The 55,415-nt window shown below is 71.8% G+C and carries 56 protein-coding genes and 1 tRNA gene (2 of these 57 cut by a window edge); 21 read left to right on the top strand and 36 right to left on the bottom strand.

Translation table 11 applies throughout. From position 1 onward, the window contains the following. Nucleotides 1-678, bottom strand: partial view of a 4-hydroxy-3-methylbut-2-enyl diphosphate reductase gene (locus tag ACFC1I_RS16895; protein WP_376012115.1) — the 5' portion only. It extends 363 nt beyond the left edge of the window; 678 of the gene's 1,041 nt are visible here — the first part of the coding sequence; its start codon is at nt 676-678; its stop codon lies beyond the left edge, outside the window. Between the two features lie 124 nt (nt 679-802). On the opposite strand from ACFC1I_RS16895, the gene xseA reads away from it, so the two are divergent. From xseA to ACFC1I_RS16860, 7 genes are read left to right on the top strand one after another with little or no spacing between them, the layout of a single operon-like run. Then, entirely contained in the window at nt 803-2,122 is a 1,320-nt protein-coding gene (gene xseA / locus ACFC1I_RS16890) for an exodeoxyribonuclease VII large subunit (protein ID WP_376011900.1), read from the top strand. Nucleotides 2,123-2,132: 10 nt separating this feature from the next. After that, nucleotides 2,133-2,375 carry an exodeoxyribonuclease VII small subunit gene (locus ACFC1I_RS16885; RefSeq protein WP_374974810.1) on the top strand — a complete coding sequence of 81 codons (243 nt, stop codon included), beginning with the start codon at nt 2,133-2,135 and terminating at the stop codon, nt 2,373-2,375. Continuing rightward, complete coding sequence (locus ACFC1I_RS16880; protein WP_376011896.1) at nt 2,375-3,037, top strand: DUF4245 family protein; 663 nt, start codon at nt 2,375-2,377, stop codon at nt 3,035-3,037. The genes ACFC1I_RS16885 and ACFC1I_RS16880 overlap by 1 nt, the downstream gene beginning before the upstream one ends. A 32-nt stretch (nt 3,038-3,069) precedes the next feature. Next, nucleotides 3,070-3,672: a carbonic anhydrase gene (locus ACFC1I_RS16875; RefSeq protein ID WP_376012112.1), complete on the top strand. Its 603-nt coding sequence runs from the start codon at nt 3,070-3,072 to the stop codon at nt 3,670-3,672. 54 nt (nt 3,673-3,726) lie between these two features. Further along, nucleotides 3,727-5,121, top strand: coding sequence for a class II fumarate hydratase (locus ACFC1I_RS16870; protein WP_376011893.1), 1,395 nt, complete (start codon nt 3,727-3,729; stop codon nt 5,119-5,121). 48 nt (nt 5,122-5,169) lie between these two features. Beyond that, nucleotides 5,170-6,672 carry an ATP-binding protein gene (locus ACFC1I_RS16865; RefSeq protein ID WP_376011891.1) on the top strand — a complete coding sequence of 501 codons (1,503 nt, stop codon included), beginning with the start codon at nt 5,170-5,172 and terminating at the stop codon, nt 6,670-6,672. Next, entirely contained in the window at nt 6,669-7,325 is a 657-nt protein-coding gene (locus ACFC1I_RS16860) for a response regulator transcription factor (protein WP_376011889.1), read from the top strand. The genes ACFC1I_RS16865 and ACFC1I_RS16860 overlap by 4 nt, the downstream gene beginning before the upstream one ends. Nucleotides 7,326-7,473: 148 nt before the next feature. Here ACFC1I_RS16860 and ACFC1I_RS16855 read toward each other — a convergent pair whose 3' ends face one another. The 4 genes from ACFC1I_RS16855 to ACFC1I_RS16840 all read right to left on the bottom strand — a co-directional run bounded on the left by ACFC1I_RS16855 (nt 7,474) and on the right by ACFC1I_RS16840 (nt 11,908). Then, nucleotides 7,474-8,235: a hypothetical protein gene (locus ACFC1I_RS16855; RefSeq protein ID WP_376011888.1), complete on the bottom strand. Its 762-nt coding sequence runs from the start codon at nt 8,233-8,235 to the stop codon at nt 7,474-7,476. A gap of 168 nt (nt 8,236-8,403) precedes the next feature. Then, nucleotides 8,404-9,759: a PhoH family protein gene (locus ACFC1I_RS16850; RefSeq protein ID WP_376011886.1), complete on the bottom strand. Its 1,356-nt coding sequence runs from the start codon at nt 9,757-9,759 to the stop codon at nt 8,404-8,406. Nucleotides 9,760-9,956: 197 nt separating this feature from the next. Next, nucleotides 9,957-11,087: an aminotransferase class V-fold PLP-dependent enzyme gene (locus ACFC1I_RS16845; protein WP_376011883.1), complete on the bottom strand. Its 1,131-nt coding sequence runs from the start codon at nt 11,085-11,087 to the stop codon at nt 9,957-9,959. Nucleotides 11,088-11,122: 35 nt separating this feature from the next. Next, nucleotides 11,123-11,908: an isoprenyl transferase gene (locus ACFC1I_RS16840; RefSeq protein ID WP_376011880.1), complete on the bottom strand. Its 786-nt coding sequence runs from the start codon at nt 11,906-11,908 to the stop codon at nt 11,123-11,125. Nucleotides 11,909-12,020: 112 nt separating this feature from the next. Between ACFC1I_RS16840 and ACFC1I_RS16835 the strand changes: the two genes are divergently transcribed. Further along, the gene (locus ACFC1I_RS16835; protein WP_376011878.1) at nt 12,021-12,764 is read left to right on the top strand and encodes a hemolysin III family protein; all 744 of its coding nucleotides are present in this window, start codon (nt 12,021-12,023) and stop codon (nt 12,762-12,764) included. Between the two features lie 53 nt (nt 12,765-12,817). Here ACFC1I_RS16835 and ACFC1I_RS16830 read toward each other — a convergent pair whose 3' ends face one another. Then, nucleotides 12,818-13,138: a hypothetical protein gene (locus tag ACFC1I_RS16830; protein WP_376011875.1), complete on the bottom strand. Its 321-nt coding sequence runs from the start codon at nt 13,136-13,138 to the stop codon at nt 12,818-12,820. Between the two features lie 114 nt (nt 13,139-13,252). Here ACFC1I_RS16830 and ACFC1I_RS16825 point away from each other — a divergent pair, with 114 nt between their 5' ends. Both ACFC1I_RS16825 and greA read left to right on the top strand, forming a co-directional pair. Next, nucleotides 13,253-13,651 (top strand): DUF4307 domain-containing protein, encoded by a 399-nt coding sequence (locus ACFC1I_RS16825; RefSeq protein ID WP_376011873.1) that lies wholly within the window; start codon nt 13,253-13,255, stop codon nt 13,649-13,651. A 132-nt stretch (nt 13,652-13,783) separates the two neighbouring features. Next, nucleotides 13,784-14,275 carry a transcription elongation factor GreA gene (gene greA, locus ACFC1I_RS16820; RefSeq protein ID WP_045296735.1) on the top strand — a complete coding sequence of 164 codons (492 nt, stop codon included), beginning with the start codon at nt 13,784-13,786 and terminating at the stop codon, nt 14,273-14,275. A gap of 47 nt (nt 14,276-14,322) precedes the next feature. Here the strand turns inward: greA and ilvA are convergent, their stop codons facing one another. Continuing rightward, nucleotides 14,323-15,618, bottom strand: coding sequence for a threonine ammonia-lyase (ilvA, locus tag ACFC1I_RS16815; protein ID WP_376012110.1), 1,296 nt, complete (start codon nt 15,616-15,618; stop codon nt 14,323-14,325). Between the two features lie 8 nt (nt 15,619-15,626). Next, entirely contained in the window at nt 15,627-16,817 is a 1,191-nt protein-coding gene (locus tag ACFC1I_RS16810) for an AI-2E family transporter (RefSeq protein ID WP_376011870.1), read from the bottom strand. 84 nt (nt 16,818-16,901) lie between these two features. Here ACFC1I_RS16810 and ACFC1I_RS16805 point away from each other — a divergent pair, with 84 nt between their 5' ends. Beyond that, the gene (locus ACFC1I_RS16805; protein ID WP_376011867.1) at nt 16,902-18,215 is read left to right on the top strand and encodes a winged helix-turn-helix domain-containing protein; all 1,314 of its coding nucleotides are present in this window, start codon (nt 16,902-16,904) and stop codon (nt 18,213-18,215) included. A 17-nt stretch (nt 18,216-18,232) separates the two neighbouring features. Here the strand turns inward: ACFC1I_RS16805 and ACFC1I_RS16800 are convergent, their stop codons facing one another. The 14 genes from ACFC1I_RS16800 to ACFC1I_RS16735 form a co-directional block, all read right to left on the bottom strand. After that, complete coding sequence (locus ACFC1I_RS16800) at nt 18,233-19,327, bottom strand: DNA glycosylase AlkZ-like family protein (protein ID WP_376011864.1); 1,095 nt, start codon at nt 19,325-19,327, stop codon at nt 18,233-18,235. A 46-nt stretch (nt 19,328-19,373) separates the two neighbouring features. After that, entirely contained in the window at nt 19,374-19,940 is a 567-nt protein-coding gene (locus ACFC1I_RS16795; protein WP_376011861.1) for a LemA family protein, read from the bottom strand. Between the two features lie 82 nt (nt 19,941-20,022). Then, a complete protein-coding gene (locus ACFC1I_RS16790; RefSeq protein ID WP_376011859.1) occupies nt 20,023-21,336 on the bottom strand; it encodes a D-arabinono-1,4-lactone oxidase in 1,314 nt (437 codons plus the stop codon). Continuing rightward, nucleotides 21,333-22,562 (bottom strand): alanine racemase, encoded by a 1,230-nt coding sequence (locus tag ACFC1I_RS16785; protein WP_376011857.1) that lies wholly within the window; start codon nt 22,560-22,562, stop codon nt 21,333-21,335. The genes ACFC1I_RS16790 and ACFC1I_RS16785 overlap by 4 nt, the downstream gene beginning before the upstream one ends. An 81-nt stretch (nt 22,563-22,643) precedes the next feature. Continuing rightward, nucleotides 22,644-22,716, bottom strand: a tRNA-Leu gene (locus tag ACFC1I_RS16780). A gap of 72 nt (nt 22,717-22,788) precedes the next feature. Then, nucleotides 22,789-24,231: an NAD(P)/FAD-dependent oxidoreductase gene (locus ACFC1I_RS16775; RefSeq protein ID WP_376012108.1), complete on the bottom strand. Its 1,443-nt coding sequence runs from the start codon at nt 24,229-24,231 to the stop codon at nt 22,789-22,791. Between the two features lie 34 nt (nt 24,232-24,265). Continuing rightward, entirely contained in the window at nt 24,266-25,561 is a 1,296-nt protein-coding gene (locus ACFC1I_RS16770) for a S8 family serine peptidase (RefSeq protein WP_376011854.1), read from the bottom strand. Then, the gene (locus ACFC1I_RS16765) at nt 25,558-26,076 is read right to left on the bottom strand and encodes a DUF501 domain-containing protein (RefSeq protein WP_376011852.1); all 519 of its coding nucleotides are present in this window, start codon (nt 26,074-26,076) and stop codon (nt 25,558-25,560) included. The genes ACFC1I_RS16770 and ACFC1I_RS16765 overlap by 4 nt, the downstream gene beginning before the upstream one ends. A 118-nt stretch (nt 26,077-26,194) precedes the next feature. Further along, nucleotides 26,195-26,752, bottom strand: a complete 558-nt coding sequence (locus ACFC1I_RS16760; protein ID WP_376011850.1) for a septum formation initiator family protein — start codon at nt 26,750-26,752, stop codon at nt 26,195-26,197. A gap of 36 nt (nt 26,753-26,788) precedes the next feature. After that, a complete protein-coding gene (eno, locus tag ACFC1I_RS16755; protein ID WP_376011848.1) occupies nt 26,789-28,069 on the bottom strand; it encodes a phosphopyruvate hydratase in 1,281 nt (426 codons plus the stop codon). 96 nt (nt 28,070-28,165) lie between these two features. Next, nucleotides 28,166-28,852 carry an O-methyltransferase gene (locus ACFC1I_RS16750; protein ID WP_376011845.1) on the bottom strand — a complete coding sequence of 229 codons (687 nt, stop codon included), beginning with the start codon at nt 28,850-28,852 and terminating at the stop codon, nt 28,166-28,168. A 32-nt stretch (nt 28,853-28,884) separates the two neighbouring features. Then, the gene (locus ACFC1I_RS16745) at nt 28,885-29,892 is read right to left on the bottom strand and encodes a DUF1648 domain-containing protein (RefSeq protein ID WP_376011842.1); all 1,008 of its coding nucleotides are present in this window, start codon (nt 29,890-29,892) and stop codon (nt 28,885-28,887) included. Beyond that, on the bottom strand, nt 29,889-30,890 hold the full coding sequence (locus tag ACFC1I_RS16740; RefSeq protein ID WP_376011840.1) for a lysostaphin resistance A-like protein: 1,002 nt from the start codon (nt 30,888-30,890) through the stop codon (nt 29,889-29,891). The genes ACFC1I_RS16745 and ACFC1I_RS16740 overlap by 4 nt, the downstream gene beginning before the upstream one ends. Beyond that, nucleotides 30,868-31,239: a GntR family transcriptional regulator gene (locus ACFC1I_RS16735; RefSeq protein ID WP_376011837.1), complete on the bottom strand. Its 372-nt coding sequence runs from the start codon at nt 31,237-31,239 to the stop codon at nt 30,868-30,870. Before ACFC1I_RS16735 ends, ACFC1I_RS16740 begins: the two co-directional genes overlap by 23 nt. A 98-nt stretch (nt 31,240-31,337) precedes the next feature. Between ACFC1I_RS16735 and ACFC1I_RS16730 the strand changes: the two genes are divergently transcribed. Beyond that, nucleotides 31,338-31,817: a DUF4442 domain-containing protein gene (locus tag ACFC1I_RS16730; RefSeq protein WP_376011834.1), complete on the top strand. Its 480-nt coding sequence runs from the start codon at nt 31,338-31,340 to the stop codon at nt 31,815-31,817. A 22-nt stretch (nt 31,818-31,839) separates the two neighbouring features. Here ACFC1I_RS16730 and ACFC1I_RS16725 read toward each other — a convergent pair whose 3' ends face one another. Then, entirely contained in the window at nt 31,840-32,601 is a 762-nt protein-coding gene (locus tag ACFC1I_RS16725; protein WP_376011831.1) for a helix-turn-helix domain-containing protein, read from the bottom strand. Between the two features lie 93 nt (nt 32,602-32,694). Here ACFC1I_RS16725 and ACFC1I_RS16720 point away from each other — a divergent pair, with 93 nt between their 5' ends. Further along, entirely contained in the window at nt 32,695-33,201 is a 507-nt protein-coding gene (locus ACFC1I_RS16720) for a VOC family protein (protein ID WP_376011828.1), read from the top strand. On the opposite strand, the gene ACFC1I_RS16715 is transcribed toward ACFC1I_RS16720, so the two are convergent. Further along, nucleotides 33,188-34,015, bottom strand: coding sequence for an SGNH/GDSL hydrolase family protein (locus ACFC1I_RS16715; RefSeq protein WP_376011825.1), 828 nt, complete (start codon nt 34,013-34,015; stop codon nt 33,188-33,190). The two genes, ACFC1I_RS16720 and ACFC1I_RS16715, sit on opposite strands and share 14 nt — an antisense overlap. A gap of 264 nt (nt 34,016-34,279) precedes the next feature. Next, on the bottom strand, nt 34,280-34,720 hold the full coding sequence (locus tag ACFC1I_RS16710) for a YdeI/OmpD-associated family protein (RefSeq protein ID WP_376011822.1): 441 nt from the start codon (nt 34,718-34,720) through the stop codon (nt 34,280-34,282). Nucleotides 34,721-34,799: 79 nt separating this feature from the next. On the opposite strand from ACFC1I_RS16710, the gene ACFC1I_RS16705 reads away from it, so the two are divergent. Beyond that, nucleotides 34,800-36,059, top strand: coding sequence for an APC family permease (locus ACFC1I_RS16705; RefSeq protein WP_376011819.1), 1,260 nt, complete (start codon nt 34,800-34,802; stop codon nt 36,057-36,059). On the opposite strand, the gene ACFC1I_RS16700 is transcribed toward ACFC1I_RS16705, so the two are convergent. From ACFC1I_RS16700 to nhaA, 5 genes are all read right to left on the bottom strand, one after another. Next, complete coding sequence (locus ACFC1I_RS16700; RefSeq protein WP_376011817.1) at nt 36,043-36,591, bottom strand: hypothetical protein; 549 nt, start codon at nt 36,589-36,591, stop codon at nt 36,043-36,045. The two genes, ACFC1I_RS16705 and ACFC1I_RS16700, sit on opposite strands and share 17 nt — an antisense overlap. Beyond that, complete coding sequence (locus tag ACFC1I_RS16695; protein WP_376011814.1) at nt 36,588-36,842, bottom strand: hypothetical protein; 255 nt, start codon at nt 36,840-36,842, stop codon at nt 36,588-36,590. The genes ACFC1I_RS16700 and ACFC1I_RS16695 overlap by 4 nt, the downstream gene beginning before the upstream one ends. A 48-nt stretch (nt 36,843-36,890) precedes the next feature. After that, nucleotides 36,891-38,162, bottom strand: coding sequence for a histidine--tRNA ligase (hisS, locus tag ACFC1I_RS16690; RefSeq protein ID WP_376012105.1), 1,272 nt, complete (start codon nt 38,160-38,162; stop codon nt 36,891-36,893). Nucleotides 38,163-38,293: 131 nt separating this feature from the next. After that, entirely contained in the window at nt 38,294-39,151 is an 858-nt protein-coding gene (locus tag ACFC1I_RS16685) for a MazG family protein (protein ID WP_376011811.1), read from the bottom strand. Further along, nucleotides 39,106-40,266: a Na+/H+ antiporter NhaA gene (gene nhaA / locus ACFC1I_RS16680; protein WP_376011809.1), complete on the bottom strand. Its 1,161-nt coding sequence runs from the start codon at nt 40,264-40,266 to the stop codon at nt 39,106-39,108. The genes ACFC1I_RS16685 and nhaA overlap by 46 nt, the downstream gene beginning before the upstream one ends. 174 nt (nt 40,267-40,440) lie before the next feature. Between nhaA and ACFC1I_RS16675 the strand changes: the two genes are divergently transcribed. Further along, nucleotides 40,441-43,113, top strand: a complete 2,673-nt coding sequence (locus ACFC1I_RS16675) for a phosphoenolpyruvate carboxylase (protein ID WP_376011806.1) — start codon at nt 40,441-40,443, stop codon at nt 43,111-43,113. Between the two features lie 59 nt (nt 43,114-43,172). After that, nucleotides 43,173-43,343, top strand: coding sequence for a hypothetical protein (locus tag ACFC1I_RS16670; RefSeq protein WP_376011803.1), 171 nt, complete (start codon nt 43,173-43,175; stop codon nt 43,341-43,343). A gap of 69 nt (nt 43,344-43,412) precedes the next feature. Here ACFC1I_RS16670 and ACFC1I_RS16665 read toward each other — a convergent pair whose 3' ends face one another. After that, nucleotides 43,413-44,012, bottom strand: a complete 600-nt coding sequence (locus tag ACFC1I_RS16665; RefSeq protein ID WP_376011800.1) for a gamma carbonic anhydrase family protein — start codon at nt 44,010-44,012, stop codon at nt 43,413-43,415. Between the two features lie 131 nt (nt 44,013-44,143). On the opposite strand from ACFC1I_RS16665, the gene gdhA reads away from it, so the two are divergent. Then, complete coding sequence (gene gdhA, locus ACFC1I_RS16660) at nt 44,144-45,526, top strand: NADP-specific glutamate dehydrogenase (protein ID WP_376011796.1); 1,383 nt, start codon at nt 44,144-44,146, stop codon at nt 45,524-45,526. A 61-nt stretch (nt 45,527-45,587) separates the two neighbouring features. Here the strand turns inward: gdhA and mfd are convergent, their stop codons facing one another. Continuing rightward, nucleotides 45,588-49,220 carry a transcription-repair coupling factor gene (mfd, locus tag ACFC1I_RS16655; RefSeq protein ID WP_376011793.1) on the bottom strand — a complete coding sequence of 1,211 codons (3,633 nt, stop codon included), beginning with the start codon at nt 49,218-49,220 and terminating at the stop codon, nt 45,588-45,590. Between the two features lie 92 nt (nt 49,221-49,312). On the opposite strand from mfd, the gene ACFC1I_RS16650 reads away from it, so the two are divergent. Next, nucleotides 49,313-49,957, top strand: a complete 645-nt coding sequence (locus ACFC1I_RS16650) for a hypothetical protein (protein ID WP_376011790.1) — start codon at nt 49,313-49,315, stop codon at nt 49,955-49,957. 22 nt (nt 49,958-49,979) lie between these two features. On the opposite strand, the gene pth is transcribed toward ACFC1I_RS16650, so the two are convergent. After that, nucleotides 49,980-50,564, bottom strand: coding sequence for an aminoacyl-tRNA hydrolase (pth, locus tag ACFC1I_RS16645; protein ID WP_376011787.1), 585 nt, complete (start codon nt 50,562-50,564; stop codon nt 49,980-49,982). A gap of 121 nt (nt 50,565-50,685) precedes the next feature. Continuing rightward, nucleotides 50,686-51,321, bottom strand: coding sequence for a 50S ribosomal protein L25/general stress protein Ctc (locus ACFC1I_RS16640; protein ID WP_376011784.1), 636 nt, complete (start codon nt 51,319-51,321; stop codon nt 50,686-50,688). A gap of 280 nt (nt 51,322-51,601) precedes the next feature. Here ACFC1I_RS16640 and ACFC1I_RS16635 point away from each other — a divergent pair, with 280 nt between their 5' ends. After that, nucleotides 51,602-51,724 carry a hypothetical protein gene (locus ACFC1I_RS16635; protein ID WP_275403153.1) on the top strand — a complete coding sequence of 41 codons (123 nt, stop codon included), beginning with the start codon at nt 51,602-51,604 and terminating at the stop codon, nt 51,722-51,724. A 22-nt stretch (nt 51,725-51,746) separates the two neighbouring features. Here ACFC1I_RS16635 and ACFC1I_RS16630 read toward each other — a convergent pair whose 3' ends face one another. Beyond that, nucleotides 51,747-52,484 (bottom strand): FadR/GntR family transcriptional regulator, encoded by a 738-nt coding sequence (locus tag ACFC1I_RS16630; protein WP_376011781.1) that lies wholly within the window; start codon nt 52,482-52,484, stop codon nt 51,747-51,749. Nucleotides 52,485-52,625: 141 nt separating this feature from the next. Here ACFC1I_RS16630 and ACFC1I_RS16625 point away from each other — a divergent pair, with 141 nt between their 5' ends. Together ACFC1I_RS16625 and gndA are read left to right on the top strand one after the other, a co-directional pair. Beyond that, nucleotides 52,626-53,138, top strand: coding sequence for a gluconokinase (locus ACFC1I_RS16625; RefSeq protein WP_376011778.1), 513 nt, complete (start codon nt 52,626-52,628; stop codon nt 53,136-53,138). Nucleotides 53,139-53,493: 355 nt separating this feature from the next. Then, on the top strand, nt 53,494-54,921 hold the full coding sequence (gene gndA / locus ACFC1I_RS16620) for an NADP-dependent phosphogluconate dehydrogenase (RefSeq protein ID WP_376012103.1): 1,428 nt from the start codon (nt 53,494-53,496) through the stop codon (nt 54,919-54,921). A gap of 60 nt (nt 54,922-54,981) precedes the next feature. Here the strand turns inward: gndA and ACFC1I_RS16615 are convergent, their stop codons facing one another. Continuing rightward, nucleotides 54,982-55,415 carry the final stretch of an FAD-binding oxidoreductase gene (locus tag ACFC1I_RS16615; RefSeq protein ID WP_376011775.1) on the bottom strand. It continues 910 nt past the right edge of the window, so only the last 434 of its 1,344 coding nucleotides appear in the window; its start codon lies beyond the right edge, outside the window — the gene reads right to left on this strand; its stop codon occupies nt 54,982-54,984.

Here is a 55,415-nt window from a genome sequence, read left to right as displayed (position 1 = left end):
CTTGATCGCCACCTGACGGTTCTGGGTGGCGTAGCAGATGTCGTCCGACGGCGGGTCCTGGAGCTCAGGGAACCGGGCCCGCAGGCGCCGCACCGTCTCCATGGTCTCGTCGACCGACAGGGTGGTCTGCGACAGCCACACGACCTTCGACGGGTCCCGCACCTCGATGGTGTCGGCCTCGTCGGGCGAGTTCACGATGGTGACGTGGTCGGGCGCCTCACCGGCGGTGCCCTCGACCTCCTCGTGGCCGACGTGGCCGATGAGGAGGATCTCGAAGTCGTCGCGGGCGAAGCGCACGGCCTCGCGGTGCACCTTCGTCACGAGCGGGCACGTCGCGTCGATGGCACGCAGGCCTCGATCGGATGCCGCGTTCACGACCGCGGGCGACACCCCGTGGGCGCTGAACACGACGTGGGCGCCGGCGGGGACCTCGTCGACCTCTTCGACGAAGATCGCCCCCTGCTTCTCGAGCTCGGTCACGACGTGGATGTTGTGCACGATCTGCTTACGCACGTACACGGGCGCGCCGAAGCGCTCGAGCGCCTTCTCGACGGCGATGACGGCGCGGTCCACGCCGGCGCAGTAACCACGCGGAGATGCCAGGAGCACCCGCTTCTGTCCGGCCCCGGCGATATCCTTGAGCGGTTCGCGCCGCCGCGGGATCCGCGGGACGGGCATGCTCACAGGGGCCTGACTCGGTCGGGTCTGTCCCGGGGTGCTGATGCTCACCCCATGATTCTACGGGCGGGCTCCTGAGCGGGGCCTCCGGCGGGAACCCCGCGCCCGGGCACGAAAGGACCGCATGACGAGTTTCCAGCCCGCCGCCGTCCCCGGCGAGCCGCCGCCGCCCGACTCGGTGCCGCCGCGCGACTCGACGGCGCAGGCCCCGACGTCCGTGGCCCGCCTGAACGACACGATCCGCGGATTCGTGCAGACGTGGGGCTCGGTGTGGGTCGAGGGCGAGATCACGGGGTGGAACCAGCGCGGCGGCAACGTCTTCGGCCGCATGAAGGACCTGGTGACCGACGCCACCATCTCCTTCCGCATCTGGTCGTCGACCCGCGAGCGGCTGCCCGGCGACCTCAAGGTGGGCGACCACGTCATCGCCTGCGTCAAGGCCGACTACTTCGTCAAGAACGGCGACTTCAGCTTCGGCGTCTCCGCGATGCGCCACGTCGGACTCGGCGACCAGCTCGAGAAGCTCGAGCGCCTGCGCGTGCAGCTGCGGTCCGAGGGGCTCTTCGATCCAGCGCGCAAGAAGCCCCTCCCCTTCCTGCCCCACCTCATCGGCCTCATCACGGGCGAGAACTCCGACGCCGAGAAGGACGTCCACCGCAACGCCGAGCTGCGCTGGCCGCAGGTGCGATTCCAGACGAAGTACGCCGCGGTGCAGGGCGACCGATGCGTCCCCGAGACGATCGCGGCTTTGAAAGCACTGGATGCTGCGCCCGACGTCGACGTGATCATCATCGCGCGCGGGGGCGGCGACCCGCAGACCCTGCTCGGCTTCAGCGACGAGCGGCTGATCCGCGCGGTGGCCGCAGCATCCACTCCCGTCGTCAGCGCGATCGGCCACGAGAACGACCATCCGCTCCTCGACGACGTCGCCGACCTGCGCGCATCGACGCCGACCGACGCGGCGAAGCGCGTCGTGCCCGACGTCGCCGAGCAGCGCGCGCTCGTCGGCCAGCTGCGCGCCCGCATGAACACCCGACTGACGCAGCGCATCTCGCACGACATCGCCCAGCTCGAGCAGCTGCGCTCGCGCCCGGTGCTGCGCGCACCGGAGTCGCTGCTCACCACGCGCTCGCACGAGGTGGAGCTGCTCGCCGCGCGCGGCCGCGACCGGATCGACCGGTCGCTGCGCGTCCAGGAGCAGCGCACGGGCGAGCTCCGGGCGACGCTGCGCGCCCTGTCGCCGGCGTCGACCCTCGCGCGCGGCTACGCCATCGCCCACCTCGCGGACGGCGTCATCGTCCGCGACGCCGCCCAGGCGCCGGCATCCACCCCCGTCGTCGTCACCGTGGGGCGCGGATCGTTCGCGGCCCGCTCCGACGGCGAGATCACGGAGGGCGACGGCCGGGGCGTCACGGGGGCGGGCGACGTCGCCGACCCCAACTAGACTGGGCTGCATGACTGAGACGAGCGGCGCCCTCGCGGACGTCGCGACCCTCTCGTTCGAGCAGGCACGCGACGAGCTCGTGCGCGTCGTCGCCGAACTCGAGCAGGGCGCCCCGACCCTCGAGCACTCCCTCGCCCTGTGGGAGCGCGGCGAAGCCCTTGCGGCCCGCTGCGAGGAGTGGCTGCTGGGCGCCAAGCGCCGGCTCGAAGCCGCTCGGGCCTCTGCGGACCGCGCGCAGGGCGAGGCGCTCTGATGGCACGCGAACCCCGCATCGTCGCCGAGCTCGGGCGTCCTGAGACCCCCGACGAGACCGCCGACCGCAAGGCCGAGTCGTCGCGCATCTACCGCTCGAGCCAGAATGTCCGCAATCTCATCGCGGCGCTGCTCGCGACGCTCGCCGTCGTCATCGTCATCATCGCCGCCGTGCCGCGCGGCACACCGCCGCCGCGCGAAGCGATCGACGTCGCCGCCGTCGCCCAGGGCGTGGCGGCGTCCGAAGGCCGCACCGTGATCGCCCCGAAGATGTCCGACGCGTGGATCGTCAACCGCGCCGGCATCGAGGGCAACGGCGGAGTGCGGGCGTTCACGGTCGTCTACGCCCCCGCCGACGAGAACGCCCGCGGGTTCCTGCGCGTCGCGCAGGGGTTCGACGCCGACGCGGCGTGGGCGGCCCGTGTGCTGTCAGGCTCCGCCCCGCAGGACACCGTGACGATCGACGGCATCACCTGGGACCGCTACGAACTCGACCCCGGTCGCACCGGGAACATCTCGGTCGCGCTCGCGACCGACGCCGGCACCGACACGGTGCTCATCTACGGCGCCGCGGGCGAGGACGCCCTCGAAGAGACCGCCCGTTCCGTCACGGAACAGATCACCGCATTGCGCGACGCCGACAGCACCGAGGAGAACCCGTGACCCAGCCGCTGCCCGACAAGGTGTGGAACGAGATGGTGCGCGGCAACGCCCGCTTCGTCGCGGGCGAGCCGCATCACCCGCGCCAGGATGTCGACCGCAGGGCCGAGACGGCCGCCGGGCAGCGGCCGCGCGCCGTCCTCTTCGGCTGCTCCGACTCGCGGCTCGCGGCCGAGATCATCTTCGACAAGGGTCTCGGCGACCTGTTCGTCGTGCGAAACGCCGGCCAGGTGGTGGGCGAGTCGATCGTCGCGAGCCTCGAGTACGCGGTGGCGATGCTGGACGTCCCGCTGATCGTGGTGCTCGCGCACGACAGCTGCGGCGCCGTCCGCGCCGCGATCGACAGCACCGCGATCGACGCCGCACCCCTCCCTCCGCACATCTGGCGACTCATCGCGCCGATCGTTCCCGCAGCCCGCCACGTCGCGGCCGAGACCGGAGTCTCGCAGGCGGACGAGATCGACGCCGAACTCGTCGGACGCGAGCACCTGCGCAACACGGTCGCCGACATCCTCCGCTCGTCCGAGCTCATCAGCACCGCCGTCGCCGAAGGACGCGTCGGCATCGTCGGCGCCAACTACCGACTCGCCGAGGGCGTCGCCGTGCCCCTCGTCGCCGTCGGGCTCGACGCCGCCTGACCCCCTGATCTCTGCCAAGACACCCCCCTGTACCGACACGTGAGGAACAACGACGTGACCGACATCGAGTACCGCATCGAGCACGACACCATGGGCGAGGTGCGCGTGCCCAAGAACGCGCTCTACGCCGCGCAGACGCAGCGCGCGGTGGAGAACTTCCCGATCTCGGGCGACCGCCTCGAGCCCGCCCAGATCGTGGCGCTCGCGCGCATCAAGAAGGCCGCCGCCCTTGCGAACAAGGAGCTCGGCACGCTGGACGGCACCATCGCCGATGCCATCGCCGGCGCGGCCGACCGCATCATATCCGGCGAGTTCGCCGACCAGTTCCCGATCGACGTCTACCAGACCGGCAGCGGCACGTCGTCGAACATGAATATGAACGAGGTGCTCGCGACCCTCGCCACGCAGGCGCTCGGCGCGACCGTGCACCCGAACGACCACGTCAACGCGTCGCAGTCGTCGAACGACGTGTTCCCGACGTCGGTGCACATCGCCGTGACGCAGGAGCTCATCGACGACCTGATCCCCGCGCTCGACCACTTGGCGGTCGCCCTCGAGGCCAAGGCCGACCTCTGGAAGAGCGTCGTGAAGTCCGGTCGCACCCACCTCATGGACGCGACGCCCGTGACCCTCGGCCAGGAGTTCGGCGGCTACGCCCGCCAGATCCGCCTCGGCATCGAGCGCGTGCAGGCAGTCCTCCCCCGCGTCGCGGAGGTCCCGCTCGGCGGCACCGCGGTCGGCACCGGCATCAACACCCCGCTCGGCTTCCCGCAGCGCGTGATCGAGCTCATCGTCGCCGACACCGAGCTGCCGATCACCGAGGCAAAGGACCACTTCGAGGCCCAGGCCAACCGCGACGGCCTGGTCGAGGCATCGGGCGCCCTCCGCACCATCGCGGTCTCGCTCACCAAGATCAACAACGACCTGCGCTGGATGGGCTCCGGCCCGAACACGGGTCTCGGCGAGCTGCACATCCCCGACCTGCAGCCCGGGTCGTCGATCATGCCCGGCAAGGTCAACCCCGTGATCCCCGAGGCGACGCTCATGGTGTGCGCCCGCGTGATCGGCAACGACGCGACCGTCGCGTGGGCCGGCGCCTCCGGCGCCTTCGAGCTCAACGTCGCCATCCCGATCATGGGCAGCGCCGTGCTCGAGTCGATCGAGCTTCTCGCGAACACCTCGCGCGTCCTCGCCGACAAGACGATCGACGGTCTCGAGGCGAACGTCGAGCGCGCCGCCGCGTACGCCGGCATGTCGCCGTCGATCGTCACGCCGCTCAACAAGCTCATCGGCTACGAGGCCGCCGCCAAGATCGCCAAGCACTCCGTCGCGAAGGGCATCACGGTGCGCGAGGCCGTGATCGACCTCGGCTACGTGGAGCGCGGCGAGCTCACGCTCGAGCAGCTCGACGAGAAGCTCGACCTGCTCTCGATGACGCACCCGGGCTGATCCGCCCGCCCCATGCCGCCAGCCGTGCGTCGGCGGGATAATCGGGTCATGGCCCGAACTCCCCGCCCGGTACCCGCGCGCGTCAGGATCCTCGCCGCGATCCTGGCTGTCGCGTGCGTAGGACTCGCCGTCGTGGGCAGCGTCACGTTCCTGGTGCAGCGCGAGCAGGCCCTGGCAGGCGTCGACGAACGTCTCGAGGCGCAGGTGAAATCGCTCCAGGCGGTCGCCGATGACAGTGTCGCCGACTCGCCCGGCGGCGCCCCCGCCGCGACAGACGAACTCGACCGAAGCGAGTTCGACTCCGTCGACCAGTACCTCAACGCCGTCGTCGCCCGGTTGGTCCCCGCACGCAACGAGGCCTCGCTCGCGCTGATCGACGGCACGCCGCGCTGGGTGCCCGCCACGCTGTCGGGCTTCGACATCTCCGAGAACCAGCAGCTGATCGACCGAGCCGTCACCGAGACCGCGAACGGCTCCCAGAAGCTGGGTACCGCGGTCACCGATCAGGGATCGCTGCGATACATCGCGATCCCGGTGCGAATGGCCGGCGACCCCCAGCAGGGGCTCTACATCCGCGCCGTCAACCTCGGCGACGAGCTGCAGCCGGTCACCTTCGCCATGACCACCTACGTCATCGCTGCCGTCGCGGTGCTGTTCGCGATCGGCATCGTCGGCTGGTTCGTCACCGGCCGACTGCTGTCGCCGATCCGCCGCCTCCGCGAGACGGCGGACGCGATCTCGATCACGGATCTCTCCCACCGGCTCGAGCCCCAGGGAAACGACGACATCGCCGATCTGTCGCGCACGGTCAACTCGATGCTGGACCGCCTGGAGGACTCCGTCGACGGGCAGCGGCAACTCCTCGACGACGTGCGTCACGAGCTGAAGACCCCCATCACGATCGTGCGGGGGCACCTCGAGCTGATGAACCCGCAGGATGCCTCGGACGTGGCGTCCGCACGCGAGATCGGCATCGCGGAACTCGACCGGCTCACGCGGCTCGTCGAGGACATCGACCTGCTCGCGACAGCCGAGGCGGAGTCGTACAGCCTCGAGACGGTCGACCTGGCAGCGCTCACCGAGCGCGTGGCCGAACTCGTCGCCGTGATCCCCGGCCACACCTGGACGATCGAGGCCACCGCCGAGGGCGACACCGTCGGCGACCAGGATCGCCTGCTGCAGGCGTGGCTGCAGCTCGCCGACAACGCCGCCAAGTACACGCCGGAGGGCAGCCCCATCGAGGTCGGCAGTGCCCACTCCGGCGACGGTGCGCGGCTCTGGGTTCGCGACCACGGTCCCGGCATCCCGCCCGGTGCGCGTGCCCGGATCTTCCGCCGCTTCGACCGCGCGCACGTGAAGCGCTCCGTCGGCGGGTCGGGCCTCGGCCTGGCCATCGTCGACGCGATCGCGAAGGGCCACGGCGGCCACTGCGTCGTCTCCGACACGCCGGGCGGCGGGGCCACATTCACGATCCACCTGCCTCCGACGGAGGCCGAACTGCCGGCACCGGTGCGTGCCGGAGACGTGCTGCAACGGGAGGTCGCGGGATGACCAGGATCCTCATCGTCGAGGACGAGCCGCGGATCGCCGCATTCGTGAGTCGCGGCCTCGAGGCGGCCGGCTACGAGACGCTCGTCTTCGAGGACGGCCCCGAGGGCCTCGAAGCCGCGCTGCGCGGCGACGCCGACCTCGTGCTGCTCGACGTCGGCCTTCCCACGATGGACGGCTTCGAGGTGCTCCGCGAGCTCAGGGCGCGTGGTTCCGCGGTGCCCGTGATCATGCTCACGGCGCGATCCAGCACGCGCGACACGGTCACCGGTTTGGATGCCGGAGCCAACGACTACGTGCCCAAGCCGTTCACCTTCGAGGAGCTCCTCGCCCGCGTGCGCTCGCGCCTGCGCGAGAGCGTGCCGCAGGCGGGCGTCGCGATCTCGCACGGGGACGTGGTGCTCGACATCCTCGCGCGGCGCGCGACTGTCGGCGGGCGTGAGATCGACCTGTCGGCGCGCGAGTTCTCGCTCGCCGAGCAGTTCCTGCGCAACCCCGGGCGTGTGCTCAGCCGCGAGCAGCTGTTGAGCCGCGTGTGGGGGCTCGACTTCGATCCGGGTTCGAACGTGGTGGACGTGTACGTGCGGTACCTTCGCGGGAAGCTCGGCGCCGATCACATCGTCACCGTCCGCGGCGCCGGCTACCGCTGGGAGTAGCCCTGGGCCGACCGGCCGGGCCGCCGGGCCATGGGCCGGCGAGCCCACCCGTTGCGCAGCGCCGCGGACCGCGCACGGCAGGAAGAAGCCCCCGGTGCTGGGGGACACCGGGGGCTGTGAAAGGCCGGACTGGGGGATCCGACCGTTGTCAGTCGCGCTTTTCTGGGGAGTAGCGCGACCGGTCTTTCTTCTCGTCGCTGGCGGCGCCGTTGCCGTTACCGACGTTCGTTCCCGCGTGAGCGGGTGGTCTTGAACCGGTCGAGTCCTGACCGGACTGCTTCTGCTCCGGGGCGGGAGCGGAGGGAGGTGCCTGGACGATGCTCTGTCGCCGGGTGGTGGAATCGCTCCAGTCCCCCGACTTGTTCCACTTGCCCCAGTCGTCCTGCTCGTCCTGATCGCGGGTCTCGCGCTCGAGACGGGCGATCAGCGCGTCGAGCCGGCCGCTCGACCAGCCGTGAGCTTCCGCCCAGCTGCGCAGCGCCTCCCAGGTTCCCGCCGCCTTCGCGGCAGCGATCGCCGCGTCGATGTCGTCGGGCGCGGCGGGGGCCGGGGCCGGCGCCGCGGCTGCGGGCGGCGCTGCCACCTCGGGGGCGGGCGCGGGCGGCGGTGCCGGTGCGGCGGGCACGGTAGTGCCGGTCGACTCGGACGGCGCGACGTCGACGGGGGCGGGGGCGGGCACCACCTCCGGCTCCGTCGCGGGGACGAGGGCGTCGGCGGTCGCCGCCGGCGTGGGCCGGGCGGTGGGCGTCGGGTACGCCGCAGCGGGGACGATGACGTGCTCGGCGCCCACGGTCGTGCCCTCGGAGTCCACCAGGGCCGCGGTGTTCGCGAGGGCGACGGCGGTCACGACGGCGACGCTCGCCGCGACAGCGGCCATGCCGCCGATCACGAGCCCCGTGCGTGTCTCCACGTCTCGCCTGCCCTCCGTGTGCGCGGAATCGTTTCCCCTCATCCATGGTGACAGACCGATCGCCCGGTGAGCGCCGTCGGCGATGAGACTTTCCTCATGCTCAGACCGTGCAGCGGACCAGGATCCGAGATCCCGGCCCGCTGCACCGTCGGGTGGACGCGGCGCGTCTCAGGCCAGTTCGCCGGCCTCGAGGAGGTCGGTGACGAGCGCCGCGATGGCCGAGCGTTCGGACCTCACCAGCGTCACGTGCCCGAAGAGCGAGTGTCCCTTGAGCGTCTCGATGACCGACGCGACGCCGTCGTGACGGCCGACCCGCAGGTTGTCGCGCTGACCGACGTCGTGGGTCAGCACGACCCTCGAGTTCTGCCCGATGCGGCTGAGCACCGTCAGCAGCACGTTGCGTTCGAGCGACTGCGCCTCGTCGACGATCACGAACGCGTCGTGCAGCGACCGGCCGCGGATATGCGTCAGCGGCAGCACCTCGAGCAGTCCGCGTTCGACCACCTCGTCGAGCACATTGGTCGAGACGACCGAGCCGAGGGTGTCGAACACCGCCTGGCCCCACGGGTTCATCTTCTCCTGGGCGTCACCCGGGAGGTACCCGAGCTCCTGCCCGCCGACGGCGAACAGCGGCCGGAACACGATGATCTTCCGCTGCTGCTGCCGTTCCAGCACCGCTTCGAGAGCCGCGCACAGCGCCAGCGCCGACTTGCCCGTGCCGGCCCGGCCGCCGAGCGACACGATCCCGACCTCGGGGTCGAGCAGCAGGTCGATCGCGATGCGCTGCTCGGCGGAGCGCCCGTGGAGGCCGAAGACCTCGCGGTCGCCGCGGACCAGACGGTACTCGCCGTCGCCGACGACGCGACCCAGCGCCGAACCCCGCTCGGAGTGGATGATGAGGCCGGTGTTCACCGGGAGCCCCTGCACGTCCTCGCTCGACGCCACTTCGCTCTCGTACAGGTCGCTGATGTCGTCGCCCGAGACATCGAGGTCGGCGATGCCGGTCCAACCGGAGTCGACAGCCTGCTCGGCGAGGTACTCCTCGGCGGTGATGCCGAGCGAGGCCGCCTTGACCCGCATCGGCAGATCCTTCGAGACGACGGTCACCTCCTGCCCGTGCTGGGCGAGGTTCATCGCGATGGCGAGGATGCGGCTGTCGTTGTCGCCGAGGCGCATGCCCGAGGGCAGCACCGTCGCGTCGGTGTTGTTGAGCTCGACCCGGAGCGTACCCCCCTCTCCGACCGGGACGGGGAAGTCGAGGCGTCCGTGCTCGACGCGCAGTTCGTCGAGGTGGCGCAGCGCCTGCCGGGCGAAGTAGCCGATCTCGGGATCGTGCCGCTTGCCTTCCAGCTCCGTGATCACCACGACGGGGATCACGACGCTGTGTTCGGCGAAGCGGAAGAACGCCCGCGGATCGCTGAGCAGCACCGAAGTGTCGAGCACGTAGGTCCGCAGATCCTGATCGGATGCTGCGACCTGCTCGAGGTCCTGACTGCGCTGCTCGTGTGGTGCTCGTGTGGTCACAACCCACTCCCGCCCCGGGTGGTTCACCCGGCAGTCACGAGTCGACCGGAGTCACGAGTCGCGATCCTGAGGCCGACTCGACCGGGCTCCTTGCCCGATGCGCTCACGCTACGACCGCGCGCCGACATCGGACGCGCCCGACACGCAAGAACTTCGTTACGTGTTGGTGAACGGATGCCGCGGGCCGCAGCATCCGTTCACCAGACGCGTGCTGACGAGAAGGCGGCGAGCGCGTCGCCGAACAGGCGCAGCGTGTCGGCTCCGGTGCCGACGTGCGGTGAGACCCGGATGCGGCCGGCGCGCGTCGTGACGGTGAGGCCGTGGTTCGCCAGCGATGCGGCGAGCGGAGCGGCGTCCTGCGGGGCGGGCTCGAGCGTCACGATGCCGGCGTGCCGCCCGGGCTCGCGGGGCGTGACGACCGGAACCTCATAGCGGTCCGCGAAGAACATGACGTCGGCCGCCCGGGCGGCGAGCACGGACTCGATGGCGGCGACCCCGACGTCCGCCACCTCGCGCAGCGCCGTCGCGAGACGCGCGGCCGCGAGCGTGTCGGGGCTCGACACCGAGAAGGCCTGCGCGGACGCGGCCGGCGCGGGCACCGCATCGACCGGCAGGTCGCCGTCCACGCCGCGGAAGCCCGACAGCACCGGCGCGATGCGCTCGAGGGCGCGTTCGCCGAACCAGGCGAACCCGGTCCCCCGGCCGGCACGCAGCCACTTGTAGCCGTGCGCGCACACGACGTCGGCGGCGAGGTAGTCGGCCTCGACCATGCCGAAGCCCTGGATGGCGTCGACGATGAGCAGGCGGTCCCCGATCACCTCGCGGATCGCCGACAGGTCTGTGCGGTAGCCGGTGCGGAAGTCGACCAGGCTGACGGCGACCGCCCGGGTGTCGTCCGAGAGCGCCGAGCGGATCGCGTCCGGCGTCATGAAGCCGTCCGCCGGCTCGACCCACTGCAGCTGGACGGACCCGAACGCCTCCGAGGCGCGCGTGGCCGCCACGGTGAGGCTCGGGAACTCACCGCGACCCAGCATGAGCCCCCCGGCGAGCCCGTAGATCGCGTGCATCAGCCCGTACGTCGTGGACGGCTGCAGCACCACCTGCGCGGCATCCGTGCCGATCAGCTCCGCAACCAGTTCGCGGGCCTCGCGCACGTGGTCGGCGACGAGCTCGATGCTCGTGCGCCGGCCCGAGCCGAGCAGCTCGGTGTCCCCCTGCGCCTCGCTGCGGACCGCAGGCGAGAGCGGACCGAATGCCGCCCAGTCCAGATACCCCGGTTCCCCATCGAACGACGCCAGATATGAATCCAGATCCGTCACGCGGATCATTCTGACAGAGGTGCGAACGCCGGTGCGAGCGGCGTTCACCCGCCGTAGCGGCGGTCCCGCGAGGCGAAGTCGCGGATCGCGCGGAGGAAGTCGACCTCGCGCAGATCCGGGCCGAGCGCCTCGACGAAGTAGAACTCCGAGTGGGCCGACTGCCACAGCAGGAAGTCGCTCAGCCGCTGCTCCCCCGACGTGCGGATGACGAGGTCCGGGTCGGGCTGCCCGCCGGTGTACAGGTGCTCGCCGATCTGCTCGGGCGTGAGGCTCGCCGCGAGCTCTTCGAGCGAGCCGCCGTGCTCGTCGTGCTGGGCGATGATGCTGCGCACGGCGTCGACGATCTCGCCGCGCCCGCCGTACCCGACGGCGAGGTTGACGTGCATCCCCGCGTTGCCCTTCGTGCGCGTCTCGACGTCGGCGAGGACCCGTCGCAGGTCCTCCGGCAGCCCGTCGGCGCGGCCCACGTGCTTCACGCGCCAGTCCCGCTCGTGCGAGAGCTCGTCGGCGAGCTGGGCGATGATCTCGATGAGATCCGACAGCTCGCGCGAGTCGCGCTTTCGCAGGTTGTCGTTCGACAGCAGGTAGAGCGACACGACGCGGATCCCCACGTCGTCGCACCAGCGCAGGAACTCCTTCATCTTCGCCGCGCCGGCGCGGTGGCCGTGCGCGGCGGAGTCGTACCCGAGCTGCTTGGCCCAGCGACGGTTGCCGTCGATCATCATCGCGAGGTGGCGCGGGACCGACGCCGGATCCAGGCGCCGCCGGAGTCGGTTGATGTAGAGCCGGTAGAGAGGGCCTCTGCCCTCGTTCGTCTCGCCGCGCGCCACACGCCTACGCTACCTCGCGCGCGACCTCGGCCCTAGCGTGGGACTCGGTCCCACGTATCGTGGCACTCGGCATGTTCCGCTCCCGGCATGCGGCCCCCTCTACGCTTAGCACATGAGCCGCCGTCGCAGTCTCCCCCGGGCCCCCGAGGTCCCCGTGCTGCCGCTGATGGACGCCGCCGCGGTCGACGCCGCGACGCCCGACATCAAGCCGTCGTGGCGCGGCTGGATCCACGCGGCGACGTTCCCCGTCGCGATCGCGGCCGGCATCGTGCTCATCGTGCTCGCGCAGGGGGCGCCCGCGAAATGGGCGTCGGCGGTCTTCATGGCGACGTCGCTCCTGCTGTTCGGCAACTCGGCGCTGTACCACCGGTTCAACTGGAAGCCGAAGACCAAGGCGATCCTCAAGCGCATCGACCACGCGAACATCCTGCTGCTGATCGCGGGCACCTACACGCCGATCGCGGTGCTGGCGCTCCCGCCCCAGCAGGGAGCGCTGCTGCTCGTCCTGGTCTGGAGCGGTGCGCTCCTCGGCATCCTCTTCCGCGTCTTCTGGATCAACGCCCCGCGGTGGCTCTACGTCGCCCTCTACCTGCTGCTGGGCTGGGCGGCCGTCATGTACATCGTGCCGCTGTTCCAGGCGAGCGCTACCATGATGATCCTCGTCGCCATCGGCGGGCTGCTCTACACCGGCGGCGCCATCGTCTATGCGCTCAAGCGCCCCAATCCGTGGCCGGGCCACTTCGGCTTCCACGAGATCTTCCACGTGTGCACGGTGCTCGCGTTCCTCTGCCACTGGACGGCGTGCCTCATCATCGCGCTGCACCCGTACTCCCCGTCGCTGGGGCTCGCGGGTTGATGATGGCGGATGCTGCGGGCCGCAGCATCCGTCACCCTCATCGTTCGGGGGCGTCAGGCCTTGGGCGGCGTCGCGGCGTCCCCGCGGTCGTCGTCCGCCGCCGGGTCGATGCTCTGGTCGTCGACCTCGGTCGCCTCGGCGGCGCGCGCCGCCTGCTCCTCGGCGTCGAGCTGCTCCTGGATGTCGGCGCGCACGCGGCCGCGGCGGATGCGGCGCATCATGTCCCAGATCAGGAAGATCACGACGATCGCGATGAGCGCGGTGAAGAGGAATCCGATGACGCCGGGGCTCACGAGGTTGGGATCGACCGCGGGTGTGGGCGTCGGCGTCGGGGTCGTCGCGGCGGGAAGGATCCCGGCGATCGCGTGCTGCATGGGTTCCTCGCTCTGCCCGCGTGGCGGGCGGTGTCGTCGGGGGTGCGCGCGAGCGCATAGCCTGGAGTTCCAGCCTAATCTTCCGATCCGACCCGACGAGCCCGAAGGAGCGGCGTGACCACCGAAGACATGCTCGATGAGCGCTACGGCCGCCGCCGCTCCCCCGCGCGTGGATGGATCATCGGTGTCGGCGTCGCCGTCGCGGTCGCCGCCGTCGGCCTGTTCGGCTGGACGACGGTGCAGAGCTCGCTGAACTCGGTCGAGGCGAACACGACGTCGTTCGAAGTGGTCGACGAGCACTCGGTGACGCTCGGGTTCCAGATCAGCAGTCCCCCCGGCGCCGCGGTCGCGTGCGCCATCGAGGCGCAGGACCAGGAGCACGGCGTGGTCGGCTGGCGGGTCGTGGAACTGCCGGCGTCCGAGCTGCATGCGCGGGCGTTCCGCGAGGCGATTCCGACGACCGCGCTCGCCACCACGGGCTTCGTGAACCAGTGCTGGGTGCTGCCCGGGTGAGTTTGTCCGAACAGGCGCGGTGACGTAGTCTGACGGGAACATCAGTGAAATCGCGCCCTGGCCGTGAGCCGGGGCGTTCGGTTTATGCCCGCGCCGGTCTGGATGGCGGCGGGCCCAACGAAGGAGTCAGCCGTGTCCACCGACGCCCCCGTGACCTTCCTCACCCAGGACGCCTACGATCGCCTGGCCGCCGAGCTCGAGCACCTCTCGACCACCGGCCGCGAGGAGATCGCGAAGCGCATCGAGGCCGCGCGCGAAGAAGGCGACCTCAAGGAGAACGGCGGCTATCACGCCGCCAAGGACGAGCAGGGCAAGCAGGAGGCCCGCATCCGCACCCTCCAGCACCTGCTCAAGACCGCGACGGTCAGCGAGGCTCCCGAGAGCAACGGCGTCGTCGAGCCCGGCACGGTCATCACCGCGATCGTCGCGGGCGGCGAAGAGGTGTTCCTCCTCGGCAACCGCGAGATCGCCGTCGGCTCCGAGCTCGACGTGTACAGCGAGGCCTCGCCCCTGGGCGTGGCGATCCTCGGCCGCAAGGAGGGCGAGAAGACGTCGTACACCGCGCCCAACGGCCGTGAGATCGCCGTCGAGATCGTCAAGGTCGAGACCTACAACGGTCAGTGACCCGCGGCGGCCTCCGAGAGCGCTCTGAGGCCGCCGCACCCGGCACGCTAGTCCGGGACCACTGTGGGCGTGTAGCCCGCGTTCTCGAGCACCGTGATGACGCGGGCGCGGTGCTCCTCGCCGCGCGTCTCCACGCTCAGCTGCAGGATCACCTCGCTGATCTGGATCCCCTGCCCGTGGCGGGTGTGCAGCACCTCGATGACGTTCGCTCCCGCGATCGCCAGGAGCTCCGACACGCGCGCCAGCTGGCCGGGCCGGTCGGGCAGCGGGATGCGCAGCGTCATGTACCGGCCGGATGCCGCGAGCCCGTGCGCGACGACGCGCTGCAGCAGCAGCGGGTCGATGTTGCCGCCCGAGAGCACGGTCACCGTCGGGCCTGTCGCAACGACCTTGCCCGCCAGGATCGCCGCCACGCCGACGGCGCCCGCCGGCTCGACGACCTGCTTGGCGCGCTCCAGCAGCACGAGCAGGGCTCGGGCGATGTCGTCCTCGGACACCGTCACGACCTCGTCGACGAGGTCGCGGATGATCTCGAAAGGCAGATCCCCCGGCCGCGCGACGGCGATGCCGTCGGCGATCGTCGGCGACGTCGGGATCTCGAGCGGATGCCCGGCCTCGAGCGACGCCGGGTACGCGGCGGAGTTCTCGGCCTGCACGCCGATCACCCGCACCGTGCGGCCCTCCGCGGCGGCGCGCGCCTTGACGGCGGCGGCGACGCCGGCGATGAGCCCGCCCCCGCCGATGCCGAGGACGACGGTGTCGAGGTCGGGGACCTCGTCCATGAGCTCGAGGCCCAGGGTGCCCTGACCGGCGATGACGTCGTGATGGTCGAACGGGTGGATGAAGACGGCCCCGGTGCGCTCGGCGAAGTCCGCCGCGAGGCGCAGCGGCGTCTCGACCGTGGAGCCCTCGAGCACGACGTCGGCGCCGTACCCGCGCGTGGCGAGCAGCTTCGGCACCGGCACGCCGAGCGGCATGAAGATCGTCGCGTGGATGCCCAGCGCCTTGGCCGCGAGCGCCACGCCCTGGGCGTGGTTGCCGGCGGACGCCGCCACGACGCCGCGCGCGCGCTCCTCGGCGGTGAGCCGCGACAGCCGGTAGGTCGCCCCGCGGATCTTGAACGACCCGGTGCGCTGCAGGTTCTCGAGCTTGAGGTGCACCGGAACGCCGAGCACGTCGGACAGGTGCTGAGAGGCGTCGAGCGGCGTGTGCGCGATGACCCCCTCGAGGGTGGCCGCGGCATCCGCGAAGTCCGCGAGCGTCGGCACGGCGGACGCAGGCGACGGGGCCCCGGGCGACGGGGCGGCGGGCACGGACTCGGCCGCCTGGTCGGCGGAAGACATGGCGGTGGTCACGAACGGACTCTCCTCGGCCGGGGGACGGTACTCCAGATGAGGTCCCCGGTGGGTCTGGCGCCGGTCTCCCACGCGCGTTCGGCAAGGTAGACCGCGACGACGTTCACGAACGCGGCGAGCGGCACGGCGAAGAGGGCGCCCGGGATGCCGGCGATCATGGCGCCACCGGCGACCACGAGCACCACCGCGAGCGGGTGGACCTTGACGGCCGAGCCCATGAGGAGCGGCTGGAGCACGTGCCCCTCGAGCTGCTGCACGCCGAGGACGACCACGAGCATCCACAGCGCGATCCAGGGGCCGTTGTAGACGAGCGCGAGGAAGACGGCGACCGCGCCGGTGACGACGGCACCGACGATCGGGACGAATGCGCCGAGGAAGACGAGCACGGCGACCGGGATCGCGAGGGGCACCCCGAGCAGGGCGGCGCCGAGGCCGATGCCGACGGCGTCGATCGTCGCGACGAGCAGCTGCGTGCGTGCGTAGTTGACGACGGTGATCCATCCGGCGCGGCCGGCGCCGTCGGCGGCGGGTCGGGCCTTCTTCGGGAACAGCCGCAGGGTCCAGCGCCAGATGCCCGCGCCGTCGGCGAGCAGGCACAGCAGGATGAAGAACGCGAGGACCCCGCCGGTGACGACGTGGCCGATGGTGGAGCCGATGGCGAGCGCGCCCGACCACAGCAGCTCGGCCTGCTGCTGCAGGAACGTCCAGCCCTGTGCCAGCAGATCGTCGATCTGCTCCTCGCTCAGGTGCAGCGGGCCGTCGATGAGGTACTGCCGGAACTGCTCCACTGCCGCGACGGTGCTCGCCTGCACCGAGTCCCATTGCTGCATGATCTGCCACACGACGAGCCACATCAGCCCGCTGACGATCGCGATGGTGCCCACCACCGAGATGACGATGGCGAGCCACCGCGGCACGCGGCGCCGCAGCATCCAGGCGAACGCGGGCCACAGCAGAGCGGTGATGAGGATGGCGATCAGGAGCGGGATGACCAGCAGCTTCAGCTGGATGACGAGCCAGACGCCGATGCCGATCGCCGCCGCGACGACGATCAGGCGCCACGAGTACGCGGTCGCGACGCGGAGGCCGCGCGGCACGGCCGCGGACGTCTCGGTGGAGACGATCCTGCTGCGGTCGCGGACGGCGTCGAAGATGGAGCCGCGGGGCTTGTCGTCGGAGCCGCTCATTGGCCCAGTCTAGGCGCGGCGCATTCCGCGCCGGTCATGAACGGCGGCGGTGCGATGTCGGCGGCCCGGGCTACGCTGACGCGCGTGAAGTCCTCTCTCAGCGCCGCAGAGGCGCGCCGCGTGGCTCTCGCCGCCCAGGGGTTCGCCAGGACCCGCCCCGCCGCCGCGGGCACGCGGCAGCTGAACGGCGCGCTGGCGCGCATGGCGACGCTGCAGATCGACTCGGTGAACGTCTTCGCCCGTTCGCACTACATGCCGCTCTTCTCGCGTGTCGGCGCCTACGACACCGCCGCCCTCGACCGTCTGCTGTTCGACCGCCGCTCCCCGTACGTCGAGTACTGGGCTCACGTGGCAGCCTTCATCCCCGCGGCCGATTGGGGACTGTTCGACTTCCGCATGCAGGCGCTGCGTGCGAAGTACAGCAGCAAGCCGGGCGGCTGGTTCGACGCGAACCGCGACATCGTCGACTGGATGCGCGACGAGCTCGCCGACCGCGGGCCGCTGCGCCCCGCCGAGATCGAGCACGATGCGAAGGAGAGCGCGCGCGGGCCGTGGTGGGACTGGGACGTCGTCAAGCAGGCCCTCGAGTACCTGTGGATGTTCGGCGAGGTGGCGATCGCGGGCCGGCGCGGCTTCGAGCGGAGGTACGGGCTCGCCGAGCAGGTGATCCCGCGTCACGTGCTCGAATCACCGGTCCCCCGCGACGAGGCGATCCATGAGCTCGTGCGGCGCGCTGCCCGCGCCTACGGGGTCGCGACCGCCGCCGACATCGCCGACTACTGGCGCATCGCCGACCGCAAGGCGGTGACGACCGCGCTCGGCGACCTGGTCGACGCCGGCGAGCTGCAGCCGGTGTCGGTCGAAGGGTGGACCACCGCCGGGCGACCGGCGAAGGCGTGGCTGCACACCGACGCGGTCGTGCCCCGCAAGATCGACGCCGCCGCGATCCTGACGCCGTTCGATCCCGTGGTGTGGTTCCGCGATCGCGCCGAGCGGCTCTTCGACTTCGAGTACCGCATCGAGATCTACACGCCGGCGCCGCGGCGGCGCTACGGCTATTACTCGCTGCCGGTGCTCGTGGGCGACGACATCGTCGGCCGCGTCGACCTCAAGGCCGATCGCGCGGCCTCGCGGCTGCTCGTCCAGTCCGCGTGGTGGGAGCACGGCAGGCCGCTCGACGCGGCACCCCGCCTCGCCGACGAGCTCCGGCTCGCCGCCGCCTGGCAGGGGCTCGAGTCGATCTCGGTATCGCGCTGGGGCGACGCCACCGACGACCTCGCGCGGGTCATGCCCGAGGCGGCGCGCCACGAGGCGGGGCCGTCGGAGCCGGTGCCGCTCGCCGCCGACGAGCCCGGGGGCGAGGCGCGCGACCTCGACGTCGAGGAGCTCGTGGGCTGATCCGTCCGTAGGGCGGATCAGGCGCCCGCGCCTACGATCTCGAGCCCGAGCCAGCGCGCCAGGTCGTCGATCTCGTCGCCGACGGCGGTGCGCACCTCTTCGGAGAACGGCTCGTCCTCGTGCACGGCATGCACGCGGAGCACGCCTGCCTTGCGATCAGCCTTGGCATCGAGCTTGCCGACGAACCGGTCGCCGTGGAGGATCGGCAGCGCGAAGTAGCCCCACCGGCGCTTCGCGGCCGGTTTGTACATCTCGAGCAGGTACTCGTAGCCGAAGAGCTCCTCGAGCCGGCGCCGGTCGAACACGGCGCGGTCGAAGGGCGACAGCAGCGCCGTGCGCCCGGCGAATCGGTCGACGACGGCCAGGGCGCCGGGATCGACGCGCCACACGCCGTCGACGCCGTCGACCACCGCCTCCTCACCGATCTCGCCGACATCGATCGGCTCGAAGGGCTGAGCGACGCCCTTGACCCGCGCGATCCCGAGCGACGCGAGACGGCGCTCCGCGCGCTCGCGCGCGGCCTCCGCGTCGGTCAGCTGCGGAACGTCGGCGGGGTACACGCGGTCGGCCACGTCGAACAGGCGGCCCGCAGCATCCCGCGACGACACCGCCGCCTCGCCGCACAGCACGAGCATCTCGAGGAGCTGCATCGCGTTGCGGTTGTTCGTCCAGCCGGACGACCGCCACGACACCTGCGCGGTGTCGGGGATCTCGGCAGCCCGCAGCGGCCCCTCGGCACGAAGCCGCGCCAGCACCTCGCGGCGGAAGACGTCGTTGGCCGCCAGCCACTCCCGCGCCTGCGCCGACCCGGGGCGGCGCCTCATCTCGGGCAGGAGCAGCGCGAGGTCGGTCATGGCGCGGAAGAAGCCGCCCCACTCGAAGACCGCGCGGTCCTCCTCGAACAGGCGCACGAAGTCGGCCGGCTGGTAGGGCCACCCGAGCCGGCTCCACAGGATGAGGTCGGCGCTCGGTGCGATCGCGGCGGTCGGCTCGATGTTGACCACCGTGAGCGCGTCGATCGTCTCGACGATGCCCGCCGGCCGCGCGACCGTGAGCAGTTGCCCGTGCAGGGCGATACGGCGCGCCTGTTCCCGCGTCAGACGGTGGACCATCCCCCGACGTTACCGCCGGCGCACGACACGGTTCGCCCGCTGGGCCTCAGAACTGCACGCGGGGCGGTTCGGAGATCGCGGCGCCGTCGATGACCTCGAAGAACTCGCGCTCGTGGAAGCCCAGGTTGCGCGCGAACAGGTTGTTCGGGAAGACCTTGATCTTCGTGTTCAGCTCGCGCACCCCGCCGTTGTAAAACCGGCGCGATGCCTGGATCTTGTCTTCGGTGTCGACGATCGACTGCTGCAGCTGCAGGAAGTTCTGGCTCGCCTGCAGCTGCGGATAGGCCTCGGCGACGGCGAACAGCGACTTCAGCGCCTGCTGCAGGTGCCCCTCGGCGACACCCGCCTCAGCCGGGCCCGTCGCCGACAGCGTCTCGGCCCGCGCCCTCGTCACGTTCTCGAAGACGGCCTTCTCGTGTGCGGCGTAGCCCTTCACAGCCTCGATGAGGTTCGGAAGCAGGTCGGCACGCCGCTTGAGCTGCACGGTGATGTCGCTCCACGCCTCGTCCACTCGCACATTCAGCTGGACGAGGGAGTTGTAGGTCGCCCAGAGATAGATGCCGACGATGACGACGAGCGCCACCACGATGAGGACTGGGATCAGCCATTCCATTGCCGAGGCTCCGTTCGATAGTGACCTCATCCTACCGACGCGAAACCCCCTCGCATGTGGGGTATTCCCCGACTCTCAGCCTTTATGCACCGAGCACACGATCCAGGTAGGCGTTGCGGAACAGCCGCTCCGGGTCGAGCCGGTCGCGGAGCGCCGTGAAGTCGTCGAAACGCGGGTAGCGGGACCGCAGCTCGTCGGCGCCGAGCGTGTGCATCTTGCCCCAGTGCGGACGTCCGTCGAAGCCGAGCATGATCTCCTCGACGGCCTCGAAGTACTCCGTCGGATCCTCACGCCAGTACCGGTGCACCGCGATGTACCCCGAGTCGCGGCCGTGCGCGGTCGACAGCCACCGATCGTCCGCGGCGGCGACCCGCACCTCGACCGGGAACCCGACCCGCCAGCCGCGCTCGTCGATCAGCGCGCGCATCGCCTCGAAGGCCGGGCGGAGGTTCTCGACCGGCACCGCGTACTCCATCTCGCGGAACCGCACCGAGCGGTTCGTCGCGAAGACGCGGGCCGAGGCATCCGTGAACTCCCGATTGCCCCAGATCCGCGCCGAGAGCCGGTTGATCGGCGGCACGAGGGCGGGGACCGCCGCGCCGGCCGCGCACGCGAGCTGGTGGACTCCGGTGCCGACGAGCGTGTCGTCGATCCATTTCCCGACCGCAGGGATCGGATGCCGCGGTGCGCTCTCGGGGAGCCGCGTATTCGTCTTCGTCATCGCGCGGTCGGTGTGAGGGAACCAGTAGAACTCGAAGTGATCGGCCGCCGCCGCGCGCTCGTCGAGGGCGCCGAGCACCTCCTCGAGGTCCTCGGACTGCTCGACCGCGTGCAGCACGAAGGCCGGCACGCACTGGATCGTGACCTCGACGAGGATGCCCAGCGCACCGAGACCGAGCGCGACCGCCGGCACCAGCTCGGGATTCTCGTCCTCGCTGACCGTGAAGAGCTCGCCCGACGCCGTCACCAGGGTCGCGCCCACAACCTGGCCCGCGATGCCGGTGAACCGCTCGCCGGTGCCGTGGGTGCCCGTCGAGATCGCGCCGGCGATGGACTGCCGGTCGATGTCGCCGAGGTTCTCCATCGCGAGGCCGAACGGCGCCAGCAGCCGCGGGACCTCGTGCAGGCGCGTGCCCGCGAGGAGCGTCACCCGGGCACGGTCGACGTCGACCGACACGAGCCCGCTCAGGTCGCGCAGCTCGAGCAGTGCGCCGGGTGCCACCGCGATGCCGGTGAAGCTGTGCCCGGCGCCGACCGCCTTGACCGGCATGCGCTGCGCCGCGGCCGCGACGACCGCGCGCTGCACCGCAGCGACCGTGCGCGGGAACTCCATGCGCTGCGGCCGCACGGACTCGGTGCGGCCCCAGTTGCGCCACATGCCGCCCGGGCGGGTCACAGGAACGCCTTGCCTTCGCCGCGGTAGGTCGCCACCTCCCCCACGCGGGTGTCGCCGTCGACGAGGTGGTAGCGGTCGACGCGCTCGGCGAGCTCGCCGCTCTTGGAATGCCGGAACCACACGCGGTCGCCCACCCGGAGGTCGCGGGCCGCATCGCCGCGCAGCGGCGTCTGCACCTCGCCGGCGCCCTCGCGCGGCGCCATGCGCAGGCCGGCGGGCCACACGGCGCGGGGCTGACGCGACTCGAGCGCGGGCCCGGAGGCGATCCACCCGCCGCCGAGCACGGTCGCGACGTCGGGAGCGGGCTTGCGCACGACCTCGAGCGCGAACGCCGCGGCGGGCGCGGGGTCGAACGCGCGGTAGCCGTCGAACAGGTGGCCGGCAAGCAGGCCGCTGCCGGCCGTGACCTCGGTGACGGACTGATCGGATGCGGTGAGCTCGAGGGAGCCGGTCCCGCCGCCGTTGACGAACTCGAGCGGGGCGATGTCGCGCAGCGACGACACGATGGCGCCGCGGCGCTCGAGCAGCTCGGCGGCGGAGCGGCGCTGCATCCAGCGGATCATGGCGTCGCCGGAGCCGGTCGCGTCGCCCTGCCCCGCGATCTGGGCCTCGTACATCATGAGGCCCACGAGCCGGAAGCCGGGGCGCGCGGCGATCGCACGTGCGAGCGCGGCGACCTCCGCGGCCTCGTGCACCGGCGAGCGGAGCACGCCGATGTGACCGAGGGCGGGTGCCCGCCACGAGGCGTCGGCGTCGATCGCCACGCGGATCTCTGGCCGCGTGCCGGGCGCGGCGACGGCGTCGACGAGGTCGAGCTGCGCAAGGTCGTCGACCATGAGCGTGATCCGGGCCGCCGCGGTGTCGTCGGCGACGAGCGCCGCGATCGCGGCGCGGTCGGCCGTGGGGTAGCCCAGCACGATGTCGTCCATCGCCTCGGCGAGCCACAGCGCCTCGGGAAGCGTGAACGCGAGCACGCCCTGATAGCCGGGAAGCGCGAGGACGGCGTCCAGCACCGCCCGCACGCGGACGGACTTGGTCGCGACGCGGATGGGCACGCCGCCGGCGCGCACCACGAGGTCGAGGGCGTTGTAGCGCAGCGCCTCGGCGTTGATGGCGGCGACGGGGCCGCTGACGTCGGCCAGGGCATGGGTCATGGCGTCCCAATAGGACGCGGGGCGGTCCCACGGCTTCGTCGCCGTGGGCATGGACAGCAGATCGAGACTCATACGGCTCGCTTCGGGTGCGTGCGCATCGCCCCAGCCTAGAGCGCCGGGGGCGGTATCTCCGACCGGCTGTGGACGGCCTCGTACCCCCGGTGGGATTCGAACCCACACTTGAGCGAGTTTAAGTCGCCTGCCTCTGCCGTTGGGCTACGGGGGCGGATCGCGTGCCGAGAGAACGCGAATGCCGCAGGCTCATCTTCTCAGACGAACCTGCGGCATCCGTTCGACGTCAGTTGGCGGCGACCTTGTCGGCGTCGGCCGCGGCCTTCGCCGGTGCCTTGCGCGCCGGCGCCTTCTTGGCGGGCGCGGCCGCCGGAGCGGCCTTGTCGGCGGGCGCCTCGACCGGCTGCGGCGGACGCGGGCGCGCGGCGAACTCTTCGAACACGTAGCGCGGGTTCTGGACGGTCGACAGGTTCACCATGTCGCGGCCGAGCCAGAAGTTGTTCCACCAGCCCCACAGGACGCGCCACTTGCGCTCCCACGACGGCATGGCCAGGCCGTGGTAGCCGCGGTGGGCGAGCCACGCGATCCAGCCCTTGAGGGCGATGTTGCCCGACTGGAACACGCCGACCCACAGGCCGAGGCCCGCGACGGCGCCCAGGTTCTTGTGGATGTACTGGCGGGGCACCTCGCCGCGGAGCACCGCGACCAGGTTCTTCGCGAGGAGCTTCGCCTGACGCACGGCGTGCTGGGCGTTGGGCACGCAGTAGCCGCCCACGCCGCCGCCGGTGAGGTCGGGCACGGCCGACACGTCGCCGGCGGCCCAGGCGCCCTCGACGACCTCGTCCTCGGTGCCGACGCGCAGGTCGGCGCGGGTGCGGATGCGACCGCGCTCCTCGACGGGCAGGTCGCCGCCGCGCACGACCGTCGGGTTCGCCATGACGCCCGCGGTCCAGATGATCAGGTCGCTGGGGATGGTCTCGCCGGTCGACAGCTCGATGTTTCCGCCCACGGCGCCCGTGACCTGCGTGTCGAGGTGCACCGAGGCACCGCGCTTCGCGAGGTTCTTGAGCACCCACTCGCTCGTCTTCAGCGAGACCTCGGGCATGATGCGGCCCATCGCTTCGATGAGGTGGAAGTGCGTGTCGTCGAACGTGAGCTGCGGGTAGCTCTTGACCAGCGAAGAGGCCAGCGAGCGCAGCTCGGCGAAGACCTCGATGCCGGCGAAGCCACCGCCGACGACGACGACGGTGAGCAGACGGTCGCGCTCGGGGCCGGCGGGAAGCGTCGACGCCTTGTCGAAGTTCGACATCAGGCGGTCACGGATCGCGACGGCCTCTTCGATCGTCTTCAGGCCGATCGCGTTGTCGGCGATGCCGGGGATCGGGAAGGTGCGCGAGACGGCGCCGGCGGTGACCACGATCTGGTCGTAGGCGAGCTCGTACGGCTCACCCGCGATCGGCGTGATGGTGGCGACCTTCTGGGCGTGGTTGATGCCGGTCACCTTGGCGGCCACGATGTTCGTCTTCTTCAGGTGACGACGCAGGGCCACGACGGAGTGGCGGGCCTCGATCGAGCCGGCGGCGACCTCGGGGAGGAACGGCTGGTAGGTCATGTAGGGCAGCGGGTCGACGATCGTCACGTCCGCTTCACCCTTGCGCAGATGCTTCTCGAGCTTCCAGGCCGTGTAGAAGCCTGCGTATCCGCCACCGACGATGAGGATCTTGGGCACGGTGTTGGTCACGGTTTGGAGTTCTCCTCCTGTGTCAGCGGCTCGGCGCGCGGGACGCCAATCGGATGCGTCGGACAGCAGCGGTGACGCCGAGCGCCACCAGTATAGCCGTCGTGGTGACCAGCAGGAGCGGGAGCGTGCCGTAGATGACGGTGTCCCGATCGGGAAGGAGGGGCGACACCGTGCGGGTCGCGGGGTCGGCGTCGGGCAGCGCCGGAACCTCCACGGGAGCGGCCGGCTCCTCCGGCAGTGGCGCGACCGGCGCTCGGCGATACAGGCGGACCCAGTCCTCGAGACTGCCCATCGGGTTGGCGGTCACGCTCGGGACGCTCGCCGTGACGGCGGCCGCAGCATCCACCAATCCGTAGCCGTAGAGCAGGTCCGGCACTGCCGTCGCGCCCGCCGCGGGGTGGGCGGTCTTGATGATGCGGTTGATGACGTTGTTCGCATCGAGCTCGGGGTGCGCCGCGCGCACCAGGGCCGCGATACCCGCGACGATGGGGGCGGCGCCGCTCGTGCCGTCCCAGGACACCAGCGTCGAATCGGCCGACACGCCGATGAGCTCCTCGCTCGGCGCCGAGACGCCGATGGTGATGCCCTGCGTCGACGCCTCGACGCTGGCCTTGCCCGACCGGTCGACGCCGCCGACGGTCAGCACGCCCGGGATCGTCGCGGGAGCGCCGACGCGCGTCGTCCCGCTCCCCCGGTTGCCCGCCGCCACCACGATCACGACGTCGTGCTCGAACGCGTACAGGAACGCGTCGTCCCAGCTCTCGGGCCAGTCCGGCACGTTGGTCGTCAGCGACATATTGATGACGTCCGCGCCGTTGTCGACCGACCAGCGGATGGCGTCGGCGATCTGGTCCGAGAACGGGCGCTGCGCCGACGACCCGAACGCGACCGACACCGACAGCAGCTGCGCCTCTGGGGCCACGCCGATCATGCCGGAGTCCGGGCCGGTGCCCCGGCCCGCGGCGAGCGAGGCGACCCAGCTGCCGTGGTCCTTGTCGACGGCACCGACGGGCGTGCGCCCATCGGGCGAGCCGGCGCCCGAGACATCCGTGCCGCCGGCGACCGCACCGGCGAACGCCACGGGTCCGCGACCGATCCCGGTGTCGATGACCGCGATCTTCACGCCGGCGCCGCGCGTGGTCTGCCACGCCTTCTCGACGCCGTAGTCGCTCAGCCAGTACTCGGCGTCGCGCACCGGGTCGCCGGCCGTGCCGGCTTGCGCAGCCGGCGGGGCGGCCGTCGCCGCCGCGGGGGCGGCCGTGACGAGGGTCATCGCGACCGCGGCCGCGCCGACCCCGGCGACCAGGCGCCGGATCATCCGCCCGTTCCCGGCTCTGCGCAGACGCAGCGCTCGGGCGACCACGACGACATCGCCAGCGCACGATCGCCGATCGGGTTCACCCCGGGCCCCGCGGCCAGCGCGTGACCGGCGAGGGCGTGCAGGCACTTCACGCGCGTCGGCATGCCGCCGGCGGAGATGCCCGCGATCTCTTCGACCTCGCCGAACTCGGCGCGGTCCCGGAGATAGGCCTCATGCGCGCGCAGGTAGGCGGCGGCCACCTCTTCGTCTTTGGCGAGCTCGTCCTGGAGCCCGCGCATGACGTGGTCGGCTTCGAGCACCGACATCGCGGCCGTCGCCGCAGGATGCGTGAGGTAGTAGAACGTCGGGAACGGCGTGCCGTCGGGGAGCCTCGGCGACGTCGCGACGACGGTGGGATTGCCGCACACGCAGCGGGCGGCGATGCCGACGACGCCGCGCGCGGGACGACCGAGCTGTTCGCGGAGCACGGCCAGGTCGGCGTCGCTGACAGGGGGGTACGGCGGGGTCGTCACAGAGGTGCTCCTTGGTCGGGCTCAGATTACCGGCGCCACCTGGGATGGTCCTGGACCGCGCCGCGGACGGACGTACCGCCGCGCTCCGGGCGCAGCGACGCTCACGGCGTCGGGACGGTCACGGTGTCGGGACGGTCGTGGGTTCGGGTTCGGGGTCGGGCACGCCGACGGTCAGCGGTGCCACGGTCTGCGCGAGCCCGGCCTCGGTGACCGAGCGCACGAGCTTCGACATCCAGTCGGCATCCGCGGCCTGCAGCTCGTCGCTCACGGGGCCCTGCTCCTGCGGCGCGAGCTCGGGCGGAAGATCGTCGTCGACGAGGTAGACGACCTCACCGGGCTTCACGTAGTAGAGCCGCTCGCGCGCCTGGGTCGTGATGTAGGCGGGGTCCTGCCAGCGGTCGCGCTGCGATTCGAGCTCGGCGACCTCGTCGCGGCTGAGCTGCACCGACGCCTCGAGCGCCACCACCTGCTGGCGCTGATCGACGTAGGTGCCGATCGTGGGCACGAGCACGAACGCCGCCAGCACGACCAGGCCCAGCATGATCACCATGAAGCCGGAGAGACGGATGCCGCCCAGCCACGCCCGCACGTCGACCGGGGGTCGCGCGCTCACCGGGCGGCGACGCGGCGCGCCGGCCCCGGGGGTACGAGAAGAGGGAGCCGTCGTCTTGACCACGGCTCCCTCCTCTCGTCTCAGAACGCTGTCAGCGCATCAGCCCTTGAAGCGGGGGAACGCTCCGCGGCCCGCGAACACCGCGGCCTCGCCGAGCTCCTCTTCGATGCGCAGAAGCTGATTGTATTTCGCGACGCGCTCGCTGCGGGCGGGCGCGCCGGTCTTGATCTGACCCGCGTTGACGGCGACCGCGAGGTCGGCGATCGTGGTGTCTTCCGTCTCACCCGAACGGTGCGACAGCATCGAGCGGTAGCCGTTCTGGGTGGCGAGCGCGATCGCGTCGAGCGTCTCGGACAGGGTGCCGATCTGGTTCACCTTGACCAGCAGCGCGTTGGCGACATCGAGGTCGATGCCCCGCTGCAGGCGCTCCGGGTTGGTGACGAACAGGTCGTCGCCGACGAGCTGCACCTTCTTGCCGATCTTGTCGGTGAGGGCCTTCCACGCGTCCCAGTCGTCCTCGGCGAGGGCGTCCTCGATGGTGACGACGGGGTAGTTCGCGACGAGGTCCGCGTAGTAGTCGGTCAGCTGCTCGGCCGACCACGACTTGCCCTCGACGGTGTAGACACCGTCCTTGAAGAACTCCGTCGCGGCGACGTCGAGACCGACGGCGATGTCACGCCCTGGCGCGAAGCCCGCCTTCTCGATCGCCTTGATGAGGAAGTCGAGACCCTCGCGGTTGCTGGGGAGGTCGGGGGCGAAACCGCCCTCGTCGCCGAGGCCGGTCGAGAACCCGGCGGCCTTCAGCTCGCCCTTGAGGACGTGGTATACCTCGGTGCCCCAGCGCAGCGACTCGCCGTAGGTCTCCGCGCCGATCGGCGCAAGGAAGTACTCCTGGAAGTCGATGCCGTTGTCGGCGTGCTCGCCGCCGTTGATGACGTTGAACAGCGGCACGGGCAGCACGTGCGCGTTCGGGCCGCCGAGGTAGCGGAACAGCGGCAGGTCGGCCGAGTCGGCGGCGGCCTTGGCGACCGCGAGCGAGACGCCCAGGATCGCGTTCGCGCCGGTGCGCGACTTGTTCTCGGTGCCGTCGGTCGCGATGAGGATCTCGTCGACGAGACGCTGCTCGCTCGCCTCGACGCCCTCGATCGCGGGGCCGAGCTCGTCGATGACGGCCGCGACCGCCTTCAGCACGCCCTTGCCGCCGTAGCGGCTCTTGTCGCCGTCGCGCAGCTCGTACGCCTCGAAAGCGCCGGTCGACGCGCCCGAGGGGACGGCCGCGCGCTGGACGATCCCGTCGTCGAGCAGCACCTCCACCTCGACGGTCGGGTTTCCGCGCGAGTCGAGGATCTCGCGGGCTCCTACAGCCTCGATCTGTGCCACAGGGGGTCTCCTTGCTTGGTGGAGGGTGGTTCGTCGGAGCGTCGTCGGTCCGCCCCCGAGTCTAGTGATGACGGATGCCGCGGCCAGAGGCATCCGTCATACGATCACGGCGATCGCGATCCCGTCGTAGCCCTTCGCGTCGAGCGTCTGGATCGCGGTCGCGTCGAACCGGGGGTCGCGGCCGAGCATCTCGAGCCCGCGCTGCACCCCGATGATCTGGGGATTCTCGGTCGCCGGGTTCGCCACCTCGCCGCCGCGGACCGTGTTGTCGACCATGACGACCGTGCCCGGCCGGCCGAGCCGCGCCGCCCAGTCGAGGTAGATCGTGTTCGACTCCTTGTCGGCGTCGATGAAGACGAGGTCGAACGGCTCGCCGCCCTCGAGCGTGGGCAGCACGTCGGCGCCGCGACCGAGCCGGATCTCGACCTTGTCGCCGACGCCGGCGCGGTCGAGGTTCGCGCGGGCGAGCTCGGCGTTGCGGGGCTCGGCCTCGATCGTCACGACCTGACCGTCGGCGGGGATGCCGCGCGCGAGCCAGATCGTCGAGTACGCGCCGAGCGTGCCGATCTCGAGCACACGACGGGCACCCGACATGCGGGTGAGCAGGTGCAGGAACTTGCCGTTGACCGGCGCGACCTCGATCGCGGGCAGTCCCGCGTCGTTCTGGTCGGCGACGGCCTGATCGAGGCCGGGGTCGTGGCCGACGAGCAGCTCGGTGAGGTACGCGTCGACGCGACGCCAGGTCGCCGGGGTGAGCGCGGTGTCGGGAGTGGGATCGGCCATGTGCTCAGCCAATCCGCCCGGCCGCCCGGCCGTCAACCCTTCTGGTGTGCGCGTGCGGCGACGGCGACGAGGAGCGACGCCGCGGTGCCCGCGTCGTCGACCGTCACGACGAACTCCCGGCCGTTGGTCCGCAGCACGCTCACGGCCCCTCCCGCCCGGGTGACCACGCCGAAGCGCCCGGGCCGCCAGCGCCAGCCCCATCCGCCGAAGTCGAGCATCGGATCCACCACGACGGCCTCCGCGGAGCGGATGTCGGCGGCCGGCACGTGGAAGCGGGGAAGCCCCGAGAACGCGCGCACGGTGAGCCCGCGCGCATCGACCACAACGCGGTACGCGACGCTCGTGATCGCGAGCACCGTCACCAGAACGCCGCAGCCGAGCGTGATCGCCGCCCCGGCACCGCCCTCGACGAGGAGGAGCCAGATCCCCAGACCGAGGACCAGCGCGCTCGAGCCAAACAGAACGGCCACGCCCACGCGCCCGACCCGGGTGGTGCGCACCCACACGACCTCTTCGGTCCTGCCCAGCGGAAGCGGCTCCGCGGCCGTTGCGGCCGGCCGCGCGACGGTCGCGGGCAGCAGCCGCCAGGCGATCACGCATGCGATGAGCGCCACGAGACCTGCCGCCAGCAGCGGGACCCAGATCGAGGGCGCCGCGGTCGCGTCGTCCAGACCGATCTGCATCAGCGTCGCGACCGTGATCATGACGACGACGAAAGCGGTGGTGCCGAGCGACGTCGCCCCGAGGAAGCGGTACGACGCGCCGCGGCTCTCCCAGCGCGGGTCTACCGTGCTCTGCAGCCGCGCCGCGCCCGCGATGATGAGCGGCATCAGCAGGCCCACGGCCGCCGTCACGGCGGCCGGCATCCACACCGGCCCGAACCCGTCCGGCTGCCCGGCCGCGTTCCAGTGGACCGCCACGGGGTCGGGCAGCACCGGAATGGCCAGCAGCTGCATGAGGACGGCGACCCCGGTCAGCGCGATGGGCGCGGTCACGGCGACCGCCCGGAAACGGCGGGCGGTGCGGCCTGTGCGGGTCATCGGGTGCCTCCTGCGGTGGTCGGGGCGACGGCGGGGACGGATGCCGCGGCCACCGCGCCGGCGCGGAACTGGCGCATCAGCACGATGACGAGCACCACGACCGCGATCACCACCCACGCGACGATGCCGAGCGGGCCGACGATCGCCATGTCGGGAACGACTCCGGCGGCCGTCAGCACCAGCAGCAGTCCGGCGACGGCGTTGAGGGAACCGTGGGCGAGGACCGCAGGCCAGAGCGAGGCGCTGCGCAGCCGCAGCCAGCCGAAGAGGACACCCCAGGCCACGCAGCCGCCGACCATGAACAGCACGCCCACGACGTCGGGGCGGGCGAAGTTGTAGCCGAGCAGGATGATCGGCGCGTGCCACAGCCCCCACACCGCTCCGGTGATCACGAGCGCCGGCCACGTGCCGAGCGGCAGCAGCGCGGTCTGCAGCCAGCCTCGCCAGCCGAGCTCCTCGCCGAACGCCAGGAAGCTGTTCACGACCGCGCCCACCGGGATCATGACGAGCTGCAGCGCGACCAGCAGGCCGACCGGCGGCAGCGGCGTCCCCGCCGGCGCGGCGGCGGCGAGCTGCGCAGCGAAGCCCGAGAACTCCGCGAGGTCGAGGCGCACGAGTCCGAGGGCCCCTGCGAGCAGCGTCGTGGCGACCACGATCACGATCGGCAGCACCAGGCCCAGGGCGAGGAAGAGCAGGAACCGGCCCGCCGGGCGCAGCGGCCACATCCCGAGGAAGCGCAGCCGCGCCGTGCGCGGCGTGCGGAACGCGAAGACCACGATGACGGTGGCGATCGCCGGCGTGAGCATCATGACGGGCAGCAGGAGCGTCGTGAGGGGCGACGCAAGCCCGTCGCCGAGCCACAGGGGAAGGGCGACGAGCCAGGCGAGGCCGAACGACAGCAGCACGAAGGCGATGACCGCGGGCCACGCCACCGTGCGCGGGGTGCCCGAAGCGGTCTCGGGGCGCGGTGGGCGGTCAGCGAGCGGTGCGTTCGTCATGGGCGGCGATCTCCTTCACGAGGGCGGCGAGTGCGTCGGCGGGGAGCCCCGCCGCGCGCGCCCGCGCGACGAGGTCGTGGATGTCGTGGTGGAGGGCTTCGAGCGTCGCCGCCTGCGCGGTGATGACCGCGCCGCGTCCGCGGCGCAGCTCGACGAGTCCCTCGTCGCGGAGCTCCTGGTACGCGTGCAGGACGGTGTGGACGTTGACGCCGAGCGCGCCGGCGACCTCACGGGCCGCGGGAAGCCTGTCACCCGGCGTCAGGCGGCCGGCTGCAGCATCCGCTCGCACCGATGCCGCGATCTGCGCGAACAGCGGGGCGTCGCTCTCGGAGTCGATGCGTACCAACACACGTTAATTCTATGACAAGTAGAACAAAGACGGGCGCGGTTTGTGAGGATCGTGCAACCGAATGCGGTTCTGGAAGCGACGTCGGCCATGCTGAGCGCATGCGTGTGACCCCCCGACGCCTCGCCATCGGCATGAGCCTGTGGATCCCCAACCTGTTCAGCGGCATCCGGGTGCGCCGCTTCGCCGGCGACTGGACCAGCGCCACCGTGGAGCTGCACGTCAACGTCTTCACCCGCAACTACGTGAAGACGGCGTTCGGCGGCTCGATGTCGGCGATGACCGATCCGTACTACTTCATGCTCGTGATGCACCAGCTGGGCCGCGACTACGTGGTGTGGGACACCCGCGGCGAGATCGAGTTCGTGAAGCCCGGTCGCGGCGTGCTCACCGCGCATTTCGCGGTGCCGCGCGAGAAGGCGGAGGAGCTCCGCGAGCGCGCCCGGGGTGGAGCGAAGGTGCTCGAGTGGTTCGAGACCGACATCACGGACGCCTCGGGAGAGGTCGTCGCGCGCGTGCGCCGCGAGGTGTACGTGCGCGAGAAGAAGCGGGTGACCTCGGCGGCAGCGAGAGGCGCGTAGGCGCGCGGCCGCCCGCGCGCACTCAGCGGTCGGCGCGGTAGTCCGTCGCGGTCAGCCCGAGCACCGCGCGGAAGTCGTTCGCCAGATGAGCCTGATCCGCATAGCCGAGCTCGGCGGCGATCTCGGCGAGCGGGGCGGCAGGATCCTCGCGCACGCGCTGCGCCGCCTCCTGCAGGCGCCGGCGGCGGATCATGGCGGCCGGCGAGACACCGACGATGCGGTGGGCCAGACGCTGCAGGGTGCGCACCGACACGCGCAGGCGCTCGGCCGCGTCGTCCAGCCGGAGGATCGCCGGGTCGCCCATGAGCAGGTCGGCCATCGCGTTCGCCAGTCGTGCATCGGACGTCGGCGGCCCCACCCGCGCCACGAGCCACGCCGACATCGCCGCGGCCGCTGCGTCGAGGTCGGGCATCGCCCCGGACACGTAGCGTGACAGCTCCGGCTCGTCGAGGACGATGTGCGCGTCGACGAGCGCGCCCGGCGCGTCGGACAGGCGGGCGTACGCGGCGGGCTTCAGCAGGGCGCCGACGGCCCAGCCGCTCCCCCGCAGCTCGCGTTCCGAGGCACGGGTCGTCGCGCCCCACAGCGTGACGGTGCCCGCCTCGACCACGAGGTTCGCGGCGGGGTAGCCGAGCACGGGCTGCCGCGACACGACCCCGTCGGGAAGATCCCACTCCGGGATCCAGAACCATTCCACGAGAGCGGATGCTGCGCCCTCCGGCGCGATCCGGGTGAAGCGCGGCAGGCGCTCCGGGTAGAGCACCCCACGCGTCGGATCGGTCACCCCGACACGGTAGTGCGCGGCACCGACACCCTGGAACCGAGGGTGTCGCGAATCTTCAAGACCGCAGCATCCGTCCCCCGCGAGCATGGGCGCATGACCACTCAGCACACGACCGGCGTGACCGGTGCGCACACGACCGACGGCCGCCCGAACGGCGCGACCAGCCTCACCCCGTTCCTCGCGATCCGCGGGGCGAAGGAGGCGCTCGAGTTCTACCGCGACGTGTTCGGCGCCCGCGTGACCGACGTCACCGAGTTCGACGGGCTCGTCGTGCACGCCGGGCTCGACTTCGGGCTCGGCATCCTGCAGATCGGCGAGCCGTCCCCCGCCTACGGGCTCGTGCCCGCGCCGGAGGGCGACGACGACTGCTACTCGATCGGCATCTATGTGCCCGACGCCGATGCGGTGACCGCGCGCGCGGTGGCGGCCGGCGCGACGGTGCGGGAGGAGCCCTCGACGTTCGTGTCGGGCGACCGCTACGCGAGCGTGCGCGACCCGTTCGGCGTGCGGTGGTCGATCATGACGCGCGTCGAGGACCTGTCGGAGGACGACAGCGCCACGCGCGTCGCTGAGTGGGCCGCGTCGGTCAGCTCGGGCTGACCGCGTCGTCGCGGGCGGCGGCGAGCTCGGCGAGGAGCGCGGGCAGTAGGGCCTCGGCGGTGCGACGGTAGCCCAGGGCGCTCGGGTGGAACCGGTCGAGGCTGAACATCTCGTCGGGCTGGGTCACGAAGAACGGCCCGACGGCGCGGCCGAGCGACACGGCGCGTGCCCCGGTGCGGGCCGCGGCGATGGCCTGCGCGTCGGCGAGCTGCCGCGACAGGCGCGAGCCGAGAGCCCGGAGCGGCTGCGGCACCGGGCGCAGCGCCCCGAGGTCGGGACACGTGCCGACGACGACCACGGCACCGCGCGCCCGCAGCCGCACGATCGCCTCCTCGAGGTGGGCGACCGACGTCGACACCGGCACGCGGTGCGTGATGTCGTTGCCGCCGACGATGATGACGGCGGCATCGGGGCGGTAGTCGGCGGGCAGCGCGTCGACCTGCGCCGCGAGCACCGACGACTCCGAGCCCACGATCGCCGCCGTGCGCAGACGCACCGGCCGTCGCTCGGCGCGCGCGAGACCCTTCGCGAGGCGGGCGCCGAGGGTGTCCTTGCGGCGTTCGGCGCCGAGCCCGGCGGCGATCGAGTCGCCGAGCACGACGAACTCGAGCGGCGCGCCGTCGAAGCGGCGGGCCCACACGCGGTCGGCATCGAGCGCCTCCTCGCCGAGCGGTTTGCCGATACGTCGCCGCGCGACCGCGGCCTGGCGCTTGAGCACGGCCCGGCCGCCGAGCAGGACGATGCCCGCGCCCAGCGCGACGCCCGCGGTGCCGATGACGACGGAGCGCGGCGCGATCTCACGCGAACGAGCCATGCCCACATGCGACAACAGCCGGGTGAACGGATGCCGTCACCCCGGTGACGACCCGGTGCGCTGCCGCCCTGCCCTGCCCTGCCGGCCGTGCGACGCCGTGCGATGTCCGGACTTCGCAGGATTCTGACGCGGACGGGCTGCGAAGTCCGGACCGCACCCCCTCCGCCTGGCATGCCGGCACTCCGGCCAGTCCTGCGAAGTCCGGACACCGCAGCATTCTGACGCGCGCGGGCTGCGAATTCCGGACCGCAGCCCGGACACCGGCTACGACGCGGAGAGCTCCGCCACGGCGGCGGCTACGCGGCGCTCGCGGGTCTCGGGGCGCTTGGCCTCCGTGACCCCGCGCGCGAGCTCCTTGCGACGGCTGAGCGTCAGCGCGTCGAACGCGGCGCGCGCGCCTGCGGCCTCGAGCGCCGCGGCCAGGTCGTCGGGCACCTCGACCTCGCGCTCTGCGGTGTCGAGGTCGATCGTGGCGTCGACCTCGTCGCCGATCTCGACCCCGAGCTCGGCGCGGACGGCCTTCGAGAGCCCGACGAGATTGCGGCCGTCCATCACGCCGAGCCGCACGCGGGCGGTGCGCCCGCCGATCCCGACGACGACCGCGGCGCGCTTTCCTCCGCCGAGTTCGGCGACCTGCTCGTCGGTGAGCTCGATGGCGGTCGCCGGCCCCATCGGCGCGAGCACGGTGTGGATCTGAAGCGTCATGGGGCCCATCCTTGCGGGTGCGACCGGGCCGCGGGAACCCCGAACCCGCCCGTTCTCGGCCGCGGGCTAGAGTTCGCCCGTGACGTCCCCCGCACTGCAGCGCCGCCTCGGACTCGGCGACGCCGTGTTCATCGGACTCGGCTCCATGGTGGGAGCCGGCGTCTTCGCGGTGTGGGCGCCGGCGGCGGATGCTGCGGGCACGGGCCTGCTCGTGGGCCTGGCGATCGCGGCGGTGGTCGCCTTCGGCAACGCGACCTCGTCGGCGCAGCTGGCCGCCGCCTACCCCACCTCGGGGGGAACCTACGCCTACGGACGCGCCGAGCTCGGCCCGTGGTGGGGGTTCGTCGCCGGCTGGGGCTTCGTCATCGGCAAGATCGCGAGCTGCGCCGCGATGGCGCTCACGTTCGCCGCGTACGCCGCTCCCGCGGGCTGGGAGCGCCCCGTCGCCATCGCCGCCGTCGTCCTGCTGACCGCCGTCAACTGGTTCGGCGTCACCCGCACCGCGGGCGCGGCCCGGGTGATCGTCGTGATCTCGCTCGGCGCACTCGCCGCGGCCATCACCGCGGCGTTCTCGGCGGGTGCGACCCCGGACTGGTTCACGTCCGAGGCCGTGTGGGCGGGCGGCGGCTACGGCATCCTGCAGTCCGCGGGGCTGCTGTTCTTCGCGTTCGCCGGGTACGCGCGCATCGCCACGATGGGCGAGGAGGTGCGCGACCCGCGCCGCGTGATCCCGCGCGCGATCGTGATCGCGTTCCTCGTCGCGCTGGCGGTCTACGCCGTGGTCGCGGTCGCGGTGCTGAGCGCGCTCGGCCCGGATGCCGTCGCCGCGTCGACCGAACCCGTCGCCGACGCCGCCGCGCTGTCCGGCTGGGCATGGATCGACGTGGTCGTGCGCATCGGCGCGGCGGCGGCCTCGCTCGGGGCGCTGGTCGCGCTCATCGCCGGGGTGAGCCGCACCGCCTTCGCGATGTCGCGCGAGCGCGACCTTCCCGGCTTCCTCGACGCCGTGCACCCGCGCTGGCACGTACCTCACCGCGCCGAGCTCGCCGCGGCCGCGATCGTCGTGCTGCTGGTGGCGTTCGTGGATCTGCGCGGCGCCATCGGCTTCTCATCGTTCGGGGTGCTGCTGTACTACTTCGTCGCGAACGTCGCCGCCTTCCGCCAGCGTGGCGACGCGCGCCGCTACCCGGTCGCGCTCCAGGTCGTCGGCGGGATCGGATGCCTCGTCCTCGCGGTCACACTGCCCTGGCAGTCCGTCGTGGCCGGCGTGATCGTCGTCGCGATCGGCGTGGCGTATCGGACGGTCCGGCTCCGCCGCAGGATCACTCCCCCGGCGTGACGGCCGGGATGCCGCGGTCGCGGACCAGGTAGATCCAGGGGAAGGCCCGGCAGCCGACCTCCCAGCCGTCGGCACGCTCGGCCACGAGCGAGGCGCGCCACAGGATCCGGCGGTGCTCCCACTGTGTCTCGGTGCGCACCATCCGATGGGCGAGTGTGCCGACCTCGACCGTGCGCCAGCCCGCGCGGCCCGCGAGCTCGAGCTCGGCCATCTCGTCGAATGCCGTCACAGGGCCGAGCCAGCGTTCGGCGGCCAGGTCGCCGACAGTAGCGCGGGATGACCCGGCACCGCCGCCGAAGCGCTGTTGCGCGGCCTGGCGCGTCATACCGAGTTCCGAGCCGATCCGCGCCCAGCTCGCGCCGCCCGCCCGCGCGGCAGTGACGGCGCTCTGCAGGATCGCTCGCACCTCGCCTTCCGCGCGGGCGCCGGCCGCGACGAGTGCGAGGTGCTCGTCGTCGGTCAGCGCCTGATCGGGGCCGATGCCCGCGTCCGCGAGCACCGCACGCCCGATGGCGTCGGCGAGATCGCTCACCCGCGTCCGTCCCGGCTCGGCAGCCACGTGCCGCGCGACGACGGCCGGCGCAGCCCGTTGGCGTAGCCCCAGAAGTACATGCCCACGGCGGCGAAACCGATGCCCACACCGATGACGGCGCCGCCGCCGAAGCCCTCCCAGTCGAAGCCGATGCTGAGGACCACCAGGCCGAGACCGAGGACGATCGAGACGATGGCCACGGTGACGATGCGGCCGGGCGTGGCGGAACCGCGGGATGTCGAAGTGCTCATGCTGTCAACCTAGCCTTGACACGGCGGGGCGTCAAGATTTCATTGACATCAGCCGAGCGGCTTGACCTCGAGCGCGTCGGCGGTCGCACCGGCCGACACCGTCGCGAAGGCCGTGTAGCCGTCGGATGCCGCGCGCTCGAGGAGCGCCTTGAGGTTCTTGGTCCGCTGCTCCAGGCGCACGCGCGAGCCCTGGCGCACGAGCGCGGCCTTGAGGGCGAGGAGCTCCCCCTCGGGCACGTCGCGGTCGTGGACGAGGACGACGGCCGGGGCCGCAGCATCCGTCCGCTCCGCCACCAGGTCGACGATGCGCTCGAAGCCGATCGAGAACCCGACCGCGGGCACGTCCTGCCCGAGGAAGCGGCCGATCATGCCGTCGTAGCGGCCGCCGCCGCCGAGCGAGTAGTCGACCGAGGGGTGCGCGAGCTCGAAGATCGTGCCGGTGTAGTAGCCCATGCCGCGCACCAGGAACGGGTCGAAGACGAGCGGGATGTCACCGAGGAGCTCGCTCGCCGAACCGCGGGCCGCCGACACCGCCGCGCCGATGCCGACGAGGTGCGCGACGATGTCGTCGGGCGCGCCTTCGGGCAGCGCCTTGCGCACCTGGCGCTCGCCGTACGGGTTGTACTCGAGGGTCATCGGGCGGCGGAGGAACGCCGCGAACGCATCGACGGCAGCGACGGTCGCGCCGCGCTCGCGCAGCTCGGCGACGATGCCGTCGGGGCCGAGCTTGTCGAGCTTGTCGATCGTGATGAGGACGCCCGGACGCTCGTCGGACGTGAAGCCGAAGCTGTCGAGCATCCAGTCGAGGACGCGACGGTCGTTGATGCGGATGCTGCCGCCCTCGAGCCCGAGCGCGTCGAGCGTGTCGAGCGTGGCGACGGCGAGCTCGGCCTCGGCGCGCGCGGAGGCGTCGCCGATGATGTCGATGTCGCACTGCACGAACTGGCGGTAGCGGCCCTTCTGCGGGCGCTCGGCGCGCCACACCGGCGCGATCTGGATCGAGCGGAACACCGACGGCAGCTGTCCGCGGTTGGTCGCGTAGAACCGGGCGAGCGGCACGGTCAGGTCGTACCGCAGGCCCAGGTCGGTGAGGGCCGCCGGGTCGTCGGCCGCGCCGCGGATCGCGTCGGCGTCGAGCCCGCGCTTGAGCACGTTGTAGGCGAGCTTCTCATTGTCGCCGCCGATGCCCGCGTGCAGCCGCGAGTACTCCTCCATGACCGGGGTCTCGATCTCATCGAACCCATGCGCGCGGTAGCGCTCGCGGATGACGGCGAGCACGCTCTCGCGACGGGCCTTTTCAGCGGGAAGGAAGTCGCGCATGCCGCGCGGCGGATTGACGGATGCCACGCGCCTATCTTTCCAGGTCGAACCCGGCGCTCCCGTCCCCGGCCCCCTCCCACCGCCGTGCCCGCCGCCGTGCCGCGGTGCTCGAATCAGGCGATGGTGCGGAATCAGGCCGATTCGGCGGTCGTCGGGCCTGATTTCGCCTCATCGCCTGATTCGGGCACAGGCTGGGGGGACTCGGCGGCGCGGATGTCGCGCTCGAGCCGCCGCAGGCGCTCGCGGAGCGCGCGCTCCGCGTCCCACCCGTTGGCTCGGGCGGTGGCGACGAGCGCGAGGAGCGCGTCGCCGAGCTCGGCCTCCGTCGCGGGATCGGGCGCCGGTTCGGTCCCGGCACCTCGCCGAGACAAGGGATCCGCGCCGAGACCGGGGACGTCGCCCCCGGTCTCGGCGGGAGTCCCCTGGTTCGGCGAAGCCGCCGTGGCCGGCGCGGGGTCGATGTTGACCTGGGCACCCTTCGACAGGAGCTTCTGGGCGAGCGCGAGGCTCGGCATCCGTTCGCTCACGCCGTCGAGGACCGAGCGGCGCTGGTGCTTCTCGGCGGCCTTGGCGGCGCTCCAGTGGACGAGCACCTCCTCGGGCGTGGTCGCCACGGCGTCGCCGAAGACATGGGGATGCCGCCGCACCATCTTGTCGGTCAGCCGGCGTGCGACGTCGTCGATGTCGAAGGGGTCCTCCTCGTCGCGCGAGGCGATCTCGGAGTGGAACAGCACCTGCCAGAGCAGATCGCCGAGCTCTTCGCGGAGCTCGTCGCGCGAGCCGTCCTCGACGGCGTCGATCAGCTCGGCGCTCTCCTCCACGAGGTACGGCACGAGGGCGCGGTGGTCGATCTGCTGCGTCCACACGCAGCGGTCGCGCACCGCGCGCATGACGTCGGCCGCCTCGCGGAGCGGGTCGGCCGCGCCCGGCGAGCCGGGTCCGGTCACGTCGTCACGGGTGCTGCCGCCGTCCGGCGTCGATAGTGCCATGCCCGCCACGATACGAGCCCTGCGGCCACGAGGAGCGAAATCACCGAACCTGCGAGCACCCCGAGCGTCGCCTGGTCGCGCAGCGCCGCCGCGTCGGAGAACGCGAGCTCGGAGAGAAGGAGCGACACCGTGAACCCGATGCCGCCGAGCGCGCCGGCGGCCAGCAGGTCGGCGAAGGCGAGCGGCGGCGCGCTCCCCCGGTGCCCGATGCGCAGCGAGAGCCACCCGAACAGCGAGATGCCGACGACCTTGCCGACCGGGAGCGCGACGAGCACCCCCCAGAACGCGGGCGACAGCTCGGACAGCGGCACCGACGGGATCGGAACGAGCGCCGCCGAGAACGCGAACACCGGGAGCACGATGACGTTGACCCACGGCTCGAGCTCGTGCCGCACGCGCAGCGCGGGCCGCTGCGCCATGGCGAGCCCGAGCGCCACGCCGGCGATGGTCGCGTGCACGCCCGAGAGGTACACGAGCACCCACGTCGCGATCGCGAGGAGCACCAGCACGACGGCGATCGGCACCCGGGCGCGCGTGTCGAGCTGCCGGCTCAGGATGCCGAACGCGACGACCGCGACCGCGGCGCCGGCGAGCGCGGCGATGTTCACCCCGGCCGTGAAGAGCACGGCGATGAAGACGATGCCGACGATGTCGTCGAGGATCGCGAGGGCGAGAAGGAACACCCGGAGAGCGGACGGCAGCCCGCGACCGAACACCGCGAGCACTCCGAGCGCGAACGCGATGTCGGTCGCCGTCGGGATCGGCCAGCCCGCCGTGGCGTCGGATCCCCAGGCCATCGCGGCGTAGATCGCGATCGGGACGAGCACGCCGCCTGCGGCGGCGATCGCGGGCTGCAGAGCCTTGCGCGCCGAGTTCAACTGACCGGCGGTGAGCTCGTACTGCAGTTCGACGGCCACGACGAAGAAGAAGACCGCGAGCAGCCCGTCCTTGATCCAGTGCGACAGGCTGAGCTCGAACACGCCCGGGATGCCGAGATACGCGTGCATCGCGTCATCGACGGCGGCGCCCCACCCAGAGTTGGCGACGAACAGGCCCAGGGCCGCCGCGAGGAGCAGCACGATCGCGGGGAAGCGGGCGGAGCGGAGAAGCGACATCTGGCCTCCGAGAAAGGGATCACGGGTCGACGAGGACGTGCCGACCAGACTTCCCGGCGCTCCACCGTCAGTGTAGCGAGGCGCCCCCGCGGCACCGGCACCGCCACGGACGCCCGAGCGTCACACAGCGTCCGTCGTGACTTCGGGGAAACACCGCGCGGTTAGCCTGGAGAGATGCGTGAACTCACCCACACCGAAGCGATCGACCTCGTCGGGCGGTACGAGGCGGAGCAGGCGATTCCCGAGCAGATGCGCGGCGACGTGCGCATGCTCGGGACGCTCCTCGGTCAGGTGCTCAAGGAGAGCGGGTCGCCCGGACTGTACGAGGACGTCGAGCGCCTGCGCACGGCGACCATCCAGGCGTACACCGACGAGACGCCTGAGGCGTTCGCCCGCGCCGCCGCCATCGCCGAGTCGTTCACGATCGCCCGCGCCGACGAGGTCGCCCGGGCGTTCACCGCCTACTTCCACCTCGTGAACCTCGCCGAGGAGCACCAGCGCGTGCGCGTGCTGCGCGAACGCGACGGCCGCCCCGACCGCGAGCAGGCCACCGACTCGGTCGCCGCCGCCTTCGTGCGCCTGGCCGCCGAGGTCGGCGACGACACGGCCCTGAAGCGCCTGCAGGGCATGCGGTTCCACCCGGTGTTCACCGCGCACCCCACCGAGGCCCGGCGTCGCGCCGTGTCGACGAGCATCCGCCGCCTCGCGACGCTCCTCGAGGAGCACGACGCGTCGCTGCGAGGCGGCGCCGACGAGCGCCGCGCCGAGCGCCGCATGCTCGAGGAGATCGACACCCTGTGGCGCACGGCGCCGCTGCGGCCCGAGAAGCCCGCGCCCACCGACGAGGTGCGCGCGGTCATGGCCGTGTTCGACGACACGCTCTACACCGCGGTCCCCCACGTCTACCGCCGCGTCGACGACGCACTGCAGGGACCCGCCGCCGGGGGTCGCGCGCCCGTCGTGCGCCCGTTCGTGCGCGTCGGCTCGTGGGTCGGCGGCGACCGCGACGGAAACCCGTTCGTGACGGCATCCGTCACCCGCAAGGCCTCCGCGATCGCCAGCGAGCACGTCCTGATCGGCCTGGCGCGCACCACCAGCCGCATCGGCCGCACGATGACCCTCGACGCCTCGACCACGCCGCCGAGCGATGCCCTGCTCGCGCTGTGGCGGCGCCTCAAGGCCGCCGACGAGGACGCTGCGAAGGACATCGCCAAGCGCTCCCCCGACGAGCCGCACCGGCGCATCCTGCTGCTGATCGCCCGCAAGATCGAGGCGACGCGCGCCCGCAACGCCGACCTCGCGTACCGCGACCCCGAGCACCTGCTCGCCGACCTGCGGGTCGTGCAGGACTCGCTCGTCGCGGCCCACGCGCCGCGCCAGGCCTACGGCCATCTGCAGCAGCTGCTGTGGCAGGTCGAGACGTACGGCTTCCACCTCACCGAGCTCGAGGTGCGCCAGCACTCGGCGGTGCACGCCAAGGTGCTCGCCGAGCTCGAGTCGGGTGCCCCGCGGAGCGAGCTCGCCGAGGAGGTGCTCGACGTCGTGCGCACGGTCGGGTTCCTGCAGGAGCGCTACGGCCCGCGCGCCGCCGGCCGCTACATCGTGTCGTTCACGCAGTCCGCCGAGGACCTCGCGAACGTGCACAAGCTCGCCGCGTACGCCGTCGGTCCCGACGGCACGCCGCCCGTGCTCGACGTGATCCCGCTGTTCGAGACGTTCGCCGATCTGCAGGCCGCGCCCCGCATCCTCGCCGAGATCGTCGAGCACCCCGAGTTCGCCGCACGCCTGGAGGCCACCGGCCGGCGCCTCGAGGTCATGCTCGGCTACTCGGACTCGTCGAAGGACGTCGGCCCCGTCGCCGCCAACCTCGCGCTGTACGAGGCGCAGGCGAAGATCGCCGCATGGGCCGACGAGAACGGCATCGAGCTCACGCTCTTCCACGGCCGCGGCGGCGCCCTCGGCCGCGGTGGCGGTCCCGCGAACTCCGCGATCATGGCTCAGCCGCCGCACTCGGTCGACGGCCGGTTCAAGCTCACCGAGCAGGGCGAGGTCATCTTCGCGCGCTACGGCGACCCCGCCATCGCGATGCGCCACATCGACCAGGTCGCCGCCGCGATCCTGCTCGCCTCGTCGCCCTCGAACGAGGAGCGCAACCGCGCCGCCGCCGAGACGTACGCCGACGTCGCGGCGACGATGGACGCCGCCTCCCGCGAGCGCTTCTTCTCCCTCGTGAAGGCGCCCGGCTTCGCGCCGTGGTTCGCCCGCGTGACGCCCATGGAGGAGATCGGCCTGCTGGCCCTCGGCTCGCGCCCGGCGCGCCGCGGCCTGTCGGTCGAGTCCCTGGAAGACCTTCGCGCCATCCCGTGGGTGTTCGCGTGGACGCAGGCGCGCATCAACCTCGCCGGCTGGTTCGGCCTGGGCACCGCGCTCGAAGCCGTCGGCGACGAGCCGCTGCTCGCACGCGCCTACCAGGAGTGGCCGCTGTTCCGCACGCTGATCGACAACGTCGCCATGAGCCTCGCGAAGACCGACGACCGCATCGCGCTGCACTACCTCCAGCTCGGCGACCGCGACGACCTCGCGACGCTCGTGCGCGACGAGATGCGCCTCACCCGCGACTGGGTGATCCGCATCACCGGCGGCACCGAACTCCTCGGCAACAAGCCGGTGCTGCAGCGAGCGGTCAAGATGCGCAGCCCGTACGTCGACGCCCTGTCGCTCCTTCAGCTGCGGGCCCTGCGCGCGCTGCGCGAGGCCCCCGAGGGCGCGCCGGTCGACCCCGAGCTGCAGCGCCTGCTGCTGCTGTCGGTGTCGGGCGTCGCGGCAGGCCTCCAGAACACGGGCTGAGCCGGGCGCACCGCGCGTCGCAACCGGGATCGGTCCGACCCCGGCGTACCGTGGCGCGCATGGCACGGATCGTCGTCGCCGAAGTCTGCCCCTGGTGCGGGTCGCTCGATGTGCGGGCGGCCGAACCGCGGTGGTTCCGGATCGAGTGGGAGCGTCGGGGCCACCTCGACGACGGCTGGGTCGACCGCCTCGAGTTCTGCTGCCGCGATTGCGGCCTCGCCTGGGAGTGATGTCGGGAATCACGGATGCTGCGGGCCGCAGCATCCGGTCTCGCCGTCGTCTGTGCGGGGTCGCCGCAGTCAGTCGACGCGGCGGTCGTCGGCGTGCCGGGCGAGGCTGCGGCCGTAGCGCTCGGTGAGCTGCACCATGAGGTCGGGCGTCTCGCGGTCGAGCCCGAAGACGTAGCCGGGGAAGTCGAGCTCGCGCTGCGCGGCCCAGATCTCCTCGTGGCGGTCGGGCGGCAGGATCTGCACCGGGTCGCCGATGGCGACCCACCCGATCGGCACCGTCGATTCGGCGGGCAGCGTCGTGCGAAGGTGCACGACGGCGTTGATGCGCACCTCGCTGCGCGCGCCGATGTGCGCGCCGTTGAAGACGCGCGTGCCCGTCGCGAGGAAGACCTCCTCCTCGACGACGGCGCCCGAGACGCTCGCCATCGGGCCGACGAGCACGTGGTCGGCGATGTGCACGGGGTTCGTCGAGGTCGCGCGGATGAGCGCGTTCTCCATCACGATGACGTTCTCGCCGAGGGTGATGGCGCCGCCCTCGGCCGTGATCACCGCGCCGTGCAGGATCTGGCACTCGGGGCCGATCTCGACGTCCCCGCTGATCACCGCCGTCGCCGCCACGACCGCGTCCGGATGGATGCGGGGCTGTGCCCCGAGGTGCTCGAACCGCATCGTTCCTGCCTCCCGCCGTCGTGGATGGGGCCAGCGTAGCCCGCTGTCACACGTCCGATCGACGCCGCGACCGTAGGTAGGGTGAAGAAGCGCCGCCCCCCGGCGTTGCTCCACCTCGGGAAAGCTCCACCATGACTTCAGCGCCTACGACCACGCCCGCCACCGCTTCGCTCGCATCGACCGACTCCATCCGGCTCGTCCTCGACACCGTCGAGGCCCGCAACCCGAACGAACCCGAGTTCCTGCAGGCCGTGCACGAGGTGCTCGAGTCGATCGCGCCCGTGCTCGAGGCCCACCCGGAGTTCGTCGACGGCGGGATCCTGGAGCGCATCGTCGAGCCGGAGCGTCAGATCCTCTTCCGCGTGCCGTGGGTCGACGACTCGGGCCGGCTGCAGGTCAACCGCGGCTTCCGTGTGCAGTTCTCCTCGGTGCTCGGCCCGTACAAGGGCGGCCTGCGCTTCCACCCGTCTGTGGACCTCTCGATCATCAAGTTCCTCGGCTTCGAGCAGATCTTCAAGAACGCGCTCACCGGCCAGGGCATCGGCGGCGCGAAGGGCGGCAGCGACTTCGACCCGCACGGCCGCTCGAACGCCGAGATCATGCGCTTCTGCCAGTCGTTCATGAACGAGCTCTACCGCCACCTCGGCGAGCACACCGACGTGCCCGCCGGCGACATCGGCGTGGGCGCGCGCGAGATCGGCTACCTGTTCGGCCAGTACCGCAAGGTCACGAACCGCCACGAGTCGGGCATGTTCACCGGCAAGGGCGTGCAGTGGGGCGGCGCCGAGGTGCGCACCGAGGCGACCGGCTACGGCGCGGTCTTCTTCGTCGAAGAGATGCTCGGCGTGCACGGCGAGACGCTGAACGGCAAGCGCGTGGGCGTGTCGGGCTCGGGCAACGTCGCGATCTACGCGATCGAGAAGGCCCGTCAGCTCGGCGGCACCGCGGTGACCGCCTCCGACTCCTCGGGCGTCGTCGTCGACGACGCCGGCATCGACGTCGACCTCCTCCGCCAGATCAAGGAGGTCGAGCGCGCCCGCATCTCGGTGTACGCGGCCCGCCGTCCCGGCGCCCGTTACCTCGAGGGCGCCCGGCCATGGGAGGTGCCGGTCGACGTCGCGATCCCCTCCGCCACGCAGAACGAGCTCGGCGCCGACGACGCCCGCGCGCTCATCGCGAACGGCGTGCGCGCGGTGGCCGAGGGCGCCAACATGCCCTCGACCCCCGAGGCGATCGAGTTGTTCCAGTCCGCGGGCGTGCTGTTCGGGCCGGGCAAGGCCGCGAACGCGGGCGGCGTCGCGACCTCCGCGCTCGAGATGAGCCAGAACGCCGCGCGCCAGCGCTGGACCTTCGACGACAGCGAGGCGAAGTTGCGCGCGATCATGGCCGACGTGCACGACGCCGCCTTCCAGGCCGCCGAGCGCTACGGCCGTCCCGGCGACTATGTCGTCGGCGCGAACTCGGCGGGCTTCGAGCGCGTCGCGCACGCCATGCTCGCGCAGGGCGTCATCTGACCGCTCTCACCGACCGCTGACGGGCCGGGGCACTCTTTCGAGGCCCCGGCCCGTCGCCGTCTCAGCCGTTCGCCGCAGGCGGGGCCGCGGCATCCGTCTCCGTCTTCTTCTCGGGCCACAGCTGATCGATCAGCTGCGCCACCCACGCGATCAGCTCGTCGTCGCCCAGCGGCTCGCCGCCCGCCGACGGCAGCGGCACGACCATCGCCTCTCCCCCGGCGACGAGCTTCGCCTTGGGGTGCAGGCGCTGCAGGCGCACGCGCATCGAGTCGGGCAGGTTCGCCGGCGCGACGCGCAGGTTCGGCCCCATCGCGACGACGTCGGCGAGGCCCGCCTGGCCTGCGCGGCGGCGCAGCCGGGCGACCGCGAGCAGCCCCTCGACCTCGGACGGCGGCTCGCCGTAGCGGTCGGTGAGCTCCTCGATGACGAGGGCGATCGCGTCGGGATGGGCGGTGACGGATGCTGCGGCCGAGAGCTTCTGGTACGCCTCGAGACGCAGCCGCTCGCTGTCGATGTACGACTCCGGGATGCGGGCCTGCACCGGCAGCTCGAGGCGCAGCTCGGTGGGCCCCTCGGTCTCTTCGCCGCGGAAGGTGGCGACGGCCTCGCCGATCATGCGGAGGTACAGGTCGAAGCCGACGCCCGCGATGTGTCCGGCCTGCTCGGCGCCGAGGAGGTTGCCGGCGCCGCGGATCTCGAGGTCCTTGAGCGCGACCTGCATGCCCGACCCGAGGTCGTTGTTCACGGCGATCGTCTCGAGGCGGTCGGCCGCCGTCTCGCTGAGCGGCTTCATGTCGTCGTACAGGAAGTACGCGTAGGCGCGCTCGCGCGCACGGCCCACGCGGCCGCGCAGCTGGTGCAGCTGGCTGAGGCCGTACTTGTCGGCGCGGTCGATGATGATCGTGTTGGCGTTCGAGATGTCGAGGCCGGTCTCGATGATCGTCGTCGAGACGAGCACGTCGGCCTTGCGCTCCCAGAAGTCGTCGACGACCTGTTCGAGCTGGTGCTCGCCCATCTGCCCGTGGGCGACCGCGATGCGAGCCTCGGGCACGAGCTCGGCGAGCTCCGACGCGACGCGCTGGATCGACTGCACGCGGTTGTGCACGTAGAAGATCTGCCCCTCGCGCAGGAGCTCGCGGCGGATCGCGGCGGCGATCTGCTTGTCGTTGCGCGGACCCACGTACGACAGGATCGGATGCCGGTCTTCGGGAGGCGTCTGCAGCGTCGACATCTCGCGGATGCCGGTGACCGCCATCTCGAGCGTGCGCGGGATCGGCGTCGCGCTCATCGCGAGGATGTCGACGTTGGTCTTGAGCTTCTTCAGCGCGTCCTTGTGCTCGACACCGAACCGCTGCTCCTCGTCGATGATCATGAGGCCGAGGTCCTTGAAGATCACCTTCTCGGTGAGGATGCGGTGCGTGCCGATCACCATGTCGACAGTGCCGTCGGTGAGACCCGCGAGCGTGTCGCGCGCCTGCTTGTCGGTCTGGAAGCGCGACAGCGGCCGCACCTTGACCGGGAAGCCGGCGAAGCGCTCGGTGAACGTCTCGAGGTGCTGCTTGACGAGCAGGGTCGTCGGCACGAGCATCGCGACCTGCTTGCCGTCCTGTATCGCCTTGAACGCGGCGCGGACCGCGACCTCGGTCTTGCCGAAGCCGACGTCGCCCGACAGCAGCCGGTCCATCGGGATCGGCTTCTCCATGTCGGCCTTGATCTCGTCGATCGTCTGCAGCTGGTCGGGCGTCTCGGCGAACGGGAACGCCTCTTCGAGCTCGCGCTGCCAGGGCGTGTCGGGGCCGAACGCGTAGCCCTTCGCCGCCATGCGCGCCGAGTAGAGCTTGACGAGCTCGACCGCGATGTCGCGCACCGCGCGGCGCGCCTTGCTCTTGGCCTGCGCCCAGTCGCTGCCGCCCATCTTCGACAGGCTCGGCGCCTCGCCGCCGACGTAGCGCGACAGCAGGTCGAGCTGGTCGGTGGGCACGTAGAGCTTGTCCCCCGGGTAGCCGCGCTTGGACGGCGCGTACTCGAGCACGAGGTACTCGCGCATGCTCTTGACCGCGTTGCGGCCGCCGCTGGACACTTCGCGCTGCTGCAGTTCGACGAACTTGCCGATGCCGTGCGTCGCGTGCACGACATAGTCGCCCGCAACGAGCTTGAGCGGGTCGACGACGGCCTTGCGGCGCGACGCGAGCTTCTTGACGACGCGCGTGTCGCCGCCGATGGTGCGGCCGTAGAACTCGGACTCGGTGAGCACCGCGAGCTTCGCGTCTGGCGCCTCGAAGCCGCGCTCCAGCACGCTCACGACGACGTGCGCGACGCCCGGCTCGGGGGCGTGCAGCACCTCGTCGACCTTGCGCGCCGCGATGCCCCGCTCGGCGAGCACATCGCGCGCCCGCTCGACGAGTCCGGTTCCGGATGCCGCGACCACGACACGCCAGCCGTCTGCGAGCAGTGCGCCCACGTGGTCGGTGGCGCCCTCGACGTTGCCCTGGAACGACGGCACGGCCGAACCCGGCACCCGGATGACGGCCGCGGCCTCGAGCGCGACGTCGATGTCTTCGTCGAGGAGGCCTTCGGCCGCGGCATCCGCCTCTCCCGAATCGAAGGCGCTGAGCGTCCACCAGACGCCGCTGCGCTCGCGGGCCGCGGCTTTGAGCTCGGGGAGCGTCAGGAAGTCGCCCGCGCCCAGGTCGATCGGCGTGCTCGCGCCCGCCGTCGCGGCGCTCCACGCGGCCTCGAGGAACTCGCGGTTGGTCTCGCCGAGCGTGAGGGCGCGAGTGACCGCCCGCTCGGGGTCGACGAGCGCGACGGCGGCGCCTGCGGGCAGATAGTCGGCGAGCGTCACGAGCCGGTCGACGACGGCCGGCAGCAGTGATTCCATGCCCTCGACCGGGATGCCCTCGGACATCTTCTCGAGCATGCCGGCGAGGCCGGGGAATTCGTCCTTGAGCTGGCGGGCGCGGCCGCGGACGGCCTCCGTCAGCAGCAGCTCGCGACTGGGAAGCAGCGTGACCGCGCGCACCTCGCCCGGCAGCGACCGCTGGTCGGCGACCGAGAACGCGCGCATCTCGTCGACCTCGTCGCCGAAGAACTCGACGCGATACGGATGCGGGGCCGTCGGCGGGAAGACGTCGAGGATGCCGCCGCGCACGGCGAACTCGCCGCGCCGCGACACCATGTCGACGCGGTGATACGCGAGCTCGACGAGGCGGGTCGACACGTCGCCGAGGTCGTGGCCACGGCCGCCCACGACGAGCTCGATCGGATCGACGTCGGTGAGTCCCGCGGCGAGGGGCTGGATCGCTCCCCGCACCGACGCCGTGATGACGAGGGGTGTGGCCGCATCCCAGCGGGCGATCCGCGTGAGGATGTCGAGGCGCGCGCCGACCGTCTCTGCGCTCGGGCTCAGCCGCTCGTGCGGCAGGGTCTCCCACGCCGGGAAGTGCAGCACCTCGGCACCGGGCAGCAGCGCACCGAGGGCGGGGCCGAGCGACTCGGCCCGGCGCCCGGTCGGCGCGACCAGCAGCACCACCGGCGGCTTGCCGGCGGTGCGGCGGCGCTCGAGCAGAGCGGCGAGGAGCGGAGCGTCGAGTCCTTCGACGAGCGAGAAGTCGGCATCGACGGATGCTGCGGCCAGCGCGTCCCGGAAAGGCTCAGCCTGTTCGAGGGCGCGCAAAATCCCGGGAACTGTCACCGCACGAGTCTACGACCCACCACGGACACGGGTCTTCGCCGCGGGCGACGAGGACTCCGCGTGGGGGCAGGACGGGCTCCTAGGATGAGGCTGTGAGCCAGCCCGACGCGTCCCGCAACCCGCCCGCACCGCCTGCGGCCTGGGCTCCCCCCTCGGCCGCGCCGTTCGGACCGCCGACGAGCGACGCCTCCGCGCCGGGGCAACCGGTCGGTGCGGCGCAGGGGTGGTCCGCTCCCCCGGCCGGCGCGTATGCGCCTCCCGTGGGGTACGCGGCCCCCGCAGGCTATGCGGCGGCGCCGGCCGCAGCATCCGTCCCCGCCTACGGCGCGCCCGCGCCCGCTCCCGCGAAGCGCGGCAGCGGGCTCGGCGTCGTCGCCCTCGTCCTCGCGCTCGTCGCGACCGTGGGCGCCTCTCTGGTGGGCGCCATCGCGAGCTTCAACGTCGGGCTGGGCGCCGGGCGCGAGGTCGCCACGCGGCCCTTCACCGGCGACTTCGACTGGGGCGTGCTGGCACCGGTACGCGACTGGGTGCTGCTGGGCGAGGTGTCGTTCTGGGTCGGCACCGCGCTCGGGCTGTGGGCGCTCATCCAGGGGATCGTCGCGATCGTCCGAGGGCGCGGCCGTGGGGCCGGCATCGCCGCCGTCATCGTCGCCGCGATCGGACCGATCGCCTTCGGCGCGGTGGTGCAGGGCTTTCTGACCGCCGGTCTCGCCGCAGGGTCCGGCGTCGGCGGCTGACAGCCCGGGCGTACTCCCCTGCTCAGACGCGGGGGGCGTGGTGCTTCTGCTGGGTGGCGAGCAGCCCCTCGGCCACCAGCTGCTCGACCGCGTCGGCGGCGTCGCCGACGAGGATCGGCAGGTTCTTGCGCTCGGTGGCGCCGAACGGGTCGAGCACCCAGTCGGCGGCGTCCTGGCGTCCGGGCGGGCGCCCGATGCCGACGCGCACGCGCGGGAACTCCGCCGTATCGAGGGCCTTCGCGACATCGCGCACGCCGTTGTGGCCGCCGTGCCCGCCGCCGATCTTGAGCTTGATCGTGTCGAACGGGATGTCGAGCTCGTCGTGCACGACCACGACATGGTCGGCGTCGATGCCGTAGAACTTCGCGAGCCCGGCGACGGGTCCGCCCGAGACGTTCATGAAGGTGTTGGGCTTCGCGAGGATGAGCTTCGGTCCGCCCGGACGCAGCCACGTCTCGACGACGCGGGCGTTCGCCTTGTGCGCCTTGAAGGACTCGCTGCGGCGGCCGGCGAGCTCGTCGACGACGAGCTGTCCGACGTTGTGCCGGGTGAGCTCGTAGCGCGGGCCCGGGTTTCCGAGCCCCACGATCAGCCACGTGTCTGCCATGTCATCCATCCTGCCCGAGGCCCTGCGCGTCGGCGGCGCAGGCCCGTGGTGAAAAAAGCAGCGAGGGGGCGCGGCATCCGCACCCCCTCGCCGGAAAGCGATCCGATCGCTCGGCGTCCGATTACTCGGCCGCGGCCTCCTCCGAAGCCTCCGACTGCTCGGCGGCGATCTCGGCGTCGGCCTCGGCGATCTCCTCCTCGGCGGCGATCGCCGCAGCCGGGACGGCGATGGCGACGACGAGCAGCTCCGGCTCGGCGACCAGCGCGGCGCCCTTCGGGAGCTTCAGGTCGGCGGCGGTGATGTGGGTGCCCTCTTCGAGGCCCTCGACATCGACCTCGACGTGCTCGGGGATGTGGGTCGCCTCGACCTCGAGCGCCACGGTCTGCGCGTCGAGGTTGACGATGGTGCCGGCGACGGGCTCACCGAGGACGACGACGGGGACGTCGACCTGGATCTTCTCGCCCTTCTTCACCACGAGCAGGTCGATGTGCTCGATGATCTGGTGCACCGGGTCCTTCTGGACGTCCTTGACGAGCGTCAGCTGCTCCTTGCCGTCGAGGTCGAGCTCGAGCACCGCGTTGGCGCGGCGGATGAGCAGCGAGACCTGGTGGCCCGGGAGGGCGACGTGCACGGGCTCGGTGCCGTGCCCGTAGATGACGGCGGGGATCTTGCCGGCGGCGCGGAGGCGGCGGGCGAAGCCCTTGCCGAAGCTCTCGCGGAGCTCGGCCTGGACCTTGGTGTCGGGCTCGTTCGACATGGTGTTCTCCTTGCGGGCGCGGGGCCCTGTGTGAGGCGGCGCGTGGCCGCTCCGAATCGGCCTGCGCGGCGGCGGGCCCGGGTATTGGGGATGTCTTCGACTCGAACGCGCGCGCGTGAGGAAAGCCCGGAAGGCCGGCATCACCGCGTCGATCACGGATGCCGCAACCCGCCGCTGTCGACAGGCGCGAGGCATCCCTCGCCGAAGTTCAGGCAAGAGTCTATCAGCGCCCCCGCTACGATGAGGAACGCCCCTGCTTCCCGCCCACACGGAGGACCCCATGGACTACGGCTTCTGGAGCCACGCTCTTCTCTGGCTCATCGGCGCCATGGCCGCCGTCGGCGCCCTGGGCACGGTGCTCGCGTTCTGGAGCCTCGGCCGTCAGGGCTACCGCAAGGACTGAGCGTCACCCCTGGCGCCGAGAGTCACCGGTCGCCGGGAATCTCCGCGAGCTCGCCGTCGACGGCCTCGCCCATCGCTGCTTCGGATTCGCCGACGATCCGCGACATCGCCTGGAACGCAGCATCCGCCTCCCCGCCGGCCACCGCGAAAGCGACGTCGCGGTGCCAGCGCACCGCGTCGGGGTTCGCCTCGTGCGGCATCAGCGCGTGACGTGTGCGTCCCTCGAGCACGGCCTGCACGACTCCCCCGAGCACCCCGAGCATCGGGTTCCCCGACGCACCGAGAAGCGTGCGATGGAACCGCACGTCGGCATCGAGGTACTCGGCCTCGGCCGCCTGCCGGTGATGGCCCGCCATGCTCAGCGCGGCGGCCACGAGCTCCTGACGCTGCGCGTCGGTCGCGTGGACGGCCGCCAGGCGCGCCGCGAGCGGCTCGACGGCACCGCGCAGCTCGTTCAGCTCCTGCAGCTGCCGCGCGCGGCCGGGCCCGTCGAGCCGCCACGCGATGATCTCGGGGGCGTAGACATTCCATTGCCCGACAGGCAGCACCTCGATGCCCGCCTTGCGGCGCACCTGCACGAGCCCCAGGGATTCGAGCACCCGCACCGCCTCGCGCGCGGCCGAGCGAGAGGCGCCCGAGGCCTCCGCCAGATCGGCGGTCAGCAAGCGCGAACCCGCGGGGTATGCGCCGTGCACGATCGCCGCGCCGAGGCGCTCCACGAGCGAATCGTGCACGGGGCTGCGGTGCGGAGTCTCGGCCATGGTCCGATTGTGGCGCACGAACGCTGATCTCATCCGACATTCAGATGCGGATCGATGCTTTATGTCGGACTTATTGACTTCCAGAGAGGATCACGTCAGACTAATCGGCGTACGTGGTCGTGATCGGGAAGGAGAGATCGGATGCCGTCGACTCCACCGATCCTGGTGCTGATGGGCCCGTCGGGCACGGGCAAGTCCACCGTCGGGACGCTGCTCTCCGACCAGCTCGGCTGGTCGTTCCAGGAGGGCGACGACCTCCACTCGGCGGCCAACGTCGAGAAGATGCGACGCGGAGAGCCCCTCACCGACGAAGACCGGCTCCCCTGGCTCGGGCTCATCGCCGCCTGGATCGACGAACGGCGCGCCGCGGGCGAACCCGGGATCGTCACGTGCTCGGCCCTGAAGCGCAGCTACCGCGACATCCTCCGCCGCGACGACGTGGTGTTCGTCAACTTCACCGGAGACACCGCTGTGGTGCGCGACCGCATGATGCGACGCGAGGGCCACTACATGCCCCCGGCGCTCCTCGACTCCCAGTTCGCGACGCTCGAAGCGCCCGGGCCCGACGAGCGGGCGATCGACGTCGACGTCGCGCTCGCACCGGAGGACCAGGTGGCACTCGTCATCGCAGCCCTCGACCTCGAAGGTTCGTGACGACCCGGCCCAGACCGACACAGCCCCCGGGCTAGGCTCGTCATGTCAGCCGCGAGCCGCGACACCCGGACCCGCTCACAACGGACCGCAGCGCCGCGTGAGCACTCGGCCATGCCGTGTAACACGGACGCGCCAGACTTTAGGCTGAAAAGACGACTTGACCCCAGGAGTGCGTGTGTCTTCCCACAACCCTTCAGCGCCCGGCAACCCGAGCCAGACCGAGATCTCGACGGATCAGGACCAGGCTCCTGACGAGGCGACGCAGGCTCACGAGGCTGCTCCGGCGCCCGAGGACGTCGCCCGTCCGACCCCGGAGCCCGGAGGACCGGAGTCCGCCGCGCTCGCGACGGCGAACATCGGCGTGGTGGGTCTTGCGGTGATGGGCTCGAACCTCGCCCGCAACCTCGCCAGCCGTGAGGGCAACACGGTCGCGGTGTACAACCGCAGCCGGTCCAAGACCGACGAGCTGACTGAGACGCACCCCGAGGCCGGATTCGTGCCCGCGTTCTCGTACGAGGAGTTCGCCGCGTCGCTGCAGAAGCCGCGCGCCGCGATCATCATGGTCAAGGCCGGCCGCCCCACCGACGCGGTCATCGACTCGCTCGTCGAGGTGTTCGAGCCGGGCGACATCATCGTCGACGGCGGCAACGCGCTGTTCACCGACACCATCCGCCGCGAGAAGGCCGTCCGCGAGACCGGCATCAACTTCGTCGGCGCCGGCATCTCCGGCGGCGAGGAGGGCGCGCTCAACGGCCCGTCGATCATGCCCGGCGGCTCGGACGAGTCGTGGGTCACCCTCGGCCCGATCCTCAAGTCGATCGCCGCGGTCGCCGAGGGCGAGCCCTGCGTCACGCACGTCGGCCACGACGGCGCAGGACACTTCGTCAAGATGGTGCACAACGGCATCGAGTACGCCGACATGCAGCTCATCGCCGAGGCCTACGACCTGATCCGCCGTGGCACCGGCAAGACCCCGGCCGAGATCGCCGAGGTCTTCGCCGAGTGGAACGGTGGCGAGCTCGAGTCGTACCTCATCGAGATCACCGCCGAGGTGCTCCGCCAGGTCGACGCCGCCACCGGCCAGCCGCTGGTCGACGTCATCCTCGACCAGGCCGGCGCCAAGGGCACCGGCGCCTGGACCGTGCAGACCGCACTGTCGCTCGGCGTCCCGGTCTCCGGCATCGCCGAGGCCACCTTCGCCCGGTCGCTGTCGTCGCACCCCGAGCAGCGCGAGGTCTCGCGCGACCTGCCCGGCCCCGAGGAGGGCCTGAAGGTCGACGATGCCGACGCGTTCATCGAGGACGTGCGCCTCGCGCTGTACGCGTCGAAGATCGTCGCCTACTCGCAGGGCTTCGACGAGATCCGCGCCGGCGCCGCCGAGTACGACTGGACGATCGACCTCGGCGCCGTGTCGAAGATCTGGCGCGCCGGCTGCATCATCCGCGCCCAGTTCCTCAACCGCATCGCGGACGCCTACGACGCCCAGCCCGAGCTTCCCGTGCTGCTCACCGCGCCGTACTTCGTCGAGGCCCTCGGCCGCGCGCAGGGCGCCTGGCGCCGGATCGTGTCGTCGGCCGCGGGCGCGGGCATCCCCGCACCGGCGTTCTCGTCGTCACTGTCGTACTACGACGGACTGCGCGCCGAGCGCCTGCCCGCCGCCCTCATCCAGGGCCAGCGCGACTTCTTCGGCGCCCACACCTACAAGCGCATCGACAAGGAAGGCACCTTCCACACGCTGTGGTCGGGCGACCGCACCGAGATCGAGGCGGAAGACACGCACTGACGCCCTCGCGCAGACGTACCCGAAGGCGGATCCCCCTCGCGGGGATCCGCCTTCGGCGTGTCAGCCGGCGTGACCGTTCGGGCCGGGCTTCACGTTGTGGTTGCGGCAGAACACGTTGCCCGGGTCCCACTCGCGCTTGACGGCGGCCAGACGCGCCATCGTCGCCGGCGGATACATGCGCTCGGCGAACGAGGCGTCGGTCGAGACCGTGAAGTTGCCGTACACGCCTGACCCCTTCGCCTCGATGTCGTCCCACTCGGTGACGACCTGCGCCCTCGTCTGGTCGTCGAGCATTCCGGGCACGTCGAAGGCGCCGGCCATCGCGAACCACGTCGCGTCGCGCGCGGGGAACGCCGAGTCGTCCTGCGAGACGTCGCCGTACGCCCCGCCCAGCGAGCGCAGGAACGCGACGGATGCCGGGTGGCGCTCGCGGAAGGCGACCAGCTGCTCGATCGTGTCGTCGTCGAGCACTGGCACCAGCGTGTTGCCGCCGA

This window comes from Microbacterium sp. NPDC056044 (genome assembly GCF_042267145.1).
Lineage (GTDB): Bacteria > Actinomycetota > Actinomycetes > Actinomycetales > Microbacteriaceae > Microbacterium.
This window is presented reverse-complemented; position numbering and strand designations above follow the sequence as displayed.

What these genes read in the sequence shown, in the direction of transcription:
- ACFC1I_RS16770 (WP_376011854.1), bottom strand. Translation starts at nt 25,561, where the DNA reads ATGATCCGGCGCCTGGTCGCCGGGGTCGGCGCGGCCGCGGTCGCGATG.
- ACFC1I_RS16795 (WP_376011861.1), bottom strand. Translation starts at nt 19,940, where the DNA reads ATGGAATGGCTGATCCCAGTCCTCATCGTGGTGGCGCTCGTCGTCATC.
- nhaA (WP_376011809.1), bottom strand. Translation starts at nt 40,266, where the DNA reads ATGTCGCTTCTCCGCTCCGCCCGCTTCCCCGCGATCGTGCTGCTCCTC.
- ACFC1I_RS16750 (WP_376011845.1), bottom strand. Translation starts at nt 28,852, where the DNA reads ATGGCCGATCCCACTCCCGACACCGCGCTCACCCCGGCGACCTGGCGT.
- ACFC1I_RS16720 (WP_376011828.1), top strand. Translation starts at nt 32,695, where the DNA reads ATGACCACTCAGCACACGACCGGCGTGACCGGTGCGCACACGACCGAC.
- ACFC1I_RS16800 (WP_376011864.1), bottom strand. Translation starts at nt 19,327, where the DNA reads ATGGTCCACCGTCTGACGCGGGAACAGGCGCGCCGTATCGCCCTGCAC.
- ACFC1I_RS16745 (WP_376011842.1), bottom strand. Translation starts at nt 29,892, where the DNA reads ATGACCCGCACAGGCCGCACCGCCCGCCGTTTCCGGGCGGTCGCCGTG.
- ACFC1I_RS16695 (WP_376011814.1), bottom strand. Translation starts at nt 36,842, where the DNA reads ATGAGCACTTCGACATCCCGCGGTTCCGCCACGCCCGGCCGCATCGTC.
- ACFC1I_RS16880 (WP_376011896.1), top strand. Translation starts at nt 2,375, where the DNA reads ATGGCACGCGAACCCCGCATCGTCGCCGAGCTCGGGCGTCCTGAGACC.
- xseA (WP_376011900.1), top strand. Translation starts at nt 803, where the DNA reads ATGACGAGTTTCCAGCCCGCCGCCGTCCCCGGCGAGCCGCCGCCGCCC.
- ACFC1I_RS16665 (WP_376011800.1), bottom strand. Translation starts at nt 44,012, where the DNA reads ATGCGGTTCGAGCACCTCGGGGCACAGCCCCGCATCCATCCGGACGCG.
- ACFC1I_RS16630 (WP_376011781.1), bottom strand. Translation starts at nt 52,484, where the DNA reads ATGGCCGAGACTCCGCACCGCAGCCCCGTGCACGATTCGCTCGTGGAG.
- ACFC1I_RS16685 (WP_376011811.1), bottom strand. Translation starts at nt 39,151, where the DNA reads ATGGCACTATCGACGCCGGACGGCGGCAGCACCCGTGACGACGTGACC.
- hisS (WP_376012105.1), bottom strand. Translation starts at nt 38,162, where the DNA reads ATGCGCGACTTCCTTCCCGCTGAAAAGGCCCGTCGCGAGAGCGTGCTC.
- gdhA (WP_376011796.1), top strand. Translation starts at nt 44,144, where the DNA reads ATGACTTCAGCGCCTACGACCACGCCCGCCACCGCTTCGCTCGCATCG.
- ACFC1I_RS16810 (WP_376011870.1), bottom strand. Translation starts at nt 16,817, where the DNA reads ATGAGCGGCTCCGACGACAAGCCCCGCGGCTCCATCTTCGACGCCGTC.
- ACFC1I_RS16715 (WP_376011825.1), bottom strand. Translation starts at nt 34,015, where the DNA reads ATGGCTCGTTCGCGTGAGATCGCGCCGCGCTCCGTCGTCATCGGCACC.
- ACFC1I_RS16730 (WP_376011834.1), top strand. Translation starts at nt 31,338, where the DNA reads ATGCGTGTGACCCCCCGACGCCTCGCCATCGGCATGAGCCTGTGGATC.
- ACFC1I_RS16670 (WP_376011803.1), top strand. Translation starts at nt 43,173, where the DNA reads ATGGCACGGATCGTCGTCGCCGAAGTCTGCCCCTGGTGCGGGTCGCTC.
- ACFC1I_RS16830 (WP_376011875.1), bottom strand. Translation starts at nt 13,138, where the DNA reads ATGCAGCACGCGATCGCCGGGATCCTTCCCGCCGCGACGACCCCGACG.
- ACFC1I_RS16860 (WP_376011889.1), top strand. Translation starts at nt 6,669, where the DNA reads ATGACCAGGATCCTCATCGTCGAGGACGAGCCGCGGATCGCCGCATTC.
- ACFC1I_RS16845 (WP_376011883.1), bottom strand. Translation starts at nt 11,087, where the DNA reads ATGATCCGCGTGACGGATCTGGATTCATATCTGGCGTCGTTCGATGGG.
- ACFC1I_RS16625 (WP_376011778.1), top strand. Translation starts at nt 52,626, where the DNA reads ATGCCGTCGACTCCACCGATCCTGGTGCTGATGGGCCCGTCGGGCACG.
- ACFC1I_RS16875 (WP_376012112.1), top strand. Translation starts at nt 3,070, where the DNA reads ATGGTGCGCGGCAACGCCCGCTTCGTCGCGGGCGAGCCGCATCACCCG.
- ACFC1I_RS16785 (WP_376011857.1), bottom strand. Translation starts at nt 22,562, where the DNA reads ATGAGTCTCGATCTGCTGTCCATGCCCACGGCGACGAAGCCGTGGGAC.
- ACFC1I_RS16635 (WP_275403153.1), top strand. Translation starts at nt 51,602, where the DNA reads ATGGACTACGGCTTCTGGAGCCACGCTCTTCTCTGGCTCATCGGCGCC.
- ACFC1I_RS16640 (WP_376011784.1), bottom strand. Translation starts at nt 51,321, where the DNA reads ATGTCGAACGAGCCCGACACCAAGGTCCAGGCCGAGCTCCGCGAGAGC.
- ACFC1I_RS16865 (WP_376011891.1), top strand. Translation starts at nt 5,170, where the DNA reads ATGGCCCGAACTCCCCGCCCGGTACCCGCGCGCGTCAGGATCCTCGCC.
- ACFC1I_RS16885 (WP_374974810.1), top strand. Translation starts at nt 2,133, where the DNA reads ATGACTGAGACGAGCGGCGCCCTCGCGGACGTCGCGACCCTCTCGTTC.
- ACFC1I_RS16835 (WP_376011878.1), top strand. Translation starts at nt 12,021, where the DNA reads ATGAGCCGCCGTCGCAGTCTCCCCCGGGCCCCCGAGGTCCCCGTGCTG.
- ACFC1I_RS16740 (WP_376011840.1), bottom strand. Translation starts at nt 30,890, where the DNA reads ATGACGAACGCACCGCTCGCTGACCGCCCACCGCGCCCCGAGACCGCT.
- ACFC1I_RS16675 (WP_376011806.1), top strand. Translation starts at nt 40,441, where the DNA reads ATGCGTGAACTCACCCACACCGAAGCGATCGACCTCGTCGGGCGGTAC.
- ACFC1I_RS16710 (WP_376011822.1), bottom strand. Translation starts at nt 34,720, where the DNA reads ATGACGCTTCAGATCCACACCGTGCTCGCGCCGATGGGGCCGGCGACC.
- pth (WP_376011787.1), bottom strand. Translation starts at nt 50,564, where the DNA reads ATGGCAGACACGTGGCTGATCGTGGGGCTCGGAAACCCGGGCCCGCGC.
- ilvA (WP_376012110.1), bottom strand. Translation starts at nt 15,618, where the DNA reads ATGTCTTCCGCCGACCAGGCGGCCGAGTCCGTGCCCGCCGCCCCGTCG.